The organism is Aquimarina sp., assembly GCF_977115655.1.
Map to the genome: position 1 here is coordinate 115,344 of NZ_CDSBKO010000001.1, position 57,671 is coordinate 173,014.

54 protein-coding genes and 1 pseudogene (2 of these 55 cut by a window edge) are annotated in these 57,671 nt (G+C 31.6%); 24 read left to right on the forward strand and 31 right to left on the reverse strand.

All coding sequences use genetic code 11. The features are described from left to right. The 17 genes from glgB to ACZIYX_RS00565 all read left to right on the forward strand — a co-directional run. Window positions 1-834: the 3' end of a 1,4-alpha-glucan branching protein GlgB gene (gene glgB / locus ACZIYX_RS00485; RefSeq protein ID WP_462680222.1), read on the forward strand. Its footprint begins 1,077 nt before the window's first position; 834 of the gene's 1,911 nt are visible here — the last part of the coding sequence; the start codon falls outside the window, past its left edge; it ends in the stop codon at window positions 832-834. Window positions 835-1,083: 249 nt separating this feature from the next. Further along, on the forward strand, window positions 1,084-3,489 hold the full coding sequence (locus ACZIYX_RS00490; protein ID WP_462680223.1) for a glycoside hydrolase family 31 protein: 2,406 nt from the start codon (window positions 1,084-1,086) through the stop codon (window positions 3,487-3,489). 125 nt (window positions 3,490-3,614) lie between these two features. Then, window positions 3,615-4,436 carry a M48 family metallopeptidase gene (locus ACZIYX_RS00495; protein ID WP_462680224.1) on the forward strand — a complete coding sequence of 274 codons (822 nt, stop codon included), beginning with the start codon at window positions 3,615-3,617 and terminating at the stop codon, window positions 4,434-4,436. 147 nt (window positions 4,437-4,583) lie between these two features. After that, entirely contained in the window at window positions 4,584-5,909 is a 1,326-nt protein-coding gene (locus ACZIYX_RS00500) for an MFS transporter (protein WP_462680225.1), read from the forward strand. Window positions 5,910-6,150: 241 nt separating this feature from the next. After that, a complete protein-coding gene (locus tag ACZIYX_RS00505; RefSeq protein WP_462680226.1) occupies window positions 6,151-6,630 on the forward strand; it encodes a lipocalin family protein in 480 nt (159 codons plus the stop codon). A gap of 17 nt (window positions 6,631-6,647) precedes the next feature. Beyond that, complete coding sequence (locus ACZIYX_RS00510) at window positions 6,648-7,340, forward strand: OmpA family protein (protein ID WP_462680393.1); 693 nt, start codon at window positions 6,648-6,650, stop codon at window positions 7,338-7,340. Window positions 7,341-7,418: 78 nt separating this feature from the next. Beyond that, window positions 7,419-8,552 carry an NAD(P)/FAD-dependent oxidoreductase gene (locus ACZIYX_RS00515; protein ID WP_462680227.1) on the forward strand — a complete coding sequence of 378 codons (1,134 nt, stop codon included), beginning with the start codon at window positions 7,419-7,421 and terminating at the stop codon, window positions 8,550-8,552. After that, window positions 8,543-9,256, forward strand: a complete 714-nt coding sequence (locus ACZIYX_RS00520) for a methyltransferase domain-containing protein (protein WP_462680228.1) — start codon at window positions 8,543-8,545, stop codon at window positions 9,254-9,256. The genes ACZIYX_RS00515 and ACZIYX_RS00520 overlap by 10 nt, the downstream gene beginning before the upstream one ends. A gap of 24 nt (window positions 9,257-9,280) precedes the next feature. Continuing rightward, window positions 9,281-10,333 (forward strand): type III polyketide synthase, encoded by a 1,053-nt coding sequence (locus tag ACZIYX_RS00525; RefSeq protein ID WP_462680229.1) that lies wholly within the window; start codon window positions 9,281-9,283, stop codon window positions 10,331-10,333. Window positions 10,334-10,377: 44 nt separating this feature from the next. Further along, window positions 10,378-11,169, forward strand: coding sequence for an SDR family oxidoreductase (locus tag ACZIYX_RS00530; protein WP_462680230.1), 792 nt, complete (start codon window positions 10,378-10,380; stop codon window positions 11,167-11,169). An 11-nt stretch (window positions 11,170-11,180) separates the two neighbouring features. Beyond that, window positions 11,181-12,296 (forward strand): aspartyl protease family protein, encoded by a 1,116-nt coding sequence (locus tag ACZIYX_RS00535; RefSeq protein WP_462680231.1) that lies wholly within the window; start codon window positions 11,181-11,183, stop codon window positions 12,294-12,296. 44 nt (window positions 12,297-12,340) lie between these two features. After that, window positions 12,341-12,820, forward strand: a complete 480-nt coding sequence (locus tag ACZIYX_RS00540; RefSeq protein WP_462680232.1) for a hypothetical protein — start codon at window positions 12,341-12,343, stop codon at window positions 12,818-12,820. 12 nt (window positions 12,821-12,832) lie between these two features. Next, entirely contained in the window at window positions 12,833-13,276 is a 444-nt protein-coding gene (locus tag ACZIYX_RS00545) for a 3-hydroxyacyl-ACP dehydratase FabZ family protein (protein WP_462680233.1), read from the forward strand. Then, window positions 13,273-14,547: a beta-ketoacyl-[acyl-carrier-protein] synthase family protein gene (locus ACZIYX_RS00550; RefSeq protein ID WP_462680234.1), complete on the forward strand. Its 1,275-nt coding sequence runs from the start codon at window positions 13,273-13,275 to the stop codon at window positions 14,545-14,547. The genes ACZIYX_RS00545 and ACZIYX_RS00550 overlap by 4 nt, the downstream gene beginning before the upstream one ends. Before the next feature lie 27 nt (window positions 14,548-14,574). After that, window positions 14,575-14,829 carry an acyl carrier protein gene (locus ACZIYX_RS00555; RefSeq protein ID WP_462680235.1) on the forward strand — a complete coding sequence of 85 codons (255 nt, stop codon included), beginning with the start codon at window positions 14,575-14,577 and terminating at the stop codon, window positions 14,827-14,829. Then, entirely contained in the window at window positions 14,826-15,368 is a 543-nt protein-coding gene (locus tag ACZIYX_RS00560; RefSeq protein WP_462680236.1) for a 4'-phosphopantetheinyl transferase family protein, read from the forward strand. The genes ACZIYX_RS00555 and ACZIYX_RS00560 overlap by 4 nt, the downstream gene beginning before the upstream one ends. 22 nt (window positions 15,369-15,390) lie before the next feature. Further along, window positions 15,391-16,215, forward strand: coding sequence for a sugar phosphate isomerase/epimerase family protein (locus ACZIYX_RS00565; RefSeq protein WP_462680237.1), 825 nt, complete (start codon window positions 15,391-15,393; stop codon window positions 16,213-16,215). Here the strand turns inward: ACZIYX_RS00565 and ACZIYX_RS00570 are convergent. Together ACZIYX_RS00570 and ACZIYX_RS00575 are read right to left on the reverse strand one after the other, a co-directional pair. Next, complete coding sequence (locus ACZIYX_RS00570) at window positions 16,202-16,801, reverse strand: YceI family protein (protein ID WP_462680238.1); 600 nt, start codon at window positions 16,799-16,801, stop codon at window positions 16,202-16,204. The two genes, ACZIYX_RS00565 and ACZIYX_RS00570, sit on opposite strands and share 14 nt — an antisense overlap. A 110-nt stretch (window positions 16,802-16,911) precedes the next feature. After that, entirely contained in the window at window positions 16,912-18,117 is a 1,206-nt protein-coding gene (locus ACZIYX_RS00575; protein ID WP_462680239.1) for a multidrug effflux MFS transporter, read from the reverse strand. Between the two features lie 281 nt (window positions 18,118-18,398). Here ACZIYX_RS00575 and ACZIYX_RS00580 point away from each other — a divergent pair, with 281 nt between their 5' ends. Next, complete coding sequence (locus tag ACZIYX_RS00580) at window positions 18,399-19,949, forward strand: SDR family NAD(P)-dependent oxidoreductase (RefSeq protein WP_462680240.1); 1,551 nt, start codon at window positions 18,399-18,401, stop codon at window positions 19,947-19,949. Between the two features lie 671 nt (window positions 19,950-20,620). Here the strand turns inward: ACZIYX_RS00580 and ACZIYX_RS00585 are convergent. From ACZIYX_RS00585 to ACZIYX_RS00615, 7 genes are all read right to left on the reverse strand, one after another. After that, window positions 20,621-22,120: a hypothetical protein gene (locus ACZIYX_RS00585; protein WP_462680241.1), complete on the reverse strand. Its 1,500-nt coding sequence runs from the start codon at window positions 22,118-22,120 to the stop codon at window positions 20,621-20,623. A 52-nt stretch (window positions 22,121-22,172) separates the two neighbouring features. Next, on the reverse strand, window positions 22,173-23,504 hold the full coding sequence (locus ACZIYX_RS00590; protein WP_462680242.1) for a P-loop NTPase fold protein: 1,332 nt from the start codon (window positions 23,502-23,504) through the stop codon (window positions 22,173-22,175). Between the two features lie 362 nt (window positions 23,505-23,866). Beyond that, window positions 23,867-24,964, reverse strand: a complete 1,098-nt coding sequence (locus ACZIYX_RS00595; RefSeq protein ID WP_462680243.1) for an efflux RND transporter periplasmic adaptor subunit — start codon at window positions 24,962-24,964, stop codon at window positions 23,867-23,869. A gap of 12 nt (window positions 24,965-24,976) precedes the next feature. Further along, window positions 24,977-26,293, reverse strand: coding sequence for a TolC family protein (locus ACZIYX_RS00600; protein ID WP_462680244.1), 1,317 nt, complete (start codon window positions 26,291-26,293; stop codon window positions 24,977-24,979). Between the two features lie 920 nt (window positions 26,294-27,213). Further along, a complete protein-coding gene (locus tag ACZIYX_RS00605) occupies window positions 27,214-29,046 on the reverse strand; it encodes a T9SS type B sorting domain-containing protein (RefSeq protein WP_462680245.1) in 1,833 nt (610 codons plus the stop codon). An 83-nt stretch (window positions 29,047-29,129) separates the two neighbouring features. Then, window positions 29,130-30,671, reverse strand: a complete 1,542-nt coding sequence (locus ACZIYX_RS00610) for an amidohydrolase family protein (RefSeq protein WP_462680246.1) — start codon at window positions 30,669-30,671, stop codon at window positions 29,130-29,132. A gap of 89 nt (window positions 30,672-30,760) precedes the next feature. Continuing rightward, window positions 30,761-31,888 carry a helix-turn-helix domain-containing protein gene (locus ACZIYX_RS00615; RefSeq protein WP_462680247.1) on the reverse strand — a complete coding sequence of 376 codons (1,128 nt, stop codon included), beginning with the start codon at window positions 31,886-31,888 and terminating at the stop codon, window positions 30,761-30,763. Window positions 31,889-32,135: 247 nt separating this feature from the next. On the opposite strand from ACZIYX_RS00615, the gene ACZIYX_RS00620 reads away from it, so the two are divergent. Next, complete coding sequence (locus ACZIYX_RS00620) at window positions 32,136-34,016, forward strand: hypothetical protein (protein WP_462680248.1); 1,881 nt, start codon at window positions 32,136-32,138, stop codon at window positions 34,014-34,016. A 267-nt stretch (window positions 34,017-34,283) separates the two neighbouring features. Here the strand turns inward: ACZIYX_RS00620 and ACZIYX_RS00625 are convergent, their stop codons facing one another. From ACZIYX_RS00625 to ACZIYX_RS00650, 6 genes and pseudogenes are all read right to left on the reverse strand, one after another. Next, window positions 34,284-34,487 carry a hypothetical protein gene (locus ACZIYX_RS00625; RefSeq protein WP_462680249.1) on the reverse strand — a complete coding sequence of 68 codons (204 nt, stop codon included), beginning with the start codon at window positions 34,485-34,487 and terminating at the stop codon, window positions 34,284-34,286. A 66-nt stretch (window positions 34,488-34,553) separates the two neighbouring features. Next, complete coding sequence (locus tag ACZIYX_RS00630; RefSeq protein WP_462680250.1) at window positions 34,554-35,840, reverse strand: M20 metallopeptidase family protein; 1,287 nt, start codon at window positions 35,838-35,840, stop codon at window positions 34,554-34,556. A gap of 108 nt (window positions 35,841-35,948) precedes the next feature. Next, complete coding sequence (locus tag ACZIYX_RS00635) at window positions 35,949-36,704, reverse strand: LytR/AlgR family response regulator transcription factor (RefSeq protein WP_462680251.1); 756 nt, start codon at window positions 36,702-36,704, stop codon at window positions 35,949-35,951. Then, window positions 36,685-37,779 carry a sensor histidine kinase gene (locus ACZIYX_RS00640; RefSeq protein WP_462680252.1) on the reverse strand — a complete coding sequence of 365 codons (1,095 nt, stop codon included), beginning with the start codon at window positions 37,777-37,779 and terminating at the stop codon, window positions 36,685-36,687. Before ACZIYX_RS00640 ends, ACZIYX_RS00635 begins: the two co-directional genes overlap by 20 nt. A 727-nt stretch (window positions 37,780-38,506) precedes the next feature. Further along, complete coding sequence (locus tag ACZIYX_RS00645) at window positions 38,507-38,725, reverse strand: hypothetical protein (RefSeq protein ID WP_462680253.1); 219 nt, start codon at window positions 38,723-38,725, stop codon at window positions 38,507-38,509. A 91-nt stretch (window positions 38,726-38,816) separates the two neighbouring features. Beyond that, a pseudogene (locus ACZIYX_RS00650) lies at window positions 38,817-38,954 on the reverse strand (AraC family transcriptional regulator); the annotation flags it as partial. A 249-nt stretch (window positions 38,955-39,203) separates the two neighbouring features. On the opposite strand from ACZIYX_RS00650, the gene ACZIYX_RS00655 reads away from it, so the two are divergent. After that, a complete protein-coding gene (locus ACZIYX_RS00655) occupies window positions 39,204-39,815 on the forward strand; it encodes a DEAD/DEAH box helicase (RefSeq protein WP_462680254.1) in 612 nt (203 codons plus the stop codon). A gap of 43 nt (window positions 39,816-39,858) precedes the next feature. Then, window positions 39,859-40,467: a thiamine phosphate synthase gene (locus ACZIYX_RS00660; RefSeq protein WP_462680255.1), complete on the forward strand. Its 609-nt coding sequence runs from the start codon at window positions 39,859-39,861 to the stop codon at window positions 40,465-40,467. A 313-nt stretch (window positions 40,468-40,780) separates the two neighbouring features. Here the strand turns inward: ACZIYX_RS00660 and ACZIYX_RS00665 are convergent, their stop codons facing one another. Continuing rightward, entirely contained in the window at window positions 40,781-40,972 is a 192-nt protein-coding gene (locus tag ACZIYX_RS00665) for a cold-shock protein (RefSeq protein WP_462680256.1), read from the reverse strand. A gap of 357 nt (window positions 40,973-41,329) precedes the next feature. Here ACZIYX_RS00665 and ACZIYX_RS00670 point away from each other — a divergent pair, with 357 nt between their 5' ends. The 3 genes from ACZIYX_RS00670 (at window position 41,330) to ACZIYX_RS00680 (ending at window position 44,423) form a co-directional block, all read left to right on the forward strand. Next, entirely contained in the window at window positions 41,330-41,926 is a 597-nt protein-coding gene (locus ACZIYX_RS00670; RefSeq protein WP_462680257.1) for a Crp/Fnr family transcriptional regulator, read from the forward strand. A 74-nt stretch (window positions 41,927-42,000) separates the two neighbouring features. Further along, window positions 42,001-43,386: a 2OG-Fe(II) oxygenase gene (locus tag ACZIYX_RS00675; protein WP_462680258.1), complete on the forward strand. Its 1,386-nt coding sequence runs from the start codon at window positions 42,001-42,003 to the stop codon at window positions 43,384-43,386. Window positions 43,387-43,637: 251 nt separating this feature from the next. Beyond that, window positions 43,638-44,423, forward strand: a complete 786-nt coding sequence (locus ACZIYX_RS00680; RefSeq protein WP_462680259.1) for a CPBP family intramembrane glutamic endopeptidase — start codon at window positions 43,638-43,640, stop codon at window positions 44,421-44,423. A 232-nt stretch (window positions 44,424-44,655) separates the two neighbouring features. Here ACZIYX_RS00680 and ACZIYX_RS00685 read toward each other — a convergent pair whose 3' ends face one another. The 15 genes from ACZIYX_RS00685 to ACZIYX_RS00755 form a co-directional block, all read right to left on the reverse strand. Continuing rightward, on the reverse strand, window positions 44,656-46,101 hold the full coding sequence (locus ACZIYX_RS00685) for a nicotinate phosphoribosyltransferase (protein ID WP_462680260.1): 1,446 nt from the start codon (window positions 46,099-46,101) through the stop codon (window positions 44,656-44,658). A 249-nt stretch (window positions 46,102-46,350) separates the two neighbouring features. Then, on the reverse strand, window positions 46,351-47,415 hold the full coding sequence (locus ACZIYX_RS00690) for a hypothetical protein (protein ID WP_462680261.1): 1,065 nt from the start codon (window positions 47,413-47,415) through the stop codon (window positions 46,351-46,353). 267 nt (window positions 47,416-47,682) lie between these two features. Further along, a complete protein-coding gene (locus tag ACZIYX_RS00695) occupies window positions 47,683-48,408 on the reverse strand; it encodes a metallophosphoesterase (protein ID WP_462680262.1) in 726 nt (241 codons plus the stop codon). Further along, the gene (locus ACZIYX_RS00700) at window positions 48,405-49,247 is read right to left on the reverse strand and encodes an ADP-ribosylglycohydrolase family protein (RefSeq protein ID WP_462680263.1); all 843 of its coding nucleotides are present in this window, start codon (window positions 49,245-49,247) and stop codon (window positions 48,405-48,407) included. The genes ACZIYX_RS00695 and ACZIYX_RS00700 overlap by 4 nt, the downstream gene beginning before the upstream one ends. A 42-nt stretch (window positions 49,248-49,289) precedes the next feature. Beyond that, window positions 49,290-50,312, reverse strand: a complete 1,023-nt coding sequence (locus ACZIYX_RS00705) for an ADP-ribosylglycohydrolase family protein (protein ID WP_462680264.1) — start codon at window positions 50,310-50,312, stop codon at window positions 49,290-49,292. After that, complete coding sequence (locus ACZIYX_RS00710) at window positions 50,309-50,851, reverse strand: RNA 2'-phosphotransferase (protein ID WP_462680265.1); 543 nt, start codon at window positions 50,849-50,851, stop codon at window positions 50,309-50,311. Before ACZIYX_RS00710 ends, ACZIYX_RS00705 begins: the two co-directional genes overlap by 4 nt. After that, a complete protein-coding gene (locus ACZIYX_RS00715; RefSeq protein WP_462680266.1) occupies window positions 50,835-51,395 on the reverse strand; it encodes a 2OG-Fe(II) oxygenase in 561 nt (186 codons plus the stop codon). The genes ACZIYX_RS00710 and ACZIYX_RS00715 overlap by 17 nt, the downstream gene beginning before the upstream one ends. Window positions 51,396-51,420: 25 nt before the next feature. Then, a complete protein-coding gene (locus ACZIYX_RS00720) occupies window positions 51,421-51,966 on the reverse strand; it encodes an NADAR family protein (protein WP_462680267.1) in 546 nt (181 codons plus the stop codon). Then, window positions 51,963-52,910 carry an ADP-ribosylglycohydrolase family protein gene (locus ACZIYX_RS00725; RefSeq protein ID WP_462680268.1) on the reverse strand — a complete coding sequence of 316 codons (948 nt, stop codon included), beginning with the start codon at window positions 52,908-52,910 and terminating at the stop codon, window positions 51,963-51,965. The genes ACZIYX_RS00720 and ACZIYX_RS00725 overlap by 4 nt, the downstream gene beginning before the upstream one ends. Then, window positions 52,907-53,365 (reverse strand): nucleoside 2-deoxyribosyltransferase domain-containing protein, encoded by a 459-nt coding sequence (locus tag ACZIYX_RS00730; RefSeq protein WP_462680269.1) that lies wholly within the window; start codon window positions 53,363-53,365, stop codon window positions 52,907-52,909. The genes ACZIYX_RS00725 and ACZIYX_RS00730 overlap by 4 nt, the downstream gene beginning before the upstream one ends. Beyond that, the gene (prs, locus tag ACZIYX_RS00735) at window positions 53,362-54,186 is read right to left on the reverse strand and encodes a ribose-phosphate diphosphokinase (protein ID WP_462680270.1); all 825 of its coding nucleotides are present in this window, start codon (window positions 54,184-54,186) and stop codon (window positions 53,362-53,364) included. Before prs ends, ACZIYX_RS00730 begins: the two co-directional genes overlap by 4 nt. Before the next feature lie 121 nt (window positions 54,187-54,307). Continuing rightward, on the reverse strand, window positions 54,308-54,988 hold the full coding sequence (locus tag ACZIYX_RS00740) for an NUDIX hydrolase (RefSeq protein WP_462680271.1): 681 nt from the start codon (window positions 54,986-54,988) through the stop codon (window positions 54,308-54,310). Window positions 54,989-55,185: 197 nt separating this feature from the next. Further along, a complete protein-coding gene (locus tag ACZIYX_RS00745) occupies window positions 55,186-55,812 on the reverse strand; it encodes a hypothetical protein (protein ID WP_462680272.1) in 627 nt (208 codons plus the stop codon). Between the two features lie 109 nt (window positions 55,813-55,921). After that, entirely contained in the window at window positions 55,922-56,422 is a 501-nt protein-coding gene (locus ACZIYX_RS00750) for a DUF6252 domain-containing protein (protein WP_462680273.1), read from the reverse strand. A gap of 349 nt (window positions 56,423-56,771) precedes the next feature. Continuing rightward, on the reverse strand, window positions 56,772-57,671 hold the 3' portion of the coding sequence (locus tag ACZIYX_RS00755; protein WP_462680274.1) for a slipin family protein. It continues 201 nt past the right edge of the window; only the last 900 of its 1,101 coding nucleotides appear in the window; its start codon lies beyond the right edge, outside the window; its stop codon occupies window positions 56,772-56,774.

Sequence of the window (57,671 nt, forward strand, 5' to 3'; positions counted from 1 at the left end):
TTTCCTGATGTGCAAACGATAGCCGAAGAATCTACCTCTTTTCCTATGGTTTCTAAACCAACCTATCTTGGCGGATTAGGTTTTGGTATGAAATGGATGATGGGGTGGATGCACGATACACTTCAATATTTTGCAAAAGAACCGGTATACAGGAAGCATCATCAAAATGAATTAACGTTTAGTATGACCTATGCTTTTACAGAAAATTTTATGCTCCCCCTATCTCATGATGAAGTAGTACATGGCAAAAGCAGTATTATAGGCAGAATGCCAGGCGACGAATGGCAACAATTTGCAAACCTAAGATTATTATATAGTTATATGTTTACGCACCCGGGAACTAATTTGTTATTTATGGGGGCAGAATTTGGGCAAAGAGCAGAATGGGATTTTCAACATAGTTTAGATTGGCATTTGCTTCAATATGACTACCACTCCGGAATTCAAAAGATAATCATTGATCTAAATATCTTATATAAAAACAACCCGGCATTATACGAGCAACAATTTACAATGTCTGGTTTTGAATGGATCAATTATGAAGACCATGAAAATTCTGTTATTGCCTACACAAGAAAAGGAACTAAAGAAAAGGATAACCTAATTGTAGTATGCAATTTTACTCCCGTACCAAGGACTAATTATCGAATTGGATTACCACAAAAAGGAAAGCTAGTCGAAATTTTTAATAGTGATGCTAAAAAATATAACGGAAGTGGTATTTCTAATACGGAAGAAATAAAAATTATACTTAAAAACTGGCAATACCGAAAATATGCGGCAGAAATTACAATACCACCACTAGCAACAGTGGTTTTTAAGATAAAGCAATAACATTGTGCAAGTGATTCTTTTTGGATACACTTTGCTGGTGCTTGGATAAGGTTGGAAAATTAAGACCTTGAAGGTTTTCAAAACCTTCAAGGGTCTTAAACATCAAACGTTTTCAAAACCTTCAAGGTCTTAAACATCAAACGTTTTCGTAGATTTTTCTTAATAAATACTAAAACGAATTGTTTTGAAATCAATTTAGATATTGTTCTTTTATATACCCAAACCTAATTTAAAAAAGAAGATAATTATATGATTATTAATACAGAATTAGAGCAAAAAGGAAATCTGTTTCCTGGTAAAATAATTTCCTTTTCACAAAATGTAGATAAATTAAACTTCACTACAGATAATGGAGTAATTTTACAGCTTACCATTTTAAGAGGAAGTGTTATTCGTTTTAGATATGCAACAGATGCTAATTTTGAAAAAGATTTTTCGTATGCTATTAGCGAAACTGGTGCCAGAGGATATAGCCTGTTGGAAATAGAAGAAAAGGAAAAAAAATATATTATTACTACCTCAAAAATCAGTATTCATATTTCTAAAGCCAATATTCATGTAACCATCTGTGATATAGATAACAATGTTATCTGCAAAGATGATTGGGGTTTTCATTGGGAGCAAAGTCATGAATATGGGGGGAATATTGTAAAAATGAGTAAATCTGCACCACAAGGAGAATGTTATTATGGTCTTGGAGACAAACCAATGCACCTTAACTTAAAAGGAAAACGTGTGCAAAATTGGGCGACAGATCAATATGCTTTTGGCAAAGATCAAGACCCTTTATATAAAAGTGTCCCTTTTTATATAGGTATGTATGAAGAAAGAGCTTATGGGATTTTTTTTGACAATACCTTTAAAACCTTTTTTGATTTTTGTCATGAAAGACGTAATGTAACCAGTTTTTGGGCACAAGGAGGAGAAATGAATTATTATTTCTTTTACGGTCCCGATATGCAAGAAGTAATTACCCGATATACCGATCTTACAGGAAAACCAGAACTACCACCTTTATGGGCACTGGGGTATCACCAATGTAAATGGAGCTATTACCCGGAAAGTAAAGTAAAAGAAATAGCCAATAAATTCAGAGAACTTCAAATCCCTTGCGATGCCATTTATTTAGATATTGACTACATGGATGGTTTTCGGTGTTTTACATGGAATAAAGAACATTTTCCAGATCCAAAAAGAATGGTTTCTGAACTAATGGAAAAAGGTTTTAAAACTATAGCTATTATAGATCCCGGGATTAAAATTGATGATGATTACTTTGTTTATAAAGAAGCTTTAAAGAAAGATTATTTTTGTAAAAGAGCCGATGGCCCATATATGCGAGGAAAAGTATGGCCTGGGGAATGCTTTTTTCCGGATTTCACAAACCCAAAAGTTAGAGAATGGTGGGCAGGGTTATTTAAAGAAATCATAGGAGAAATAGGGGTAAAAGGAGTATGGAACGATATGAACGAGCCCGCAGTAATGGAAGTGCCAGAAAAAACTTTTCCTAATGATGTGCGGCATAATTATGATGGCAATCATTGTAGCCACAGAAAAGCACATAATATTTATGGCACCCAAATGGCAAGAGCAACTTATGAAGGCGTAAAACGGTTTGCATACCCAAAACGACCTTTTATTATTACCAGATCTGCATATTCTGGGGCACAACGATATACCTCTTCATGGACAGGTGATAATGTAGCAACCTGGGAGCATCTCTGGATAGCTAACATTCAGGCACAACGTATGAGCATGAGCGGTATGTCTTTTACAGGTAGTGACATTGGTGGATTTGCAGAACACCCAACAGGCGAATTGTATGCCAGATGGATTCAACTGGGGGTATTTCACCCTTTTTGCCGTACACATTCCTCTGGGGATCATGGTAATCAAGAACCATGGACTTTTGGCGAAGAAATAATAGATGTAACCAGAAAGTATGTAGAATTACGATATCAATTACTACCATATTTATATACCATGTTTTGGGAATATGCAGAATTTGGCATTCCTATGTTAAAATCCTTAGTGCTTTTCGATCAAAAAGATCCACAAACACATTACAGAACAGACGAATTTGTTTTTGGAAACCAAATTTTGGTATGCCCGGTACAAGAACCAAATGCCAAAGGCAGAAGAATGTATATCCCAAGAGGAAATTGGTATAATTACTGGACCGGAGATTATACAAAAGGAGGGATGGAACAATGGGTAGATGCTGATCTGGATACTATTCCATTATTTATAAAAGAAGGAGCTATACTACCTAAATATCCAATACAACAATATGTGGGAGAAAAGAAAATAGAAGAATTAAAATTAGAAGCTTATTATTGTTTAGGAAACAAAGAAGTATCCAAAGTATATGAAGATGCACAAGATGGCTATGATTATGTCAAAGGAAGATTTAGTCTGAGAAGTTTTTCATTTACAGGAAAAGAAAATGAGGTAATTATACAACAACATAAAGACGGTAGTTATATCACCGGATATGAAACAATGCAGATAAAATTTATAGGGCTTCCTTTTAAAATTCATGAAATAGAAATTGACAATGTTGTTGTTTCTTTAGAAAGTGTAAATTTTGATAAAGAAAACAATATTATAATAGTTCCAAAAGATTTTACAGAATTACATATTGTATCTGCATAGATGCATTTTATCGATCATTAAAGTAATATATAGATATTTTAAAAGAATATTATAAAATGTTTTAAATGGTAGTCGGTAATTTTTGTAATTTTAACGAAATGAATATTTACAAGAAAGTATACTATATGAACACACGAAAATTTATAGTTATAACAGGAACCATAATGCTATTTATGTCTTGTGCTACCAATCCGTTTACTGGTAAGCAAACGTTGGCATTAGTACCTAATTCTCAGATATTACCAATGGCTTTTCAGCAATATAATCAATTTTTGGGGGAAAATAAGGTAGTTAAAGGGACATCAGATGCCGAAATGGTTACCAGAGTTGGACAAAAAATAGCAAAAGCCTCAGAGCGTTGGTTAAATGCTAATGGATACCAGGGATATCTTAAAGATTATAAATGGGAGTATAATCTTGTAGAGGATAAAACGGTAAATGCCTGGTGTATGCCTGGAGGTAAAATTGTAGTATATACAGGGATTTTACCAATTGCAAAATCAGAAACCGGTGTTGCAGCAATAATGGGGCATGAAGTTGCCCACGCATTAGCAAATCATGGTCAGCAAAGAATGAGTGCCGGTCAGATCCAGCAAGTAGCAGGAGCAGCAACAGCAATTGCAGTAAGCGGAAAAGATTCAAAAACACAACAAATAGTTGGTACTGCATTTGGCTTAGGCAGCCAGTTTGGTGTAATGTTGCCTTTTAGCAGAAGTCATGAAACCGAAGCAGATCGTATAGGATTACAACTAATGGCTATTGCAGGATATAACCCAGATGAAGCTGCAGAATTATGGAAAAGGATGAAAGCAAATAGCGGGGGTCAGGCACCAGCAGAGTTTATGAGTACGCATCCATCAAATGATACCCGTATTGCTAATCTTACTGCATGGTCACCTGCAGCAAAAGCCGAAGCCAGAAAATTTGGGGTAACAACTTTTAAATAATTGTAAAGCATATATAATCTTAAAAAATTATACTTACTTTAGAAGCTGTTCTGAGCATACTCAGAACAGCTTTTTTGTGTTGTTTAGTTAAAAAGATGTTTGAAGTTAAACGCTTTAAATAAGAAAACTATATAAATTCTATTGTAAATGAGTAAAGTACTACCAAAAGGACATAAAAAATTACTAAATGCATGGGCATTTTATGATTGGGCAAATTCAGTATACAACCTAACTATTTCTTCTGCGGTATTTCCTATTTTTTGGGGAGCATTAACCATTGTCAGAAACGACGAAGGAAAAATAGTTAATGATACCGTACGTTTTTTAGGTTTTGACTTCAATAATGATTCTTTGATAAGTTATGTAACCGCCTTAGCATTCTTAACGGTATCTATAATTAGCCCTTTGCTTTCTGGAATAGCAGATTATATAGGTAATAAAAAGAATTTTTTAAAGTTTTTCTGCTATTTGGGTGCATTGTCCTGTATAGGGTTGTATTGGTTTAGTTTAGAGCATCTTTGGTTTGGTTTGTTATGCTATTTTTTAGCATTAATTGGTTTTTGGGCCAGTTTGGTTTTTTACAATTCTTATCTGCCGGATATCGCATTTCCAGAACAACAAGATGCAATTAGCGCAAAAGGATATTCTTTGGGATATGTAGGTAGTGTAATTCTTTTGATTATTAATCTAATTATGATTTTAAAATATGATTGGTTTGGCTTTGAAGATGAAGGAATACCAACCAGGTTATCTTTTATAATGGTAGGAGTATGGTGGATTGGTTTTAGCCAGTACACCTATTATTACCTTCCAAAAGGCAATAAAAAAGACGTATTAACTAAGGCAGTTGTCTTTAATGGTTTTAAAGAACTAAAGATGATATGGAAAGCCCTTCAGAAAGATGTAAGGCTTCGCAGATATCTAAGCGCCTTTTTTGTATATAGCATGGCAGTACAAACCATCATGCTTATTGCAACCTATTTTGGAATCGAAGAACTCGATTGGGGAGAGCAAAATGCAACCACAGGATTAATTATAAGTATTTTACTAATTCAGTTAGTAGCAGTGCTTGGAGCAATACTAACATCCAGAGCATCTTCAAAATTTGGAAATATAAAAACGCTTATTGCTATTAATTTTATTTGGATAGCAATTTGTGTATATGCATATACCATAACAACCCCGTTTCAATTTTATATTACAGCAGCAGTGGTTGGATTAGTTATGGGAGGAATACAAGCGTTATCCAGATCTACATATTCTAAATTTTTACCTAAAGATGCTGTAGACACCGCCTCTTATTTTAGTTTTTATGATGTAGCAGAAAAAATAGGTATTGTAATCGGCATGTTTTCTTATGGTATTATTGCCCAAATTACAGGAAGTGTTAGATATTCAATACTTTTTTTAGTTCTCTTTTTTATCATAGGTCTTGTCCTATTATTCAGAGTACCAAGAAACAAGGTTATATAGTAAATTATCACTTTTGATTTAGGCTAATTATTTTTGTAATAGAGACAATCAATAAAGTATTTTCTTGTTAATATTGCAGGCAATAAAAGAATATTTCTTTTATTTTAAATTCAGCTGATAAAGGTGCGTTTCATCGAATTTCAATGTTAATATTTCTAATATATATTTATTTAATTAGAAATATAATAATCTTTGAAACGTTAACATTATTAGCTATTTTTATGAAACAAAATTTATAACCATGAAAAAACTTATTTTACTGATTGCAGTAGTACTATTGGCTTCTTGCAATACTACACAACAAACTGTTATTGCAGCCAAAAAAACATTAAAAGGGGAGTGGTCTCTGGATAAAATCTCTTATGATCGTCAGGGTATTTTTGATGTTAAACTTTATAATGATGCTACTGCAGAATGTTTTACGGGTAGTGTTTGGAAATTTATTCCCAATAATAATACAGGAATATACAATGTAAATCAAAGTAGTTGTGTGTCTACAGGAGCAAGAAACTTTAGATTTACGATCCCAAAACCAGAAGGAGACGGAGAATATTATTTTATGTTCAAACCTATCGATGAAAAGAAAAAGAGCACTAACAATAATGCCGGATACAGAATGGCTTTGCAACATCTGGATGATACTACTATGACTTGGGCAATGACCGTAAGTTTAGAAGGAAAACCTTTTGTGATTACCATGAATTTTAATAAAATACAATAAACTCAAATCATTAAATGATGAATACAAATCTTAAAAATATAATAGTTGCTGTAATGGTAACTACAATTTTAACAAGCTGTGAAGCTGTTAAAAACTCGAACAACACACAAAGAGGAGCAGTAATAGGTACTGCTGCAGGAGCTGTACTGGGAGGAATTATAGGAAATAATGTAAAAAACAAAAACTCTGCACTTGGAGCGGTTATTGGTGGTGTTGTAGGTGGTGTTGCCGGTGGTGTAATTGGTAAGCAAATGGATAAGCAGGCTCAAAAAATCGAATCTGAAATACCAGGAGCAGAAGTAACCAGAGTAGGAGAAGGTATTGATGTAGTATTTGATGAAAATAGTGGTGTATATTTTGCTACAAATAAATCAGACATCAACGCCAAATCAAAAACCAATCTTAATAAATTAGCAGGTATATTTAAAGAATATCCAGATACAAACATAATTGTAGAAGGGCATACAGACAATACCGGAGATGATGCTTATAATATGACATTGTCTCAAAAAAGAGCAAATGCAGTTACCAACTATTTGATATCTCAAGGAATCAGCAAAAGTCGTCTTACAACTTATGCACATGGAGAAACGCTTCCAAAATATGACAATGCGACTCCAGAAGGCAGAGCCAAAAACAGAAGAGTAGAACTTGGTATTGTAGCCAATGAAAAAATGAAACAAGACGCAGAAAATCAAGTAAAAGACTAATTTTTGTAATATAACATTTAAAATCCCGACTAAATGGTCGGGATTTTTTTATGCTCAAATTTTATGTACCTTCAATACATGAACAAACATTCACACATAACCATTATAGGCGCGGGATTAGCCGGGCTAACAAGTGCGATACATTTGGCCAAAGCAGGTATTTTTGTTGTACTTATCGAAAAAGATACCTACCCAAGGCATAAAGTATGTGGTGAGTATATATCAAACGAAGTCTTGCCATATTTTAGTTTTCTGGATATAGATATAGATTCCCTTAAACCTGTACCTATTTCAAAATTTTGTATCAGTACCCAAAAAGGAAATAGTATTAATTGCAATATGCCACTAGGAGGGTTTGGTATTAGTAGATATACCCTGGATAACTATCTATGGGAAAAAGCAAAAAAACTAGGGGTCTTGTTAATAAATAATCAAGTAACCGATATTGAATATCAAAATAACATATTTACAATAACCACTTCAGATAATCAGGAACTAACCAGTGATTATGTAATTGGGGCGTATGGCAAGCGAACGCAGTTAGACAAAACCTTGAAAAGAAGTTTTGCTTTTCAAAAATCCCCATGGTTGGCAATAAAAGCACATTACAAAGCAGATATAGCCTCGGATACTGTTGCACTTCACAATTTTAGTGGAGGGTATTGCGGGATTTCTATGGTAGAAAACAATACAGTAAACACCTGTTATCTTGTTTCTTATGATAGTTTTAAAAAATATAAAAACATAGCAATTTTTCAAAAAGAAGTGTTATATAAAAATCCTTTCTTAAAAAAATTCTTTTTGAATGCAAAACCACTATTTGAAGCCTCCATAACTATTGGTCAAATTAATTTTGAAAAGAAAGAACCTGTAAAAAATCACATTTTTATGACAGGAGATGCCGCAGGTTTGATACATCCGCTTTGTGGTAATGGTATGGCAATGGCAATACAAAGCGCAAAAATACTAAGTGAATTATTGATTAGTAGCTATGATAATACATCTGTACTAAACAGAACAGATATCGAAAAACAGTACCACAAAAAATGGAAGGATACATTTTATAAAAGATTATACACAGGCAGGGTTTTACAAAAGGTATTACTGAATGAAAACCTACAGTATACATCTTATCTGATAGCAAATGCAATCCCTTTTATTGTACCAAAAATTATTAAACAAACCCACGGAGAACCATTGGTATGCCTGTAAATTTAAAATATCGAAGTAAAGAACATGAGATCATGGATGACCCTGCCATAAAGGATAGGGCTTTAAATGAAGCTTTATCTGATATTTCTAAAGTAAACCGATGGCTGGGAGGTAATAATATTACTATTAAAGCAATACACAAGTTGGTGAAAAAAATCCCTTTGTCAAAAGAAATTGTTATTTGTGACCTGGGATGTGGAGATGGAGAAATGCTAAGAACAATTGCTAATTCATTTAAAAGAACAAAAAGAAATATACGGCTTATTGGAATTGATTTGAATGAAAAAAGTTTGCAAAGTGCCAAAAAGAAGAGTTTATCTTACCCCCAAATATCATTTCTAAAACAAAATATACTGGAAATAGATACCTCAAGATTTTCCTGCGACATCATAATTGCCACATTAACGCTACACCATTTTGATGATAAACAGATAAAAGAAATATTAAAAAAATCTGTCGAAATAGCTAATAAGGCGGTGATTGTAAATGATTTACATCGTAGTGTAATTGCGTACTACCTTTTTAAGGTATTCAGTTTCTTTTTTATAAAAAGTTATGTGGCAAAAAACGACGGTTTGGTTTCTATAAAAAGAGGGTTCAAAAAACAAGAACTTATACAGTTTTCTAAACAAATAAACGTCCCTGAGTATAAAGTTGACTGGAAATGGGCTTTTCGTTTTGGATGGGTTCTTAAAAAAAGTTAATATTAAATTATAAAAACAAAAATATTGAGTGTAAAAATAGTTACTGTCGCCAAACAATTACCACAATTTGTAAGAGATACAAAGGATATATTACCTTATGTTTCGGCATGGTTATCAGGACAGAATGATCGTTTCAAAAGAAAAGTGATTAAGATTTTTGAAAATGCAGCTGTAGACAGGCGTTATGGCATAATGAGTATTGAAGAAGTTTTTTCTGCTACTTCTTTTGAAGATAAAAATGATATTTATGTGAGGGAAGTAAAAAAAATGGGGATATCTGTGGTAAAAAAAGCTTTGAAAAAGGCTGATTGGGAACCAAAATCACTGGATTATATTATTACCGTAAGTTGTACCGGTATTATGATACCTTCAGTAGATGCATATATCATTAACGATCTTGGTCTTAAACAAGATATTGTACGGCTTCCGGTTACAGAAATGGGCTGTGTAGCAGGAGTTTCGGGTATTATTTATGCAAGAAACTTTTTACAAGCAAACCCCGGTAAAAGAGCCGCGGTAGTTGCTATAGAATCCCCTACATCCACATTTCAGTTAAACGATTATAGCATGACCAATATGGTAAGTGCCGCTATTTTTGGTGATGGAGCAGCATGTGTACTTTTATCTTCAGAAAAAGATGCTATCGGTCCCAAAATCCTGGGAGATGCGATGTACCATTTTTATGATGCAACCTCTATGATGGGTTTTAAATTAACCAATGGCGGACTACAAATGATATTAGACCCTAAAGTACCAGAAACAATAGCAGAACATTTTCCTGAAATAATCCATCCTTTTTTGAAAAAACATGATAAAAAGATCGAAGATATCAATCACCTTATCTTTCATCCCGGAGGGAAAAAAATAGTACAAACCGTAGAAGAACTTTTTGGGCATTTAGGTAAAAATATAGAAGATACCAAAGCTGTTTTAAAAGAGTATGGCAATATGAGTAGTGCTACAGTATTATATGTGTTAGAACGTTTTATGGATCGAACGCCAACGGCAGGAGAAACCGGATTGATGTTAAGTTTTGGACCGGGGTTTACTGCACAACGAATATTGCTGGAATGGTAAATAATTAGTAAATTTTCATTTTCGTATAAACGAAAATTTGATATATGAGCAAAGATTTTGAAAACAAAAACGAATGGGCGCTTATTCTGGGCGGTAGTACTGGTTTGGGACTGGCTACCGCTAAAAAATTAGCACAGCATGGTATGAACATTATTATACTGCACCGCAATCGTAAAAGTGAACTACCACAAATAGAAATAGATTTTAAAGAAATACAAGATTCAGGAATACAATTTCACTCCTTTAATACAGATCTGTTAAGACCAGAAAAACGAAAAGAAGTAATAAAGGATATTCGTCAAAATATAGGAGAAGGAAGCATAAAAACCCTGATACATAGTATCGCAAAAGGAAATTTAAAACCTATGGTTAATGCAGAACATCTGTTGAGCAATGATGATTTTCATTTAACCATTAATGCAATGGCAATAAGCCTGTATGATTGGGTAACATCTGTTTTTAATGCTAAGTTGTTTGCCAAAGACACAAGGATTATTTCTTTTACAAGCGAAGGAAATACAAAAGCATGGAAGAATTATGCCGCAGTTTCTGCAGCAAAAGTAGCCTTAGAGGCTATTACAAGAAGTATAGCCCTGGAGTTTGCTACTTATGGTATCAAAGCTAATTGTTTGCAACCGGGCGCAGTAGATACCCAATCCTTACGCCTTATCCCTGGTTATGAGCAAATAATAGAGCATAGTATACAAAGAAATCCGTTTAACAGGATTACAACCCCCCGGGATGTTGCAAATGTAGTATATCTGTTATGTAAAGACGAAGCTGCATGGATTAACGGCTGTGTCATTCCTGTAAATGGAGGGGAGCATTTGAATTAAAATTATAGAATATGAACATAAAATTATTTCTTTTTATTCTGCTTTATACTATCAGTATCTCTCTTACCGCACAAAAAAAGCATAATGATACCATTCCATTTAAAAATGATTTGGGCTTGATTATTATTCCGATTCATTTTAATGGACAGAAAAAAAACTTTGTGTTTGATACAGGTGCCACACATTCTATAGGGTATTCATGGGTAAAAAATGAATTGAAGAAAACTAAAAAAACAATTAATGTTGTTTCTTCCAGCCAATCAAAGTTTAAATTAAGATATTATAAAAGTGACTCAATAAATCTTGCATCTGCACGAATAACAAAACATAAAATTCTTAAAGCTAGAGATAGTAATATATTTTCGTGCTATAATATAGATGGAATACTTGGCATGGATATCCTCTCTCACTTTAACTGGCTAATTAATTTTAAAGAAAAATATGTGGTAATGTTACCTTCTGATTCTATTCCTAAACAGATTAGTCAAAAAATGTATGCTCTTGATTTTGTATATGAAAACCAAAAACCTATGGTCTTTTTTAACATAAATGATACCCCCATAAAATTTTTGTTAGATACAGGAGCTACAAGCTCTGATATTAATGTTAGATACAAAAAAAGGATAAAGGATCTGGGTAGATACAAAAAAGAAATTCATAGTACGTTTTTTGATTTTAATGGTATTATGAATAAAACAAAAAGTACCGTTATAAAGTTTTCAGGTATTAGTTCAGGATCATTTATAAGTAAACCTATATTAGAATTAGGGGTTGAAAGCAGTAAAATAGGTAATTCTTTGTGGAAAGACACAACACTTTTTTTAAGTGTCAAAAATAACGTGCTATATTCTTCGGTTACTGATGTAGATGAGTTTCAGGAAAGTTATGGAAGCTCGTTTGTTTTTGAAAACAGTAAAATTATAGTAGCAAAAGTAATAGAAGGAAGTCTGGCTTGGCAGCAAGGCTTAAGACAAGGAACAGAGATTTTAAAAATTAATGAAAAAGAATTTAATGATTTTTGTAGTGTTTATAAATTTCAAAATAAAATGATAGAACAGAAAAAGGATCTGGATGTAACATTAAAAAATGGGAAAACAATTACGTTATCTAGAAAATCTATTTTTTAAGGATTTAGTCTTCCCGATTGATAAAATATTAAAAATAAAATATATTGAAAAATACACTGCTTATAATACTCCCTGTTGTTTTTTATGTATTGGTATGTAAAAAAAGGAATAATATAGTACAAAATCCAGATAAAGACATAAACACAGAAGCAAAAGTAATTGGTGTTTCAGTTACAGGAGATGAAAATAAGTATTCTTTTGCAGTAGAAATTAAGAGTCCGGATACAGGTTGTGATCAATATGCAGATTGGTGGGAAATAGTTTCTGAGGATGAAAAACTAATATATCGTAGAGTTCTGGCAAACAGTCATGTACAAGAACAACCTTTTACAAGATCAGGAGGGCCTGTAAAAATAAAAAAAGAGCAAACCGTATATGTACGTGTACATACAAACACTACAGGATATAGTACCAGGATATATAAAGGAAGCGTAGCCAAAGGATTTATAGAAAGCACTTTGGATATTACTTTTGCCAGTGATTTAGAAACCGTAGAGCCATTGCCAAATGGATGTGCATTTTAATTTTTTTATATTTTGATAGAGAAAGATATTTTACAGGAATTACCATATACCAAGCCTTTTCTTTTTGTGGATGAAATATTTGAAGTAGAGGATACTCATATTTTGGGTGGTTATCAATTTAAAGAAGACGAATATTTTTATAAAGGACATTTTAAAGATAATCCTGTCACTCCCGGGGTTATACTCACAGAGTGTATGGCACAAATAGGATTGGCCTGTTTTGGTATTTATCTTTTAAAAGGGGAGTGGGATGAGCAGACTTGTGGAGTAGCTATGACGAGTAACGAAATGAATTTTTATAAACCGGTATTTCCCGGAGAAAAAGTAATTGTGGAAGCTAATAAAATTTATTTTAGGTTTAACAAACTAAAATGCAATGTAGTAATGCATAATTCTAAAGGTGTTTTGGTTGCTAAAGGGATAGTATCGGGATTAGCATTTAACAAAAAAGAATGAATAAACGAAGAGTAGTTATAACAGGTTTAGGTGTAGTTTCTCCAAATGGAATGAATGTTTCAGAATTTAATTCGAACCTTCAAAAAGGAGTGAGTGGCATACGCTGTATTGAAGAATTGAAAAAAATGAATTTTTCATGTCAAATAGCTGGTTTACCAATGTATAACAAAGAATACTTGAATAATTACTTTAATAATATTCAATTAAAAGGATTGCATGCTACCGGGATGGAATATGGTGTTATAGCAGGTATGGATGCATGGAAAAATGCAGGGTTTTCGATAAATGATTCGGATATTCCTTATTGGGACACAGGAGTGATTTTTGGTACAGGAATATTGGGAGTAGATAAATTTAGAGAAGCCATTTATAAAGTAGATAATGGTGACGTTAGAAGGCTGGGAAGCACAACAGTCACCCAAACTATGGCAAGCGGTATTAGTGCTTTTTTAGGAGGTATCATTGGTTGTGGTAACATAGTTACCACTAACTCTTCGGCATGTAGTACAGGAACGGAAGCTATTTTGATGGCATACAACCGTATTATTAATAAGGAAGCAGAAGTTATCCTTGCAGGAAGTACCAGTGATAGTGGGCCATACATCTGGGGAGGTTTTGATGCTATGCGTATTTTACCATATAAATACAATGATAATCCAACAAAAGCATCCAGGCCTATGAGTGCTGCTGCCAGTGGTTTTGTGCCAGGTAGTGGAGCAGGGGCCTTAGTTGTAGAAAGCCTTGAAAATGCCAAAAAAAGAGGGGCAACCATATATGCCGAAATATTGGGAGGACATGTAAATAGTGGGGGACAACGTGGTGGTGGTAGTATGACCGCACCTAATAACCAGGCAGTACAACGTTGTATTCGTAAAGCAATAGATAATGCAGGCATACAACCTGTTGATATAGACGCTATAAACGGGCATTTGACTGCTACCAACAAAGATGCAGATGAAATACAAAACTGGTGTCAGGCACTAGAGCGAAAAGGACAGGATTTTCCTTATATTAATTCCTTAAAAAGTTTGGTAGGGCATTGCCTTGCGGCATCAGGAAGTATAGAAAGTGTTGCCACCATATTACAACTTAAAGAAAATTATGTGTTTGGAAACATAAATTGTGAAGATTTGCACCCGGAAATTGCATCACTGATTAGCAGAGACAGAGTTCCTGTACAAACAATAAATTTTTCTCCAAACATTATAGCCAAAGCCAGTTTTGGATTTGGAGATGTAAATGCATGTATTATTTTTAAAAAGTACCTCTGAAATACGAGATTTAATACTAAATGAAATATGAATAAAGAACAATTATTGTCCAGGTTAAAAGTAATTATAACCCCGTATGTACAAAATGAAGAAGGGCTTCATACCCTTAATGAAGACACCGATTTTGTAAAAGATCTGGAGATTAATTCGGCTAATTTGGTAGACATAGTACTCGATGTAGAAGATGAATTTGATATCGAAATCGATAATGAAGCAATGGAAAAGATGTTAACCGTTAAAGCCTCTATACAAGTAATAGAAGAAAAATTAGCAGCAAAATGATCGGCAATGATATTGTAGATATCAAAGTAGCCAAACAACAAAGTAATTGGCAGAGAAGGGGTTGGTTACAAAAAATATGTACCAATACCGAACAAAAGGATATTATAGACTCAAAAAAACCTGAAACATTGGTTTGGAAATATTGGAGCATGAAAGAAGCTGCATACAAAGCCCACCAAAGGCGTTTTAAGCTGCCTCCTGTGTTTAATCCAAAAAGTTTTGAGTGTACCATGGGAGGAAAAGTTTATGTGGATGATTTTGTATATAAAGCGAATACAAAAATTAATAATAGATATATTTATACTATTGCAACGATTTATGATAAAGATTGCTTTTCTTCGATTTTTGAAAATATCGCAGACATACGCTATGAAGCAAAGAAAATTATCTGTCAAAAACTGCATATCCCCGTATCTTTAATTTACTTTGAAAAAAATAATAACAGGGTACCAACCATACATATAGATCAAAAAAAAGTACAAATACCAATATCTATAACACACCACGGACAATACTCGGCATTTGTAGCTTTGATCTAATAATTTTATTATAAGCAAAAACATGGAATTAAAATTTATATACCCAAGATGGGGAAATGCGGATTTAAAATGGGATGTTTTTTTAAAAAAAGTTAAAAACGCTGGCTATACGGGTATCGAGATTGATTTACCTTTAGATCCAATAGAAAAAAAAGAAATTTTGTCTATTGTTTCAGATTATGAATTAGAAATTGTAGCACAGCATTGGGAAACTAAAGAAACAGATTTTTACATACATAAAGAAAAATATAAGAGGCACTTGTATAATCTGGCAGAAGCTAATCCGTTGCTAATAAATTCTCACACGGGAATGGATTTTTTTTCGTTTAAAAAAAATGCTAAGTTAATTCAGCTGGCAGGAGATATAGAAAAAGAAACAGGTGTTCCTATTGCTCACGAAACACACAGGTCCCGTTTTTCATTTGCTTCTCACACTAGTTATAAATACTTGAAAGAATTTCCAGAATTAAAACTTACTTCTGATTTTTCTCATTGGTGTTGTGTAGCAGAATCTATGTTGGAAAATCAAAAAAAAGCAGTAAAAAGAGCAATAGAGAACACCTACCATATACATGCTCGTGTTGGATCCTCTCAATCCCCGCAATTAAATGACCCAAGAGAAGAGCGCTATGCATTAGAGTTATCTGTTTTTAAAAAATGGTGGAAAGATATGATCGATAATGCCAAAGCTCAAAAAAGAGAATATATAACCATTACTACCGAGTATGGCCCTTATCCATATTCTAATTACATCCCAAATACAGATCAGCTAATGGGGGATGCATGGCAAATTAATCAGTTTATTAAAGAAGAAATAAATAAGGATCAAAAAATTATAGAAGAATAGGAAAATAGAACCGTATATTCAGTTTGTTCTGCTCTCTGTTTTCGTGGATATCGATACCAAAATCACTGGTATAGATAGAGGTAATACCCAGTAATTTTTTATCATCCAGAGAGAATGTTATAATAATTTCTTTTTCTATCCCTTTTATAGTCAAATCACCAATAATTTTGTATGTATTTTCACCAAAAGAGACTACGTGAGTACTTTTAAAAAAAATTTTTGGGAACTTCTTTTTATAAAAGAATTTTTCCCACATAAGATGACCATCTCTTAAAAAATTATCGGTATCTAGTGTTTTAACAAGGACGGTTCCCGAAAAACTAGCATTTTCCGGATCTTTTGGATTAAAATTAATTTTAAAATCTAACCCAGAGATAGTACCCGAGGTGTTTTCTTCGATAAAATCAAAAGATATTCTGGATTTTTCTTTATTAAACTCAAGCTCCTTAAAATCATTAATTAGTGTATAATCAAGTTTAGAATTGGGAGACAACTCATTTGCATCAATAATAATATCCTGAATGATATCCTGACCATAACCTTTTATCAAAACCATACCTATTATGATGTAAATAATAGTTTTCATAATCACAAATAAATTATTTATGTATAAAGATAATCAAACATCATTCCAACAAAAACACTATAATCAATAATTAATATCATTTTAACAAGGATTTAAAAGTCAAAAACAGGTTATGTTATTTTGTTTTTGGGTATTTTCTTTAGATACAAAAGAATAGCGATAGAAAGTATTGAGCATAGCAAAAAACCAATAAACAGGGGCAGGGTGGTATCTTTTATAAATTTTCCTGTATAAATACTAATAGGAACAGCCATCAAAGTAGATATAAACCCTGTAATTGCCGCACCGATTCCTGCAATGTGCCCAATTGGTTGCATTGCCAAAGCCCTTAAATTTCCGAATAAAAAACCAATAGCAAAAAACTGCACTCCAAAAAAGGATAATAGAACGACTAGACTTGGATTTGGAGAATTATAAAACAATAGGATATATAATAACGAGACTCCAAAAAAAGTAAATAAAGAAACTGTAACCAGTTTTTCCATACCATATTTAATCACCAATATTCCGTTTAAAAAAATAGCAGAACCAATGGATATTGCCAAAACTCCAAAAATGTAAGGAAACTCTTCTTTCAAAAGATATTGTTGCTCGAAGATTTGTTGAGAAGTACTTAGATATACCATAAAAGAACCTGTAATAAAACCAGAAATCAAGGTAAATCCAATTGTAGTTTTATATCTCACTAATTCTTTTATACCATCTATAAAAATAGTAGGTGTAAATTTTATTCGTTTAGATAACTTTAAAGTTTCTTTTTGTCTTTTCCAAAACCAGACAGAAACCAGAATACTAAATATAAGCTGAACATAAAATATTGCTTGCCAATTATAACGATCCAGAAAAAATTTGCCCATTGCAGGAGCAATAATGGGGACTAAAATAAATACTACAGTAATAAAGGACATGATACGTGCCATATAATCCCCGCTAAACAGATCTCTTATCATTGCAATGCTTATCGTTCTTGGAGCAGAAAGTCCTATTCCTTGTAAAATTCTGCCAAAAACCATCATTTCGATACTTGTAGAATAAATACAAATAAAACTGGCAATACTAAAAATTAAAAAGCCGATATAAACAATTGGTTTTCTGCCCAAACTATCCGATACAGGTCCAAAAACCAATGGGCCAATACCAAGCCCTAAAAAAAACATTGTAATCAACAATTGATTATCCGATAGTTGTGTGGTTCCTATTGTTTTTCCTATACTATCCAATGCGGGCAAAATAGCGTCAATTGCAAGTGCTACGATTGACATTAGGGAGGCCATTAGAGTTATAAATTCTAATTGTGCTAGCTTCTTTTTTGACATGACGCAAAAGTAAGGTATTTAAGTATTTAAACAGGAGGTTTTTTATCAAGAAGTCCTTCTGAAATTATATATATAAAATGTCTTTAAACATGGCAAAATTTACGCGATATAGAGATGAGTTGATTTATCATCCCCGTTGAAAAACGGAATCCACTCATTAATAACACTATACCAAAACAAACTAAAGTATAGTTTTTTGTCGTGTACTTAGATAAAATGTTTAAATAAAGATGGTATAGATAACGATTTTAAAACTAAATTTGCCAGCTTATTTTTTTTTTATGGAACAGAATGAAATAGATAGTAAACAAGAGGTTACTATCAAAGAAATTGACCAGTGTATCAAAGTATTAGAAAAATTAATATCTAATACCAATACTATTTTTGATATTTCTGAAGAGCGTAGAATAGCATTAATGAAAGCTGCGGGAATGTTGTCCAGACCTAATAAAGAAGAATTTAAAAAGCGAAAAAAAGATTCTAAAACAGCAGTAAAGCGTAAGGTTGCTGCTATGGATAAAGATGCCCGTAAAAAAACAGGAATACGAAGTGCCCGTGAGGCTACCGTATTTGTAGCTCCAAAATTACTGCCAGTATCTGAAATCAGGAATACAGAACAGCCAGAATTATCCTCGCCAAGAAATTGTTATATATGCAAAACCGAGTATACCAAACTACACCATTTTTATGATACTATGTGTGGCGAATGCGGGGATTTTAATTATGCAAAACGTTTTCAAACAGCCGATGTTAAAGGACAAGTAGCTATAATTACCGGATCCCGTTTAAAAATAGGATATCATATTGCTTTAATGTTATTGCGAGGGGGCGCAACGGTAGTAGCAACAACACGTTTTCCTGTAGATGCTGCATTACGTTTTTCGAGAGAAGAAGATTTTACTTCGTGGGGACATAGGTTAAAAATTCACGGACTGGATTTACGGCATATACCCAGTGTAGAGATTTTTTGCAATTTTATAGAGCAACGTTACGAGCGTTTGGATATATTAATAAATAATGCTGCACAAACGGTTAGGCGTCCTGCCGGGTTTTATGCCCATTTAATGGAAAATGAACAATTGCCAATAGAGGCATTACCAAAATATGCAAAAGATGTATTGGCAGATCATCTGGAGTGTTTGCAAGAACTGCAAGCGTTGACTACCGGGGCTTCATCTAATCAAAATATGCCGGTAACCTGGCATGGGCCAGAACCGGGAATAGGTTTACGGGCATCTGCAAAGCTATCGCAAATACCATATAGTTTTGATAACTCGTTGGTTGCCAAAGAGGTATTTCCAGAAGGAGAATTAGATGCAGATTTACAACAGGTAGATTTAAGAACCACAAATAGTTGGCGTTTAAAACTAGGAGAAATTGAAACTACAGAAATGATAGAGGTACAATTGGTAAACTCTGTAGCACCATTTGTATTATGCAATCGTTTATCTGAGATTATGAAAAAGGAGTATACAGGGCAAAAACATATCATTAATGTTTCTGCTATGGAAGGAAAATTTCATACTTTTTTTAAGGAAGATCGTCATCCGCATACCAATATGGCAAAAGCAGCTTTAAATATGTTAACGCATACAGCGGCGGGTAGTTTAGCAAAAGAAGGAATCTTTATGAATGCTGTAGATACCGGTTGGGTTACAGACGAAGATCCCGCAGTTTTAGCAAAAAGAAAAGAAGAATTACACGATTTTCAACCACCGTTAGATATTGTAGATGGTGCAGCGCGAGTTATGGATCCATTATTTGATGGTATCAATACAGGAAAACATTGGGCAGGAAAATTTTTAAAAGACTATATGCCGATATCCTGGTAAGCTTGGTAAGATAAATTTGTAGGGTATACGTTTTTTGAATAATGCTTAAAAACAACAATTCTTATTAGAGTGGTTGTTTTAAAATATTATATTTTACATAATATAAATTATAGTACAAATATAATATATGAGTAAAACGGCGAATAGAACTTTTTCGGTTCTATTTTACATAGATGCAGATATAACGACACCGTTAGGTGTTTTATATCGTCAGCAATTATGTAAAAGCCAATTTGCGGCATTTATAGTTCTATTGTAACTATAATGTAGTATTATGTAAAATATCCCACAGTAATTCTATTTCATAGTCATATTAGCTACTGGGGTCATTAAAATTATTTTAAGGCGTTTATGATTAAACCTCACGTTTTTATTTGTAGCTATAATTTGCCGCTATGTAAAATTGCCACGCCCAACCGCTTTATTGTTTTGTAAATAAAAATGCTTAATGCATTTTTCTCTACACACAATTTGCCATCGCTTAGCCACACCAAAAAAAAGCAAACACTTTTAGGTAGTTTATAAATCGCGTATTTGATTAATCATACGTAAAAAAAGTTTTTACGCAATTCTCGTGAAGGTTCCCGCATAAGCATAAAATTACTCTAACGAGATAATTTCTATGCACATGCTATATTTAGAACACAGATTAAACATTCTATGAGTTTGCATTATAGATAACCTTTATTAGGTTGCACAGACACAATTTTTACTTTTATTTCTTCTCCTTTTAAAACAGACATCCTATCAGAACTAATTATGTACTCTTCTGTATCTTCATTTAATAAGCCTACATAATGAGACAATAATGCTGGTATTGCTTTGTTAATGAAACTCGATTCAATTCTTAGCGAAGTATAATAACCAGTATCCGAAGGATGAATTAAACAATTTACAAGACCTGGAATCTTTTCTTTATTAACGTTCATACAAGTGATATTATAGGTTTCTTCATCTTTTGCCTCTATGAATATTTCAACAATACCTTCCAATTCATCGTTTCTCAAATTGTTCGAATCACTTATCTTTTTCATTTTAAGATTAATCATTTCAAAATGAATGAATTCATATCGTATGTAATACCTGAAACTTGTATAGGATTCAAGCTTAATAAAATCTAAATATTCTTTTAATTCGGGTCTATCAGTATCTCCTATTCTTTTTTCTATAAAAGATTTATATTTAATCTTTGATCCAAATAATTGAGAAGCAAAATCCGAAGTCTTAAATATTCTTGTTGTAAAAACATCATTTTCGGTCATTTGTGCACATAATATTCTAACGTCATTTTTCTGCCAAAACTCTATTGTAATAGGATTTAAAATATCTTTAGTTAGAAATTTTCTAGCATTATGATAGGCATGATAGAAAGAATAATCATGGATTTCCCATAGATTATTATTCTTCGTTTCAAGAAGATGTTTGTAGTGATTTAATGACAGTTCCTTGAGTGTATCTTCATCCGTTCCCCAATCATCAAAGCTCATTTTTATTCTGTTCTCACTTAAAAAAGATAAAAACTCTAATTTTCGTTCAATTGCAAAATCTTTATCTAAAAATTCATTTTTAATTGTTACCCATAATTCTTTACGAAGTGCTTGAACTTCATTGTTTTGTTCTTTAGACAATACTCTTGATATAAACTGTACTAATATCTGTAGAACTGATGTAGAATAAGCTCCATAAATTTGCGCCTCATTAAAGATTATAAGTAATATCATAACTACAGATTTGACTCTATCAGTACTATCTGTATAATAAAAACTAATTCTATCTAAAATATTTTGAAGATGACCCGATTTTAAAGCTGTTTTTAAAGAGATGAAGTCATCTTCTAAATTAAAAATGTCTTCAAAATGAGTATATGACAGTTCATTTTCATCGATTCTTTGTTGAAGCAGTTTTCTTAAATTGTTTCCAAATTTTATTGAAGTGTGTTCTTCGGCTTGATTATCTTTTCCAAATAGAACTATTAATGTTTTTGCTAACAAAAGATTTTGGTGATAACTTAAGTTGTTTAGCTTACCTAATTCAACTTGTTCCGTTAAAGATGAAGATATTTTATAATTGCTATAATCAGGAGTGTAACTACCACCGCCATAGTAAAACCTAGAATTTTTTATAATATCATAGGTATCCCTATTATTTTCTTTTTTGTCAACTTCTTTCAATTCACATAGTTTTGTTTCTTGATTATAAGGTATCACATCAGACCAATTATTATTAATGAAAATCAAATACTAATTGATTTACTAATCGCTTTAAACCTCTATGGTTAGAAATATAATCATCAAATAAATTGTCTTTTCTATAAACAGCTTTTGTTACTTCTAAAATGAAGTTTTCTTTAAACCTTAGTTCTGAAGCCTTCAAAAACTCAGTAAGATCTTCTTTTAATTGTTGTTTATTAATTTCTGGTAAATAAACTTCTAACTGGAAAAATTTATCTACAAAAGTATGGTCGGAAATGTCATTTTTTTGCATTAAAGTATTTAAAACATAATCTTTATCCAATGCGATAATAAAGATGAAGTTTTTAAAATTAGCAGTATTCCTTACTAGTTTTAGCACCTGTAAAACTTCTTTATTAGAAAGTCTGTCTAAATCATCAACAAACACAATGAATTTTTTATTTAAACCCTCAAGAGTTGAATTTATTTTCTTGAAAGTGTCATAAGAAGAACTAGTAGAAAACGAAGGCGTATTTATAGACAAAAACTCTTTAATATTCTTATTTTTGTATAGCTTTAAAAGCTTTTCAGAATAATCAAGTATTTGATTGGAAAGTTGCCCACTATACTTATTAATTTCGGAACTAAGTTGTTTGAAAAATTCTGAAATTATATCATTCTCATTATGGTTTAAATAAGGTAAAAATTTAAGATGGAGTGTTTCTTTGAGTGGTTTTTTTTCTAACTCTTTCTCAATTAGTGCAATAAGACTTGATTTACCATTACCCCAAGGTCCCACAATACCAATTGTAAAGGATTTTTTAAAATTTGACCTCTCTAAATATGAAATTAAATCTTTAGCTCTTTTTTGATAATTTAATTTGTCTTGACGTTCTGATTCAATAGGGTCATCTGACACAAATGGATTCACTTTAATTTCCTCCTGTTTTGTTTTTATAAAATATTTTTTAAATAGACTTGTTAATAGAATGAACGTAGAGATTATTAAAGGTAAACCTATAAGATCAGTATAATAAAAATAAGGTGGTTTAATAAAGATAAATTGCCATCCATTAGGATAATTTGTAAACCTAATAATGCAAAAAAATAAAACTGTAAAAAAAATTACATGAAGTAAATTGGATGAAGGTTGATATCTTTTTAATTGGAATTTATATACAAAATAAATAATTGAAATCAAGCTCATTAAGAGAAACCATATAATATTTACTTGTTCTAAAGATTGTTTGTCAATAGTTAAATATTTTGTTATAAAATTATTTATGTAATTTTTAAATATAAAGAATAAAATGAGTAAAATACCGTACGATAAAATGGTTTTCGTTATTTTAGAATTAAAAAGATTATCTAATAGTTTTATCATTAGTTTTGCATTAAGAGCATTTAAAAAAGTTAATGAATATCCCATTAACTCTATAAAATCTACATCTGGTTATATCATCTATAAATATATTAAAATTTAACAAGCAATCATTTACGGAAAACCCTCACTTCTACATGAATATTAAGGGAAATATTCCCATTTCACACACATTACACTCCCTTCCTTCCGTCGGCTCGCATAATAAGTATTCCATACTTCTTCTGTATTAGATTTACCTATAAAATAAATCTTTGTTAATCAGCTATTTACTACTATCAATTCCAATTGAACATAACAAGCATAAGCTAATGGTTTAAAAACATCAGGTGAACTTTTGCTATTTTATGATTGGTATTCATCGTTTATATTTTTGGTTTTACAATGATGTCTTTTTCTGAAATTCCAGAAATTACTTCCGTCCAATCATCATTTTTTCTTCCTATTTTCACATTTCTTTCTTCATCATTCTCAAGGATTATATAATTTTCTCTAATGAGATATGCAGTTGGAATAACTAACACATTTTTACTACTGCCAGTTTTAATATTTGCTTGTAATTGGGAGCCTGAAAATAGTTTAGCAGGAACTTGGTCAAATTGTGCTTCTACCACATAAGATTGCTCTGCAGTATTAAATGAAGGATATATTTTTGAAATTTTTGCTTTAAATGTCTGATTAGAGTTCGTGTTTAAATGTACCAAGACTACCTGGTTATTATTTACTTTATTAATATCATCTTCAGCTACAAATAGTTTGATGATAAATGCACCGCTTCCTATCTCAGCAACTGCCTCGCCTCTTCTAATGAGTTCACCTTGTTTTTTAAAAACATTAATAACCGTTCCAGAAATTGATGAACTTAATTTATAATCATTTAAGATGGCTTTTTGTGTATTGACTTGCACCAAGCTTCGTTTTTCATTTAGTTTTAAGTCAGATTCAGTTGCCTTGTAACTATCCTGTAATCCTAAAAGGTTGTTTTGTGAAGCCTTATACTGTAATTCTGCTTTTTCAAAATCCAATTGTGATACCGAATTTTTTGCACGTAAATCCTTGTAACGCTTATAATTGACTTTATCTAAGGACAATTGTGTTTTTGCCTGATTAATTTTTGTTTGAATTTGTTGTAATGTCGAAGCATTCGTAGAAGCATTAGTTACCGCATTTTTATAAACTACTTGTGCATCTGCAAGTTGATTATTTTGTACATCACTTTTTATTACCGCTACTGTTGTGTTATGAGTTATTATGTCGGCTTCATTTACAGGTATTGAGGTTAAGATACCATCTGCGCTGGCAGATACGGTATATTGATTCTCCTGTTCTATATAACCACTAGCAAAAACTGCATCTTCAATATTTTTAAGTATTGGTGTTGTCGTTTCTTTGTTATTACATGATGACAATAGGGATATCACTATTATCATACATCCTAAAAAAGGAATACTATTGTGTTTCATTCTATTTGTATTTTAATTGTTGGATTTTAAATCAATTTGTCTGATAAACAGTTTGTACCTCACTAAAGTGTAAGAAGCAAGACTTTGCAGATACGCATTTTGCGCATTTAGTAAATCTTCATAACTATTTAGGCGTTCGTTTAAACTTGTAATACCGCTGTTGTATTTGTTTTCGGCATGCGCATCATTTTGCTGTCTTAGCCTCAAAATTTTGGTATTCTCTGTCAATTCTTCTTCATATTGATTAACATCTAAAAGCAACAATTCATCCTCTTTCTGCTTTACCAATTTTGTGTTTTCTAATTGCAATTCCTGTTGTAGTAATTCCAATTTAGATTGCTTGATTTTTGATCGAGAAGAAAAGCCATTAAAGATTGGAATACTCAGCTTTGCACCAATATATTGTTGTGGCAATTCGTTAGCATTTGAAAAATCTGTGAAGCTATCGGTTGACCAACTGTTATTGTATTGATAAGTAAGATTAATATTAGGTAAAAGCAATGCTTTCTTTTCTTTTAGAAGCGATTTTTGTTTATCGACTTCCATTTCTTGCCAAGTAATTTCAGAATGTTTAGTTTCAATATTCGTATTTAACAATCTGAAATTTTGAGGCTTATCTGAAATTGTAATAGGTTGATTGGTATTTAATTGACTTTGAAGTTGTTTATAAAAACGACTGAGATTACGCTTTGCTTGTTGTAAGTTTTTATGATTTTGTAACTGTTTTATTTTAGAAGAATTCAATGCTTCTTCACTAATAATTCCCTTTTGAAATTTTTCTTTTGTACTAGTATAAATTGCTTCGGAAACCTTAAGGTTTTCTTTATAAATAACAATAGCTTCCTGTGTTAGTAAAATGGAATAATAAGTTGAAGCTAACGTATTATAGGTACTAAACTTACTTCTTTGTGTATTAATTTCGCTTTGTTCGGCAATTATATTAGCCGTTTGAGAGGCAAACAGTTGTTGGAAATTTAAAATATTCCATTGTGCTTGAATTCCAGCAGAATAAACGTGTTGTTTACCAAATATAAATTCTTCAAAAGTTCCCGCTGGAGCATTCGGGTTAAATAATTCTGCGGGAATTAAGGTTGGCTGTATAGTTAGATTGTTGTTGTAGCCCGCGGAAGCATTTAAAGAAGGATATAAATAGGATTTAGATTCCTTTTTTCTGGTCTTTGCAATTTGCTCACTAATAATTGTACTTTGGATATTTATTGCGTGTTTATCCGCATACTCAAGTACTTCTTGAAATGATTGAAACTGAATTTGAGCAAATACAAATGTTGTGTTAAGCGTTACTAAAAAGAATATTAAAATCCTGTTCATTACAAAAAATGGTTTATAAATTCTTTGCAAAGATGTAATGCTCTCTAACTGTTTTTAAAAATTAGTTATTGAAGTCGAATTTTAGGTTTTGAAGTCGAATAAGAAGTAATGAAAATGTAGAGTAGAGTTTTATTCCATTCCACACACATTCCACTACTCTCCTTTCGTCGTTTCGTAAAAAGCGTGTTACATTAACATTGTAGAGATACTTTTAGAAGAAAAAAATAAGAAAATGTAGTAGTTTAAACTTCGCTTTTGACCAAAGCAAAGTGACATAACGCAAGTACATTATAGTACAAATGTATATTGTAGCAAATTGGTGGATGCTTGCATTTTACATAATTGCAGATATAACAACACGTCAGTGTTTTATATCGATAGTAATTATGTAAAAGTCAATTTGCGAAACGTTAAGCTCATTCGTAGCTATAATGTAATACTATGTAAAATATCCCAAGATAATTCTATTTCATAGTGATCGTAGCTACTGGGGTCATTAATATTTCTTTTGAGGCGTTTATGATGGTATTTCGATATCTACAAACGGAAAACATAATTCGGATGGATTATGGAAAATGGACGATACTTTAAGGCTTTATAAAGTCTATTCGGGAGACAAGGAAACGCCAAAAACTTTAGATTATATTGATATAGAAAAACCATTTGGAGTAGTTGAATTCGGTACCCAAAAAATATGTAAGAGTGCTATGTCATTACTAATGAATGATTGTTTATTGAGGGTTCCGTATAAGGATAATCTAAAATTCGAACAACCTATGTGTGCGTTCTTTTTTAATACTAATTCTCTTTCTTTCTAGCATGTTTATAAGATTTAAGCTATATTATTAAATATCTCTTTTAAGATTGTATGTAATATAATCCCATTCACACACTAAGGCATTATATAATTATATTTTCATTTACCTTATAAGGGAAAAATGCCCAGTATATAATTTATTATTGATATGTATTGAAAACCAATATTCAGATGAAGGCATAAGTCTTCCATTATAAGTTCCATCCCAACCAATACTATTTGGTCCAATCTCCTTCAATAATTTTCCATATCTATCATAAATACGTATAATTGAATTAGGGTGTACTTGTATTCCCTTAATTTGCCAATAATCGTGAATGGAATCTCCATTCGGGGTAAAATATTTTGGATAACCTAGAACAGAAACCATTTCTTCGAGCATTCCGCAACCGTTTACTTCCCTAACGTATACCGTATAATCACCTCCTCCTAAATTACGGAATATATTACTGGTTTGATAATTAATTCCGTCTATAGAATATTCATAATTCAAGTTAGAATTAATAGTGATTTCTACCGAATTATTATCATTAAGCTCGACTATATTGATGTTATAATCGGTTATAGGTTCTACTTCTATTATACTAACATTAACCTGTGAAGTATCTATCCCACATAATCGATTATCAATGGTATAAGTATAAATTCCAGCAGCATCTAGAAGAGGATCAAACATTCCTGTTCCGCTAGATAAACTTGGGGTCCAAACCCCTCCTGTATCCGGAGAGCCATTTAGTCTATCGAATAAATCAACAGAGCTACTATTTACACAAATTTCTAAAGTTCCATTTTCTCCAGGATCTAAAAGATTATTTTGTTGAAAATCAAAAACACCATCTAAGTTATCATCAAGTGGTGTAGTATAACCATCGGGTTCTCCTATAACAAGCCCATTAGCATCGACTGTATCTGGTAGTTGCCCAAGTGTTCCATTTTGATCATCATCAGTGAATCCGCACTCGATAACATCAAAACACCCATCATTATCGCTATCCAAATCTAGATGATCAGGATAACCATCTGCATCAGAATCTCTATTTGGATTACCATTTTGTTCTACTGTATCCAAGATCCCATCATTATCATCATCTAGATCAAACCTATCTTCAACACCGTCACTATCCGTGTCTATGTCTATTTTATTGCAACCAACACTTTGCAACTGTGTATTACAGTTAGCAGCTAAATATTCATTATCTGAAGCTAATCCATATATAGGGCCATCTAAACTAGATGTGTCAATGTTTAGTTTTGTTATAATACCGTTATCTAAATTTAGATTATAGAAATTATCCACTATAGTTGAAATATTTTCGACAATAGTTACGGTGTTTTCTTCACAAGTATTGAAAGAATTAGCAAGTCCCCAAGTGTTGTGTATATTGTCTAAGCAAAAAACTTCATCGATTGAACCACTGCTAATATTATATGCCATAATCCTAGAATATGCAGGGTTTCCGTTTTGGGACGCTACAAAATTAGAAAAAATAACATTCCCTTTATAGATTGATAAATCACCTGGAGTAGTTAAATTAAAGTTAGAGACTATTTCTGATACATTAGTGTTTATGTTATATTTATATAAAGAACGAGAACTAATCGTATAGAGGTCACCATTAGCACCGTATGTTAAAGATGATCCTCCACCTATACTCCCTGTATTAGGCATAATAGTATAGGCTCCATTATTAATATCTATGTAAACAATACCCGATGATGATATACCATAAAAATCACCAGTTTCAGAAATTGCGATATCGAGTAAATCAATATTAAGAGTTGTTAAAAGAGAAAAAGAACTGTCTTGGTTTAAGCGATAAATACTCGCATTCCTAGTTAGTACATATACAGTTTGGCTATTTATATCTTTTGCAGCCAAAAATAAGAATATGACCAAAAGATAATAAATAATTTTGCTCCTGTTATTTGTTATCATTATAAAAGCTTACATGTTTACCGTAACATTATTACTTGGTGCAAAGTAAAATAATTATAACAAAAAAAACGATACCAATTTAATTAATCTAAAAATTCATCAATATTTACCTCTCTAGATCTATTATTCGCTTCTTTTACTGCCTGTAGCATGTTATCTAAAGTATTTCTGTTAAAATAGTTACCATTGGCTATTACCGCATTAATTGTTTTTGTATTTCTAATATTTTTTAAAGGGTTTTTTTCTAATAACACAAGGTCGGCATCGTAGCCGACTTTGATCATGCCGGTATTAATTTTCATCCATTTTGCTGTAGCCAAAGTTGCCGATTGTAATACTTGTGCATTGCTCATCCCTACATTTGCAAGCGATTTTAACTCATCGTGCAATGAAAAGCCAGGAACAGCACCACATGCCCCGTTAGCATCGGTTCCGGCAATAACGATAACACCATGACGAACCAAAGCTTGTGTTAAAACATGAAGGGCTTTTATTTGAGCGTTCCAATAAATTTTGCTTTGCCTTTTGCTTTCGGGATCTGTATTATCGGGGTTTTCATAGCTGTTTCCCGTACCTGGCAACCAACCTCCCGAGAATTTTGATTTTTCTAACCAGCCAGGGTTTTGATACTCTAGCTCAATAGTTTTAAGGAAATTTGGCAAATCAAAATCTTGCATGGGCATAGATTCATAAATCCAAAGGGTTGAACTAATGGTAATATTGCTTTCTTTTAGTTTTATGGCAATGCTGTCTACTTTAGTTTTAAAATAGGATAAAAATGCTTCTGCATTTTTATAGTTTACACCACGATATTCATTCATTTCAGAATGTATAACAGAAGCAATATGCGATAATTGTGATTGGCCTGAAGTATATAAATCTTCCATATACACATAAGCAGGCAAATGGCCGATAACCGGTATGTTATGTTTTTTTGCTTCGTCTATAACTGCAAAATAAATGTCCCTGTCAAAAAGTTGTGAAGCTAATTTTATGGCTTTATATCCTTTTTTCTTATAGTTTCTAACCGCTCTTCTTGCTTTATCGGGAGTTGTATAATTTTGTTGCCGTCTTTCAAACCAACTTCTAAAAGTAGCCTTCATTCCTTTCTCACTACTTACTTTAGGAGAAGCAATATAAATATCAGGGCCAAGTCTTGTGCCATCTTCTATTTCTTTTTGATATTGAAAATGCTCTTTCATTCCTGTCATTTCCCCAACTTGTGTTATACCATTTGCTAAATACAACAAAAGATCGTTTGGACTTTTCTTGATGTGCACATGAGAATCTATTAAACCAGGAATAAGATATTTGTTGGTGCCGTCTATAATTTGATATTCTTTGGGAATAGCAATAGAATCTTTGATAGCTTCAATTTTATTGTCTTTGATCAATACCGTTTTGTTTGGTAACATCCATTCTGAATTACCACTTAACACGTTAACATTTTTAATTGCCAGATTTCCTGAAACTGCTTTAAATTGTGATGAATTTACTACTTCTGTATGCTTTCCCAGGGAAAAATTAATTTCGGACAGCATACCACAAGATACTGTTGTAACTGTGATTACCAATAAGACGAAAAATCCTATGATCCAATTTTTTATTGATGATTTTAATTTCATTTGTTTTTACATTTTTTGATTAATGTGCAAAACAAATAAAAAGGCATCTTGCCAGAGTCTCATTGCTTCTAAAGAGACAAAAAGTTATGTTATTTTAATGATTTTATATACTCTAAAGGAGAAATCCCGGTTTCTTTTTTGAACATCCTGTAAAAACTGGCTTTTGATTTAAAACCACATTCGTATGCTATGCCTTCGATCGTGATTTCATTAAGGGCATCAAACTGTAAACGGTTTTTGAATTCTTTTAACCTAAACTTATTTATATAATTATAAAAAGTAGTGCTTATATGTTGGTTCAATAAATTGGAGAGCTTTTTATCGGTTGTATCTAAATAAGAAGCTAATTTGTACAAATTGAGCTCAGGATCTAAATATGGCTTTTGCTCTTGCATTATTTTGTTTAATGATAATTCAAGTTTTATAAATTCGCTCCTTTGTTCTTCTGTAAGCAATTTATCTTTGTGCCCTGAAACGTTTTCTTTTTCCAATAAAAAATAAGGCACTAAGACTTTAGATTGATTTATCCCAAAATAGGCTGCATATAAAACAGATAGCACTAACAATACCATAACTATATTTTGAGTCCTCCAGTTAAACAGGTTAAAAAACATCTGGTTAAGTACAAATAGACTATCTATAACCAGAATAACCGTTGCAGCAATTAAAAGGTACCTAACCCAAATAAAGTTATTGTGCTTAATGTTTGAATAGTTACACTTAAAAACCTTTTTAAGTTTATAAAAAGCCTTAGAAGATTGAACTAAAAAAGCTAGAAAAACAAAATCCGAAATCACACGGATTATTTGATTATTATTACGAATAAACACAGTATAATCAAATAAATAGTCCATGGAAAGCGTAGAAATAAAATAGGGAATCGTTATGAAAATAAAAAAGAGCATAAAAGGGATAAAATACTTGCAACTCTTTTTTAAAGCCGATTTATCATCAAAAAACAAAGACTCAATATAAAGCAGTAATAATGGTCCCAAGAATATTTTAGAGCTATGTGCTGGTAACAAACTAATATATTTTAAGAATTTCAGTTTATGTATATACGCATACGAATCCAGCAAAATAAATCCCAGAACTGTAAACAATATCATTAATACAATTTTTGATAGTCCACGCTCTTTAGACTTGTATAAAATATAGATGTAAATGCCTGAAAAAAGCATTCCTGCTATAAAAAGAAAATCATAGAATAGCTTCACTGTTTTTTTGTCAAATATATATAGGATGTAAAGATTTTTAAAGCTATAATAAATTTATTTACTTTTCTCTACCCTCCTATCGTTTGTTTACTCATTTTGTATCTATTTTGATAAAATTGCACTATTGGTGTTACCTGTCAAAAAAAGGGGTTTTACCTTAGTGAAATTAGTTAAACACCTGTTTTACAAAGTATTGATAATACTTATTTTTGGATAAATAACAAATTAATCTTAAAATTTATACAAAATGGGGTTTATTCTAAAAGGCAATCTTTCAGGAGAAATATGCAAAGATTGTAAAGAACCTTTATTTGGTTCTATTGTACGTTTTTACAGAGTAACTAATCTGGATATTGATGTAGTAACGCAGGTAACAGCAAATCCAAAAGATACGTTGCAAATTTTGGGAGAAAAACAAATTAAAGCTAAATCCAAATTACTATTGGCAGAAGCAAAAATTGATGAAAAAGGCAATTATGAAACCGAACTAAAAGGAGAATATGCAGAGTATGATGGTCTTATCATGATCGATATTGTTACAAAGCGTGTTTATAATCAAAAAAGCAAGGAGCGTGACCCTATTCAGTTTACCCTTACTACATTACAACCTAGATGGAGACAGACTGAACTGGGTATTGTATTTTATTGGAAATATTGTATAACCAGCCGTTTTTGGTGCAGGATACGTGAATTATTTGATGCTTGGGTGATTTGTGGGGTATTACTTGATTGTAAAAATAATAACATCCCAATTCCTGGTTTTAAAGTAATTGCAATGGATGATGATTGGATTCATGATGATGAATTAGGTTCTGGTATTACCAATATTAACGGGCATTTTAGGATAGATTACAGTAGTAAAGATTTTAAACAAACCTTTCTCTCTCCTTTACTTAATATTGAAACACCTTTTCCTCCTTTTAACAGTGGACCGGATGTGTATTTTAAATTAGAATACAACGGTAGTGCCATAGAATTTGAGAAACCATCTGATAAAAGAAATAATGTAGGCCCATGTCTTTGCGTAAGGCTTTGTCTAGAAGATATTAAGATTCCTGATAGTACTATTCCTGCATCATTTACCAATTTTGGGTTACTTCGAAAAATTAAAATACAAGACGAAATTGATAGCACTAACGGAAAAACATTGCGCGAAGGATTTAATGCGTACGCATTTTACAGAACCATTAACCTTATTGGTACCATTACAAAAACATTAAACGGTAATCCAATGGAGTACATGTTTGAATACCAAGAGGTAGGTGCCCCCAATAATATCCCTACCCCAGGAGGTTGGCTTCCTGTAACGCCAAGTATGGTCCCCCCCACAACGATAGGTAATCATATCACCCTTACCGGAGGTCCTGCCCAAGTATTAAAAACACCATATATTACCAACGGGGTTGCCCCCAATATTAATTTTAATGGAAATTGGATTCCTGTACCGCAAGAGGGTAATTTTGAGCCACATCAAGATGCCGAGATTCTAAAACTTAATACGGTTGCATTAACTAATTTAGTATCTCTGGATATGGCAGCACTCCCATTAGATATTGGTACGGCAACTGTTTCTGTAGCAAGGCCACATATAACCAACCGTTATTTTGCCATACGAATGAAACAACGTGAATTAAATAACGTAGCAACAGAAGTTATAGTCGGAACCTCTAAACCCATTGCTATTTTTAATGTGGAATATAACAATGTAAACAAACATGGTAATTGGGCACCAAAAATAGTGCAAAACCAACTAGCTTCTGTATCTGTAAATATTGATGAAATCGTTTCTGCAACCACTGGTTGCAATAAAATAACCAATGCTTTGCATGTAAAGTACCATGCCAGAAATGAAAACCTATCTTCAATATCCCTATCTATAGCAGGGCCTAAAAAGCTAGGACAAGACTTTGGGTTTCCTGATATATCCCTAATGCCTGCGCCAGAAACGTTTGGGTCGACGCAACTTATCAATCTACCAGAGTCAACCCCAATTAACTTGTTTGATGTTAATGATTTATTGCCCTGTGCTTATACGGTGCATTTAACCACAAAAGTAAACCTGACAACGGGAGACGGTGAACCCGGACCAATACAAGATTTTATTTCGTTCTGTAAAGTTAAAGTATAGTTATTATTTTAACGTAATAGAGGTGTTGTAATTAGTATAGCACCTCTATTTTATATTTTTAAATAACAATCTCTGCTCAAGAAAAGAGATAGTAAATAACACATTTAACAATTCTATATTTTAAACATAACATATCTTTATAATTTTAGCTAAATACCTACAAAATCAAGATAAAAGCTGTTTAAATTATAATTTCGTCAGAGCAAAATATTATTTTGGAACCAGAAAAATAGAATTTAATCCGTCTCTTATAAAGAAATTATTAAGTTAATTCGGAATATCATTGTATAGTGTTTCTACTTCGGTATCAAAAATCTCCTTAGTTGTTTTTACAAAAAGATGTGAATAATCTTTATGTATGGTGTTTTGAATAAAACGAAGATCTTCTTGCCATTGTACTTTGGTTAACCTCTCTTGAGACCATAGTTGAGCAAATAGAAACAGGCTGAGGATAATTAGTGTTTTTTTCATGATATTATTTTTTTAATCGGAATGTATTTCGGGGGGATTATATATTGATTGATGAATTAAAAGTGTTTATTTACTGTTCGCTCTTTCTAAAATTAAAGCAGCAAAGGATTGTACTCCATATTTTATGGTGGTTTCGTCTACAGCAAAATTTGGTGTATGGGGCATAGAACTTATACCTTTTTGAATATTAGATCCTCCCAAGAGAAAGAATACTCCCGGTACTTTTTGCTGATAGAATATAAAATCTTCGCCAAAAAATGGTATTTGCCCATACAATTGCTTCACCATATCCTTGTTATACCTATTGCGAAGTATTTTTGTGCTAATCTTTGTGAGTTTAGGGTCGTTTATAGGGGTTCCCGAATAGTCTTTTGAGTATTCAATGGAAATAAAGGCATCTTTGTATTTAGAATTAAGGATTTGTTTTTTTATTTCAAGAGGTATGCTATTCACTTTTTTAACATCAGTTTCAAGAAAATCAGCCTTGTAAAAAGTAACACCATTATTTGTATTAAGCCTTGCTCCCTGTAAAATAAAGTAATCATTAAAAATTGTTTCTTTGTTTGTCAACCCTATTTTAGGGTCCGAAATCTTGTTTATGATCTCCCAAGGTGAACCTTCTTGTTTAATAGTACGAACAAAGCTGTTTAATATGGTGTTCATAAAGTTTTCCAACCCTTTTTCATTGGTGCCGGGCTTAAATTTTATTTCAAGTGATTTTTGATACGCAAACAACTCATTGGCCTTAACATTAATCACTCCTGATGCTTCCGGAACAATATGCAACCCATAAATTTCATCTGGTTTAATAATCTCGAAAAGTCCATCTTTAATCATATCCTTTGCTCCTGTAAAGGTTTCTTCGGCAGGTTGAAAAATAAAATAAACGGTACCTTCCAAATTTTCTTTTTGCTGAGACAAAATATTTGCTATTCCTAAACCAATTGTGGTATGCACATCATGACCACAAATATGCCGTACCCCTTTATTTTTAGATTTAAAATCTACTACATCGGGTTCTTCCGTTTTTATGGCATCCATATCGGCACGCCAAGCTATTTTTCTCCCCTTTTTACCACCTTTTAGGGTTCCTACTACACCATATCCCCCAACATTTGTTTTAACTTCTAATCCCAGTTTTCTTAAATATTCTGCAACAATTTTAGAAGTTCTTTTTTCTAGGGTAGATACTTCGGGGTTTTCATGTAAATCCCGTCTTATTTTAACCAGATTATCGTAGATCGCATCGGTTTGCTCTACTATTTGTTGGTGGGTACTCGTGCTTTTACCGTATTGCCCATAAAGTGTTTTGGTAGTAGCTAAAAGAAGTATGGCTATAAATTGTATCTTCATGATATGATTTTGTTTTATTTATATCACAAAGGTGGTTTTATTTTATAGTTAGTAACAGGGTATTTTGTCGAAACGTAGTATTTGGTACTTGAAATGTAACCCGTATTATTATTTGTTCATCCAGTCTTTAAAATCACCGGTTTTTTGCCTGCTTACAATAAACTCCTGGTCTCTAGGGTTGGAAACAGATAGCTTTACGCGATGGTTAAAATAGGGTTCTATTTTCTGAATAGACATTTTGGAGATAATCTGTCCTCTATTAATTCTATAAAATTTAGTGTCATCTAAGGAATCAAATAATTGATCCATAGTTTCATCTATAATATATCTTTTGTTATGAGTAACACCAAAAGTGATACTATCCTGCGAATACATATACAAAAGCTCTGATACTCTTATTTGCACAAAGCCACCCCCCTCTTTTACCAATATTCCTGAGCGTTTTTGTGGGATTTGCATACTATTTAAGAGTTTTTTTAAAATATCAGGCTCCACTATAGTAGTTGGTGTATTAGATCTAAAGAATTTATGAAGTGCCGTATCTAAGTCATTTTGTTGAATAGGTTTTAGGAGGTAATCCACACTATTTACCTTAAATGCCTGAATTGCATATTGATCAAAAGCAGTTGTAAAAATAATTGGCGCAACCACTTCTGTTTGCTGAAATATTTCAAAACTTAACCCATCTGCTAGTTGAATATCCATAAACACCAGATCGGGGGCATTATTTTTTTTGAACCATAGCACAGCATCTTCAACCGTATCGATAACATCTAATAATTGAAAATCAAAAGTACTTTTGTTTAGTAGATTTTGTAATTGGTTCGCGGCACGAGGTTCGTCTTCAATGATTAGTATTTGCATGGTTTTTCTTTTGATCGGATAATTTTAGTAAAGGAAGGGAGACAACAAACATATCTCCATCATTTGTAATCTCGGGCAATTTACTTGAAAGTAATGTATATCGTTTTACAATATTTTCTAACCCAATTTTTGTGGATGGTATTTGTGTTGATTTTATTTGAATTTTATTGCTCACCTGCAAGCAATCCCCTTTGGTTTCTACAGTTATACGTAAAGGTTTAGCTTTGGAAACGATATTGTGCTTTATCGCATTTTCTAACAAAAGCTGTAAACTCATGGGTATTATCATACAGGATAGTTTACTTTCTGTAATGTTCCACGTTATTTTTAGGTTATCCCCAAATCTTTCGGTTTGGATGTACATATACGCTTTGGCAAATTTTAGTTCTTCCTGAAGCGAAACCAAATTAGTGTTTCCGGACTCTAATATAAAACGATAAACATTAGACAAATTGTCTACAAAACCCTTGGCACCTTCTTTTGTATCATGATCTATAATATCCCGTAATGTATTTAAACTATTGAATAAAAAATGAGGTTGTGCCTGATTCCTTAAGGTATCTAATTGCGCTTGTATCATTACTTGTTTAGTCTGTTCTTCTTCTCTTATTGATTTTTTAAGCCTTATATAATAATAAACCGCCTCATATATTGCCATTGTCATGATAATAATCAAAAAAACCGGTAAAAGAACCTTTAGCATTACCTTATGTGTGGAATAGAACCCCAAAGCACTAAAAAATTTTGCAAGGAAAAAACCCAGTGTAAAATCAACAAACAAGACCACGCCTATAATTGCAAATAGAAGAAAAAGAATACGTTTAAAATCATCTTTAAAATCGGGAAATTTTTTTCGTAAAAAAATTAAAATAAACCGTATGGTGCACCAATCACAGATTGTGGGAATTAAGGAAGCAACCCAACCTATCAATATTAGTTCTATAGATTTTCTCTCTGATGGATTATTAAATAAATAATTTGCTATAATACTTATGATAAGGATGCCTGTTATTGAAAACCAAATATCATTAAACCCCAAATATTTGATACGTTTCTTTTTGTTGAATAATGGCATAAATTTTAGTTCATTAAAGTAATATCTTGTCTAGTTTAACAAGATACAAATCCAACCCATGAGGTATGTGATAGCTCAAAAACAGTTACAGTTGTTGTAACTTAATTTTTATTAATGGTTCCCTGTTATTAGATATCCATAATACGAATAACGGAATTATTTGTATACTATGCAATGCAAAAAAATGTACGATTCTTAAATTTCCTCCAACAGTACTCATTTTACTACTGGTAACCACGATCCTCCATCTGCCACCCCTATATTATGAGACATCTGACTTATCATTATTTTAAAATCAATTAAAAATTAGGTTACTTTCCATGTAGGTAAAAAGATCATTAAAATCCACATAGGCATGGCAATCATACTTGCTATTGAAAAAACTTCTGTTGGAGTCATATTTTTGTTAGTATTATTAAAGGTTGTAATTTGATTAATGGATAGCCAAATATGTAATTATTACAGACAATACAAAATCACATTACCTTGAATCGTCGTTAAATGTTTTTGAATTGTAATATTTGATTTTAACCTATATTGTGGAGTTTGATTCTATCTATACTATGTTATAGATCAACAGAAAAAGCAAAAGAATATTTAAATACTACCTTAGTAGGGATGTTCACTTTTTTTATTTTGCATACGATTAATGCATGTCTATCTACCTTTACCTCTTAATCGGCTGGTTTTTGAATAGCATAAATGTTATTCCAGTACATTTATAAAATCAACAAACTAGGTCTGCATGTGCTACAAATATTTCTGGGTGTGCGGATTGAAATACGACTACTTTTATAGAACGATCATTCTCTAATTGTTCTGCTAAATTATTTAAATCATCCAGCATCGGAATTCCTTGAATATTAACTGGCTCATAATCAAAAGTCACCCAGGCCTGCGCATTTTTAACTTCTACCTTAAAGGTTTTAAATTCTGTAGTAATCATATCTTGTTTTTTGATTGTTAAACTTGAATACAAAATTACCACCAATATGAAGATTTGATAAAGTAAAAAACGAAGTGATTTAAGTAAAAAATTAAGTTTGTATAAACAAATATACTTGTTGCAGAGTTTGTCGAAATGCCCCAACAGTTATGCCTTTATAAACCTTAAAGATTTTGTTTAAGTGGCTTGTGTCTGTAAATCCAAATTCTATAGCAATTTCTGAAAAATGTAATTCTGTATGTGGCTCTGGTTTATATTAATAATATCAAGTAATTTGTAGAAGCACCAAAAAACGTAACGTATTAGAAAGATTTCAAAATTATGTTTTATAAAATTGTATTCTTGTATATAATCACTCACACACTTTTCTATTGTATTAAAATAGAAAAAGTAATTACGCCATGTATTTCGTTTCTAGGTAGTATATTTGCCCTAATTATTATAAATTTTACATTAAACAGTTATCTCTTTAATTTCTATGCCTTTTAAAAAACTACATTCCGATATACAAGAGAAACTAGGACACCTGGAAATAACAATACCTACTCCTTTACAAAGTACCAGTATTCCTGTCATAAAAAGTGGGGCTAATGTTTTTTGCATGGCTCCAAAGAGTAGCGGAAAAACGACCACGCTAATACTCACTACCTTGCAAAAACTAAAATGCGAAGCAGTTGGAAATGCTCCAAGGGCTGTAGTTCTTGTAGAAAATAAGGAAAAAGCTATAGAGTTATATGATACTTTTTTAACCTATACCAAACACAATTCATTACGAGTATATGTAGGATATGAAGAGCTTCATATTGATGTGCAAAAATCAGAAATATTTATGGGAGTAGACATTCTTATTTCGACACCCAAAACAATGAACAAGTTGTTTTTATTAAATGGCGTAAGCACTTCTCAATTAAAGATTTTTAGTATAGATGATGCTGATTTTTTGGCTCAAGCATCTGTGTATAATGCCCTTATTTCGATTACTCAAAGTATTAAAAAATGCCAGTTTGTGTTATACTCAGAAAAAATGACCCCAAAACTAGAACGCTTTGAGTCCTATTTTATGGAACACTCAAAAATAATCGCTATCTAAAGGAGCAATTATTGGTGATCTATTTAATAACAAAAACTAAGACATGATTATACCTAAATTGCACTATATATCTCAAGGAAACTCCCCTAAAGAACATCTGGAGAACATTCAAAAAGCTTGTACATCTGGTGCAGAATTAGTACAATTACGTTTAAAAAATGTTTCCGTAAAAAAACTTATAAAATTAGCGAAAGAAGCTAGAGAAATCACATCTCACTTTCAAACCAGATTAATTATTAACGATCATTATAAAATAGCAAAAGAGGTTAAAGCAGATGGTGTACATTTGGGAAAAACAGACTCCTGCCCTACTATAGCCAGAAAGCATCTATACACTTGGCAAATCATTGGCGGAACAGCAAATACCTTGCAGGATTGCCAAACATTAATCGATAAGGAAGTCGATTATATTAGTTTAAGCCCTGTTTTAGGTTTGAAAAGTTATACTGAAATTACAGGAACTTTAAAAACTAAAATACCAATTATTGGTATTGGAGGCATAACTACAGAAGATGTTATTGATATATTAGAAACAGGTATTTCTGGAATTGCAGTATCTGGTGAAATCACTCGTAATTTTAATACTATAAGAACATTTAACCAATTACTTAACGCATCTTTGACAGAAGAACAACGCTATACATTTGAATAGAGTATACCGATTTTAGAATTTTATACCAATCTTTAAATTAAACCCAGATTATCAATGTCGTTAAGTTAAGAATTTAAACTATTGATTTAAAGTTTGTTAATTATGGATTCCAGCGCAGGATGGGGGAATCCATGATGAAAGTAAAGGGGTATTTTGTTTTTACAGACATTTAATCCTCAAAAAGATACAGCTTAACTTAACGACATTGATAATCTGGGTTAAACTACCATAAAGGGAAGGCTGAGTATGTTTGGTAACAACAAAAAGCCCATTACTAAGTAATGGGCTTTTATAAAACTTGAAAGTATATGTATTAGATAACTTTTACGTTCACTGCATTTAATCCTTTGTTTCCTTCTTTCAGATCAAACTCTACTTCGTCTCCTTCACGAATTTCATCTACTAATCCAGAAATGTGTACAAAATGATCTTTGTTAGCACTTTCTTCAGTGATAAATCCAAAACCTTTAGCGTCATTGAAGAATTTTACTGTTCCTTTATTCATTGTAATGTAATTAAAAATTTATTATATAATTTGAAGCTCAAAGGTAGTGCCATTTTTTTGACATATAACATATTAATTCACTTATTTTCAATTTATTAATATGTTTAGTTATTAAACAGGTTTCTTCTCCCCTTTCGATACATTACTTTTTATGATCTAAACCTACTTTGTAATTTTAGAATTAAAAATACATCATCCCAACCTTCCTTCAAAGAAAGGAGTAAAAGTCTCCCTTTGAAGGGAGATTTAGAGAGATGTTAATGGTAAACCTAAAAATCAAATAAAAGCATATATAAGATGACAAAGTAGGACTAAGTTTATTTTATATTCGTAATTATATACGAATCTATTTATAAGATGAACGAGCATAAAGAACATCAAAAATTAATTGATTTTATTTCTAATTGGGTAGATCTTTTGCAGATAGATATAGAACGATTACGATCTAAACTTTCTATAGAGATTTATGATAAAGGAGATGTGATAATTAAACAAGGGCAAGTTTGTAAAACTTTAAAGTTTGTTATTTCTGGAGTTTACAGAGTATATCAATTAAAAAATGGAAAAGAAATCACCAGCTATTTTAATTATGCATCCAGAAATCCTTTAGTAGCTTCGTTTGTTAGTCTTTTGAAAGAGCAGCCAAGTAATGAAATTATTGAATGTATAGTGCCGGGTAAGTTAGTTTCAATTTCATATAGCGATTGGATATCTTTTTATAAAATAAGTTCCTCTTTTAATACTTTTGGCAGATTGATGGCAGAATTTAATTACGTACTGGCTATAGAAAGAATAGAATCATTACAGTATCAAAGTGCTTCTGATAGATACGATATTTTTATAAAGCAATATCCAAATCTGTTAAACTTAATTCCGCATCATTATATAGCTTCCTATTTGGGTGTTACTCCAGAATCATTAAGCAGAATTAGAAAATTATCTCTTAAAAAGTAAATCTTACCATACATCAATGCTCCAAATAAATATTTATAAGAACTTTGAGGTATAGAAACCTCTAAATCGTTTTTATGGATAAGAGTACAACTATAAACAATTTACAAGTTATAGAAATTGATAATTTTTTATCTGATAAGGAAATACAAGCAATATTAAAATCCAGAATAGAAAATTTTGAAACAGCAATAGGACATTATCCTAAGTATTATAGAAATAATGACCGCCTTGTTGAGGATAGTCCTTTATTATCTAAGATGCTTTTTGACAGATTAAAAAGCATAAATATTCTAAAAAAAGAAATAAAAGATACAGTTATTGGTATAAATGAACGAATTAGATTCTGCAAATACCAAAAAGATCAGTTGTTTTCTAAACATCAGGATGGTATTTACTATCCTGATAATCTGTCTGAATCTAAATATACATTTTTGTTATACCTTAATGGAAATGAATGTTTTGATGGTGGTAATACCGAGTTTTATACTTCTAAAACAGAGGAGCACCCAGTAAAAACTATCCTGCCCAAAAAAGGAAAATTAGTTATTTTTGATCATAAGTTGTGGCATAAAGGGGCTTTGGTTACTAGAGGAGATAAATATATTCTTAGATCTGATATTATAATCGAAAGAAAAAGTAAAAACACACATCACGATGGATATATTTGGAATTTACTGAAATTAAATGAAGATAGTTTTCTTAGTTGTGGAAGGGATACTAAAATAAAATTATGGAATACAGATCTTGAATTGCAAAAAACCATTGGTATTCATTCTAAATCAGTATTAAAAATGATTTGTTTTAACGAATCAGAATTTATATCCTGTTCAAGAGATTTTACTATAAAAAAATGGGGTTTATCGGGCAAAATTACAGCAACTATTACTCTTGACGAAATGATCTTAAATATACAAATAGAAACGAATAATAATATTATCGCAGTTGGAACAAGTGGAAATTTGTATGTGTTAAACTCCAGATTAGAGGTACTAAAAAAGATGCAAATTCATAAGGGTTGGATATGGGGTTTATCTATTACAAATGATAATACTATTATTACCTGTAGTGAAGATAACACTGTGAATGTAACAAATATACAGTTAGGAATTACAAAATGTATTTATACTCACAGTCAACCTTTATTTTGTTTAAGTAAAGTAATAGATAATATAATTTATTTTGGATCAAAAGATGGTACACTAATTCAGTTTTCTTTGGAAACTAAAAACATGTATAAAATAAAAGTACACAAGGATATAATTAGATCGATTATACATCACAAAGGAAATATCCTAACTTGTGGTGAAGATAATAAGGTAATATCTATAGATAAGCAAGTATATAAATCTGAAGAAGTACTTACATCAGAAAATTTTATGCAAGATATAGTAATATTAAAAAACAGAATTTTTGGAGCAGGATATGATGGTATTATTATTACAAAAAATCTTTATACCTGACAAAGTTTTATGCGATATAGAGATAAGTTAATTTGTCATCCCGTTGAAAAACGGAATCCACTCATTGATAACACTATACTTAAATGGATTACAGTTAATGCGGGAATGAAAAAGACAACAACGAATATAGATGTTTTTTAAGTATATAATTTTACTACTAGATAACACTAAAATTAGTTCCAATGGAAGCATTGGAGCGTATATGATCCTTTTTTCGTGTTCATTTGTATTCAATTTTAATGGATAAAACAATGGATAAACGAAATTTTTGGAATCAGTTATTAATCTTTATAGGAATACTAATAACCCTAATAATCATAAGAGAATATTGTTCTCATATATGGATAGAAAATGGAATTGAATCGTATGCAAGGCATACCTATCTGGGAATAGCAATAAATTTGCTACTAATTATTGTGTCTTACATTTTTATTAAGAAAAATGGGGTATTGCAAATTGCAGGAATAAAAGGTTCTAAATTAAGAAAAGTATCTCTTTTAATATTTCCGTTGGTTTATCTGGTTTTGTTAAACGGACTATTTTTAGATGAAATCCATACCAAATACCTTCCTTTGCTTATGCTATACTGTATATCTGTAGGTTTTGCAGAAGAATTAAGTATTAGAGGGTTTATACAGTCGTATGTAATAAAACATTTTGGAACTTCTAAAAAAAATATAGTGTTGTCTATTTTTGCTTCCTCTATATTTTTTGGATTGTTACATTTGTTTAAATTTGATAAAGGGATATATGGTGAAATATCTCAAGTTTTCTTTGCTACTTTTATTGGGGTGATGTTTGGGGTTTTATTAGTGCTTACCAAAAGAATTTATCCTCTTATAATTATTCATACTATTATAGATTTTGTTGCAAAGTTAGATTCTGCAGGCCAACCAATTAGAAAGGTGATAAGCGAGCCAACATCTCTTGAAAATAGTATATTAACAATTATATTGGTTCTGCCATGTTTGATTTATGCTTTATTTATAATCAAAAAATACAGTTTAACACAACAAACAGTAAACGAAAAAACATAGGCTAAGTTCTAAAAGGATATGTTTACGCTTTGTTCTTTTAGTTTTAGAATTTTAAGGTTTTCAAAACCTCTAAACCTTCAAGGTTTTGCGAAACTTTGAAGATTTGTGTAGTATAAGGTAATTTTCTTACGTTTTGTTCAGGTTAAAGTTCTTTGAAAAATTAACAAATCAAGGCATAAATCTTTTTGAATTTATGCCTTGAGATAAAAAATTTCTAAATATCAAACAATTTTTATGCTTCTAATCGCTCCCGAATCTGAGACAGACTATCTTCAACAATCAATTTACCGTCGATAAATACGGTTTTTAAAAGACCTTCTCTTTCTTCCTCTTGGGTTACCTGATCTTTAAAGGCGATTTGCCCGTTATCCTGATATAATTTTATTAATCCTTTGGCCGATTTTTTAGTTCCGTCATCAGTAACAGGATCCTTAAATATTTCTCTCCCGTTTCCATCCACTTCAACATAGGTTGCTTTCATTGCAAAACCAAATGTATCTCTGGTATTATATTGATAGGTAAAACTTCCTATTCCCAAAACTACATTGGTAGAGGCAAATCCTTTTTCTTTAAGGCGTTCACATATTTGTGTAGCTCTTTCTATAGTGATACTATCTCCATAGATCGCTCCTATTTTAGGGTTTAAAACTTTGTAACCTTGCTTGTTAATTGTTCCTCCAAATTCCTCCCAAAGTAGTTCTATAACTCCTTTTGCAACGATAGGATTATCGTGTTTGCATCCACAAATAATATCTACAGGATCTCCAGAATCCGGGCGGATTACCAATTTACCGTCACGACTTAGTATTTCTTCTTTTAGTTTAGGAAGATATTGGGTTAATACTTTCCATAAGTCCCAGGTATCGGATACTACCGACAGAATTCCTGTAGGATAAGTGTTTAACAATCTTTTAAATGTACCTATTTCATCGTCTTTGCTACCGGCACACATTACACTATGCTCTGTGGCATTAACACTACCAATAACAAGCTCTTTGGTAACATCTGTATTATAAAAGTTTTCGAATGCTTTAGCCACCGGGAGTGTATCACTACCAGAAAAAGAAAGTGCATGTCCCATACCACTTAAAATAGAAGACTCGGTACCAGACATTCCTCTCATAGAGAAATCATGACCTTGCCAGGTTACAAACCCTACATTATCTATATCTGTTTCTGAAGCATATTTGGTTAGTATTTTTTTATATTGTTTTGCTATAGTTGCAGAGGTACATGGTTGCCAGATTATATTAGATAATAAGGTTTCCAGATAGTTAGTTAACCAAAAAAACTCTGATTTTGTATTTACCAAGGTAAACATAGGCACTCTAATGGGGATTTCTGTTCCTTCCGGAATAGCTTTAATTTCGATAGGTAAATATCCTAAATCATGTAAATCTTCTATATGCGAAGCATTGTAATCGACTCCTAAATAATGATCTACATACTTTTTATATTCGGCTACAACTTTATTTTTAGGTTGTTCAAAAAACTCTTTATTAAACTGCTTAATCAAATATTCTTTAACTAAGTATTGTAGTCCAAAAAACACTACACTATCTACCCCTTCTATTCTGCTCTTACGAGGCGTCCAATTTGAATATACCAGAGTTGTATTATTGGGATATTGCTCTCTGTGCCCTAATTTATAACCATCTGTTAATAGTAGTGGATTCATATTAATTTTATTTTGCGTTATTTATACGCAAATATATGTTATTTTTATTAAAACAAGTTATATTTACCAAAAAAATAATGCTGTGGTTTAACTTTTTTTGACTATTGCGAAAAATAGTTAATTTTTATTCATATTGAAGGTTTTTTTATACTTTATAATGTTGTTATGTAGTAATAAAAGCCAAAGACAAAAAAGTATATTTTGTGGCCAATTGAAAAAAGTTTGAATCAATTCGGTTAATGAAAAGCATTAATCTGTATCACTGTATTTTTTTTCTATATAAGAAAAAAATATTTTCTGAAAATCATCTAATGAAACCTTTTCTTCGTTAACAACTTTACTATTGTTGAATATGCGGTAATAACTATTTTTTGAGTCATTAAAAAAGCAAATACCATCCTTAATATTTCCCTCCTGATCTGAAATAAATTCTGCAATCATTGTTTGATATACAGGCTCATTTTCTATTTCTGTAGCTGAAATAATATTCTTTAATAATCGATCAAAAACATCTGTATAATCTTTTGATTTGTCAATTTCCAGCTTATTAAAAACTTGCATTAGCTCTCTGGCTTCATCATAAGCCTGTCCTGTTTCATCATAATTCTGGTATGCTATACCTTTTGTTATTTTAAATTTTTCATAAATCTGCACAAAACTATTTGTTGGAAATTTGGATGCTTTAATATCTATATTTTGTACCCTGATTTGTAAAGAATCATTTCTATACAATTCTGAAAGTATTAGGTTGTTTTTTTGAAAAATTTTGATTTTATAGCCTTGATTTTGCACCGATACAATATGTATAGTGTCTTTTTCTATTTTAAAACTTACTCTATTATAATAATGCATAGCAAAAGTATCATAATAGAAACCCGTACGCTTTCCTTCCTGATACTGTTCTACCAGTACCATGTCTTTTAAGCGATGATGCTTTGCCCCGCTATAAATTTCACCATCTCTATAAATAGATTTTATATCTAGTTTTAACTTATATCCCCCTTCAAATTCATCATTTTGTAGCATTTGCAATACATCAATAGAGTAATTGTATTTCTTTATTCCATTTTCATAATAATCTACTGTAAACAGTTCCTGATCCTCTTCTTTAAAATATCCTTGGTATGGTTTACCTTTCTCATAAATGCCTTCGTATACATTCATTGGTTCTGCTACAATAACAAAAGAACTATCTTTTTTTATGAATTTCATTTCTTGTGCACTGGTATTATTAAATTTACAAAGCATTAAAATAATAATTAAAGCATTATAAATAAGTTGGTTATTTTTTTTATAGTACAATAAATTCATCATTTTTAAAAAAACTTGGTTTTATGTTAAACATAATTACTTATAAAAAACTAAACTACCAGTATTTAGATTCTTAAAAACCCCTGTTTACCGTTAAATTTTGAAAATGATTCTTGTTGCAGTACAATTGGATATCCGGTTCTTGTTCTTCAATGGGATGGCAAATTGTTGGAATAACAAACAGAAAACATTGTTTTTCAATGGTTTTGTCATTATATGTTATAAAGAAAGTTTTAAATTTATTATTTAAACGCTTGATTTTTTATTGATTTAATTTCTTCCTCTTTCCTTAGGATATAGAGAAGGTAAAGGATCACTTTGCCAAAACTGTTTCGTATCGATGTCCATAATAGATAGTTTCCCTGTAAAAGCAGCTCCTGTATCTATATTCCAAACATTTATGCCTTGCATTGGGATATCAAAATTGTAATGTATTGTAGGCGTGTGCCCTATATAGATTTCAGAATAGAGCTTTAATCTATTGGGGTAAAGTGCAGAATGTTCTTTTACTTTTTTGTCCATAACAACAGCCATTTCCCACAATGTTCTATCCCATCTGTAATTGGTATGATATACTTCGTTTTCTGGTCCTTTCATAGAGGAAAAACCTGCATGAATAAATAATCTGTTTTTAGAATCTACATAATAGTTTTTAAGTTCTTTAAAAAAAACCAGATGTTCTTCTATATTATACTCACTATTTATATAAGATTCTATGGTTTCTTTTCCTCCATTTTTATACCAAACAGGATTGTCATTATCAAAATCCAGTAACCATTCATGGCACCAAACGTCATGATTTCCTTTTATAAAAATACATTTTTGCTTTTGATTAAGTTCGATAAGATACTGCACCAATTGTGCAGATTCACTCCAACCATCTACATAATCTCCCAGAAATATCAGGGTGTCTTTTGAGGTTACTTTTGCCTTTTCGAACACTTGAAGTAAAGCTTTAAGTCCGCCATGTATATCCCCTATTACTAAAGTTTTCATTCGCTTAGTTTATTACTTAGTTTTCTATCTAATGCTATCAAATAATTTTTACCAAACGTATTGTTTTCAAAGTCCTTATATAACCAATCTGGTAAATCATTAATGCTATCTTGGCATAAACTTAAAATAGCCAAAGATAAAGAAGCTACTGTATCTGTATCTCCTCCAAGATTAACAGCCTCTCTCAAACAAGAGCTCATACTTTTATGATCCAAAACTAAAGCAATAACTGTATTAACTGTAGATAATGCCTCCATTTTTAAAGTGGATGTTTTTATAAAATCAAAATGTTGAGAAAGGGTAACTTCTAAATACTCTATTAAGTGTTTTTTACTTCCTTTTTTATAAAGAAAATAGTGCGCTGCTAAAGCTATAATTTTAGAAGAAAGAATACCTTCTTTTGTATTATGTGTAATAATAGCTTGTTGTTCTGACTTTTCAATTATTACATCCTCTCTTTTATATATTCCTATTGGATAACTTCGCATAGCTGCTCCATTACGATTACTAGTAGGGTGTAAAACCTCTAATAACTCTTTTCCAGAACTCACTTGTTCTAAAATAGTGTAAAACCTTGACGAATATCCCTTTCTGGGATCACGTTTAAATACTTCAACAAATTTTTCTGCTATATTTAATTTTGACCACTCTTTGGTTTCTAAAATTAACTCTGTAATAGCAATTGCCATTTGAGTGTCATCTGTATATGTACCATAAATAGATGCATATCTTGGATGTTTTCGGTATTCTTTTAATGTATTATATACTAGTATATCATTAGCATCTGCAAATTCAAAACCTGCTCCGTATGCATCTGCCAGACCTGCTTCTAATATCATAAGTTTCTATTTTATATTGTTGGTATTCTAAACAAGTATGCTTTAATCTGTCCTTATCCCAATTTGATTAAGATACGTATTGAAATCCTCAGCGATTTCTGTTACATATTCTATGCCTTCTACCGATTCTATCATAAATTCTGGAATACTTAACAATCCTGTTTTTCCAGACATTATCCCTGTGGTAATCGAAGCTACAGAATCTACATCTCCTCCTAAATAAACAGATTTTTGTAATGCATCTATAGCATTTATGGATTCTTTAAGAATATATAATACACAACCTGCGGTATATTTAGAATCTGATGGCATGCCGTATATTCCTGATAAAAAATAAGGTTTTTCAATTGGTTGAGAGCCGCATAATCGAATAAAATCTTTATCAGTAAGTGACTCGTACTTACCTAAATGGTCTATATCTTTTAAATATGCTTTGTACTCTTCATTTAGAGGTATGGTATCTATGCAATATTCGATTACTTTTTTTTGATCTCCTTTTTTAATACAGATAAACTCAGTCGCTCTTGCAATACATTGGCTGGATATAACCGCATTTATATTGGGGTGTGTGGCATTTGCATTAATAGCAGCGTATTCATTTATCTTATTTTCTGTAATCCATCCTAAAGGAAGGGATCGCATTGCTGGTGCATTGCCAGGGTTACTTCTGTTTCTTTGAAAATCCCTTACTTCTTCTATTGTTTTATCTCCAGAGTAATACCAACTCATAGATCCATGACCATTTCTACCAAAACCTTTTTCTTTTATACCTTTTTCATATTCTTCTTTCCATTTTTTAATTAATAGTTCTTCTGTAAACGTATCTTTTGACATCAAAGCTTTTAGAACTCCAATAGTCATTTCTGTATCATCGGTATAATCCCAAGGGCTATAATTTTTTGTAAAGACTTCTTTTTTGTCTTTAGGTACTGCAATTTGATCTCTTGCATTAACAAAAGTGGTGAAATCTACATTTTTACGTATCCAGTTTCGATCCTGAAACTCTACTCCTGCTCCATACGCATCTCCTATTGCTAATCCTATAAGTATATCTTTGATAATCATTTAAACTCTACATATTCTGGCAAAACTATATCTGTAAGCCATACTTTGTTATCCGATTGAAAAAAAACAATTCCTTTTTTGTGCATCTCCCCAGACCGAATGGTTAAAATAATAGGTTTTCCTCTTCGGGAAGCTACTTTTATAGCAGTTTCTCGTTCTTCACTAAGATGTACATGGTGCCTGTTCATTTTTAAAAGTCCTTTTTCTTGAATAGCATCTATAAATTTAGCTACGGTACCATGGTATAAAAATTCTGGTGGTTGTGTTGGTTTGTATTCTAAATCTACAGATACAGAATGTCCTTGATTGGCTCTTATTTTGGTTTCTTCATTATTAAAAGCAAACCGCTTTTTATCGTTGGTTTCTACGATTTCTTTTAATAGTTTTATATCTAATTTTGGTTGATGTTTTTGTGCTTTACGAAGTAACTCATTAACATCTGCCCAACCATTTTCATCTAGTTCTAATCCAATTTTATCTGGATTGTGCCTTAAAATAAGGCTTAAAAATTTACTTATATGTTTATGATTTGGTTTCATACCTATTTTTTTCATACATAATATCGCTCCGCAATACATATTTCACCCCTTCGATAATAGGAATGCTTTCGTGTTTTTGTTCATGAATAAAACAGAGTGCTTTTCCTTGTTGTGGTTGTATTGCAATTTCATCAAATTTTGTTTCTCCTCCTTTATAATTATCATTTAAATATATCATAAAAGTAATCCTACTTTCTTCGTCATTTCTTCTAAAACGTCCATCTATATGTCTTTTAAATTTTTGTCCTGTATTATATTTATAGAATCTAAATCTTTCATTTAAACCAGTGATCAATGAATTTTCTATTTTTCCTGGGCAAAATGGAATTAGTTTTTTCCAAATAGCATCCCTAAAATTGATGTCCTCGTATATCAAACGATAATTATTTCTTATGTTTTTCATCATTTTGGCTCCAGAAGCAAGCCCTACATCTGCTTCATCATACCCTTTTTTTTCACTAAATGAAATAAGATCTTGGCATTCTTTCTGAGAAAGAAAGTTTTCAATAGTCCAAATTTTATTGGTTATCGTTTGAAGTATCATTATTGGTTTTTTTAAGGTTATAGAATTAATTCAACTCATCTCTCACTTCCATTAAGGCAAATCCTAATAGATTATCTCCTTTCCACAAATTAGGATTTTGCGCATTTTCATTATCCTGTGCCATACCAATTCCCCAAATATTATCATTTGGACTTGCTTCTACAATAACTCGTTGTTTAGTGCTTAACAAAAACTCAGCAAGATCTTTATGTTGTGAAAACTTATGAAAGTTTCCTTGTTTTACGATTTCATATTTATGTGCATCCCAAATCTTAGGATCGAAATTTTTAATTTTTCTTCCCAACTTTTTAGCTTCCATAGGGTGAGAAACTTTACTAATTTCTTCTAAAATCGTTTGATCCTTAAATAGTCTTGCCTTTTCTGCCATCATCCAATGTTCTGCGGTTTTATAGGTAACTCCTTCTACTTCAAAATTGGATTGCCACCATTGGCTAAAACAACTTTTACCAATAGTGCCGTCTTTATTTGGCGTATGTCCCCAAAAGAATAAAAATTTTATATTTTCTCCTTCATTAAATTGTCTCTGTGTTTGTTCTATATTATATTTCATGACAAACTTTTATTAAATTTTTTTAGTAATTCTTCTATATCTTCAAATCTGGCTAATTGAAATTTCCATGTTTCAGGAATAGTATCATAGCCATAATATAATCCTGCTAAACCACCTGTTATAGCTCCTGTAGTATCTGTATCACCGCCTAGATTTACTGCTTTTAGTACCGATTCTTCATACGAGTTTGATGTTAATAAACACCATAATGAAGCTTCTAATGAATGTAAAACATATCCCGAACTCTGTATAGAATCTTTGCTTTCTTCAAAAATATTTCCTTTTAATATTCTATGAAACAGGTCTATCTCTACAGGGTTGAAATCCATTTTATAAGCAAATTCTAGTAATGGTTTCTTCATGTTTTCATACGCTACAAATTTATCTTGGCCTTGTAAAAGGAGTAATGCATATTCTACATATATAAAACAGGAAAAAACGGATCTAAAATGTGCATGCGTAATAGAGGATACTTCTTTTATCTTTTGATACCTTTTATTACTATCGGTTTCTTTTTGCAAGAAAAACACTAATGGTAATGTCCTCATTAAGGAACCATTACCATTATCGGTTTCAAACATATTTCCTGAATATTTTCCTGATTCTCCTTTTAAAACTCTATCGAGAGAATATCGGGTGCTCCCGCCAATATCAAATACTTTGTTATGTGCTCCCCAATATCCATTTGTATACCATTTGGCAAAGGTTTTTGCTATATTCTCAACGTCATAATCTTTTGTCAAACTATCTACTAGGCATAATGTTAGAGATGTGTCATCAGACCATGTTCCCGGTGGTTGGTTCCAACACATATATCCCATGAAATCAGTAACAGGCTGTTTCTTTAAAGACTCTCGTGATTTAAATTCAACCGGAACTCCCAATGCATCGCCTACTGCTACCCCAAAAATCCCACCTTTTATATTGTCTAACAACGATTTCATTTTAATTTTTTCTTTACCTCGTTAATTAATTCCTCCAAATTATTTACTTGATCGATCTTATATCGTTCACATACAATATCTACATTTCCTTTTCTCCAAAATCCTTCTGGGCAACAGACAAGTAGTTTTCCACTTTTGGCAAATAATCCTAACTCTAATAAGGATATTGGTGATTTGGTTAGGGGATCAAAATACATAATAATTCTATCTGCTTGTTCTAAAGCGTTTAACTCCCATGTAACTTGTTCCTTAAACTTAGAGTTTTCTATCTCTTGTTTCCAGGAAGCATCCCAACTTAACCTTCTTGGATTTAATAAAACTCCTTCTTTGTTCGATAGGTTTTCTACAACAATATCTTGCCAGTTTGTAGCTGTATCTCCTTCTATGCTTCCTGCCAAAAAAATACTATATTGATTATTTATAGTTAATTGTTCTGGTGCTTTTATTACATTCATTTTATAATTGGTATTTGTACTACTCCTTCTTCATTAATATCTCTAAAAGAATTAGTAGTGAATACGGTATCAAACAGTTGTGTTAAACTATCCAATCCTTTACTAAAGATACCATGGCTAACCACTAAACTTAATTTTCCTGCATTTTTTTCTTTTAGAGCTTGTGCTAACCCTAAAAAAGTACCACCACCATCACATATATCATCTACGATCACACAATGTTTTCCTTGTAAATCTTCTTCATAAACTCTAAAACCTGATAATGCCCCGGTTTTTACGTCTCGTTTTTTAGAGCATTCTACGACTTCGATACCTCCTAGATATTCTGAAACTTTATAGATTTTTTTTAATGCGCCACCATCAGGAGATATCAATACAACTTCTTCCTTTATGGTTTCTAAACACTGTTTTACAAAATCATAATTCTGGATCACCTTTACATTATTTACTACTGCTGGTGTTACCTCAGAGTGTGGATCGAAAACAGTAACTTGATTATATCCTTGTGCATTTAGGATATCTGCATATACTTTTACAGACAGGGATTCTCCCGACACCATTACTCTATCTTGTCGTGCAGCAGGAAAATATGGTATAAACAGATTAATGATCTTTACGTCCATTCTTTTAAGTGCATCTGTAGCGACTAATACTAATCCAAAATCATTAAATGAGTTAATACGATGGGTTATAGTAACTTCTTCTCCTATATTTTGGTCTTTTATTTTTATATGTGGTTCTCCCCCATTAAAAACAAATGCTTCAAAATCTATAGATGTAGTATATGGTGCAAACGATGGGTCAAGGTGTAGATATTTCATAATTGTGTTATTTTTACGCAAATTTAAAACACTTTATGTACTCTGCCAAATTATTTTGCGTAAAAAACACAATAAATAAATATGTAAACTATTTTTGGACTAGAAATGAGTAAAAAATGGCTTATTTTATATCGAAGAAAAAACCTTCTTCTTTTAATTTAAAGTATTGATTTTTATTGAATTGAAATAAATTTGCTGGTCTTCCCCTACCCTCAGATACTTTTTCGTCTAACTCTTCCAAAATACCAAAACCAAGAATTTTTTTTCTGAAATTCCTACGATCTATTTCCTTTTCTAGAATAGTCATATACAGTTTTTCTAAATCTGAAAACAGAAATTTATTTTCTAGCAAATCAAAACCTATAGGCTCATAGGTTAATTTGTTTTGCAGTCTTTTTTTTGCTTTTTTTAGGATTTTAGCATGATCAAAAGCCAATTCGGGAAGATTTTGTACATCAAACCATGCTACATCCTTGGCATCTGTATCTGCTTTTATATCATGATGCTCTGGTTTAACCAATGCAAAATACGTTATGCTAACTACTCTGTTTCTGGGATCTCGACCAAGATCTCCAAAAGAGTATAATTGCTCTAAATAGTCTACAGTTACATTAGTTTCTTCTTTTAACTCTCGTTCTACAGCTTGCTCCAGATTTTCATCTTCTAAAACCAATCCACCAGGTAATGCCCAGGAGTCTTTATACGGGGCTATGTTTCGTCTAATAAGGAGTACATTAAGTTTTTTGTCTTTGTATCCAAAGACTACAGCATCTACAGCAACTTTAATATTTTGGCGTATCATATACGCAAAATTAGGGATTTAACTTAAAATCTAATAGCTCATTTTTATAAGTTTTTCTTAAATATTCTGGCAGAAGTAATGCTTGATACTGTTTATTTGACTATATATGAAACAACCACCGTTAAAACAGTATTTGTTTCATATATAGTCAAATAAACCACTATGGGTTTTAAATCCATAGTGATTTATTTTTTGCTTTAAAACAAACTTTCTGTATCTCTTAATTTTACTTGTATGTTTTCGTTTGCCTCAGCTATTTTTACCAATTTAGTAGGATAAGCTTTATCTTTGGTATGGTAACGAAAAATTTGTTCTATAGGAGCAGACCCAATATACCTTCCGTTTAAATAATTGTCTCTATACCCAACAACTTGAGTTGTGCTGTTAGTGTGTGTAAAATTAAATTCTGTAATTAACCAATAGTTACCGGGCATTAGATTTTTAAACTTAAAATGTCCTTTATTGTCGGTTATTTTGGTTTTTACAATGCATTTGGAATAGTTTTCATCTAAAAGAATAGGCTCTTTCTTTTTCTTGGCTCTTTTTTTGTTTTCTTTTAGCCACTTATCAAAGTAAGGAGTACTGGGTATTAGTAACACTTCGGTCCCAACGGGTGGAAATTGTTTTTTGTTAAAGTTAAATACCCCTATTTTTATTTTTGAATACTTATAAGGGGTGTCTTTGGCAAAGGATTCACCACTAATCGCAGCACTACCTTGCGAGGTAAGTTTAAGTAATTCATCTATGTCCCACTCATTTTGTTGGGCTGATAAAAACGAAAAATTGAGAACCAATAACAGGGTTGTAAAAATATTTGCTTTCAATTTCAAATTTATTTAAAATTAGATTGTTTATTTTTTTTAATCATTAAGCTCTGTTGGCTTATTAGCAACTTGATTAAAATGTATGTTTCAAATAAAATTTTAAAAAAGTTTAATTAGTGGTTTGGTATTTAGAAGAAAACTCCCCATCTGTAATAGTTTTAGAAACGTCACAATCATTTAAACTCTTACCTGTAAAGAAAAAAGTGCCTTCCACTTTATTTTCATCTGCATAGGTTATGTTGATTTCACCAGAGCCATTACAACCTAAGTGATGCGTGCTATAATCAAAACCAACAGATCCGTTAACATAGCTAATGTAATCACAGCATACAGAGTTGTTAAGGGTATACTTGCCCACACCATGAAAATCATATAAAACAAAAATAATACCATCGCCGTTGTCTTCATAAGCTCCTAGTTGTACTACTGTATTACCCGTTGCTGTATCAGTGGTTCTAATTAAATGGTAATAATTGGATTTAAAAACATCACTTTCAATACTAGCCGTAACATATTCATCTTCACTTTCAGCAGGAGCTGATGAGTCGCTAGAACAGGAGTTAAATAGTAGAGTAAAGAAAAAAACTATAAAAAATAAGCTTTCTTTCATGTAAAATTAGATTTTTAGTTTATACAATTAATTTGTTTAGTTTTCTATTCTGTTAATAATGGACGGTTTGTATTAATCGTTATGCTATCTTTAAAAGTACATGTTATTGCTTTCATTTTAATAGCACATAAAGATTAGACTGTACAACCGTTTTATATAAATTCGAAGATATATCAAAAAACCTGATATATTCTTAACTTAAGTTAAGAAATTAGAAAGCACCTATTTTTTTTCAAGAATACTTGTTTTTAATATGCTTATTGATTGTGACGCTATATTAATTGTCTATATATATGTTACTTATATATGGTATAGATTAAGTCTGCTCTTAGGGATTGCAATATTATACTTACTTGTTTACAGAAAATATATCTCTTAATTGCTTTATCATACCGCCATCACCTGAGACGCTAATCTCTCCGATTTTATCCGCAATTTTTTCTACATACTCCATTTCTTTAAGTTTATAAAGCATTTCATTTTCCTCCATAAGCTTGGCTGTATTTAACAAACTGCGGGTTGATGCTGTTTCTTCTCGACGAGTAATGATATTGGCTTGTGCCTTTTTTTGAGCAATCAATACCTGATTCATGATCTCTTTCATCTCCCCTGTTAAAATTACATCCCGAATACCACAGTTTAAAATTTTAACCCCTAGCGTAACCGCTTCTGTTTTGGTATTTTCTAATACAGCTTGGGCGATAGTCTCTTTGTTTTCCAGAAGTTCATCTAATGTATATCTGCCTATATAAGCACGTAATACCAATTGCATAACGATATATAATTGCTTTTCATAATCTTTGTTTTCTAGTAAAGCTTTTTCTATATCCATCACTTTATACTGTGTATAAAAATTAATACGAATAGCAGCTTTATCTTTGGTCAACAATTCCTGACCAGCAATTTCTAATTGTAATTGACGTGTATCTGTTTTTGCAATTTTAATAGAAATATCATTTTTCCAGAAACGGTATGCTCCACTTTCTAATGTTTTAGTATATACATCGTCTACAAGCAATACTGCTTTTTCATACGCAGCGACTTCAAAAGCTCGTATATATTTGCTTAAAGCATTATTACTAAATAAAGATTTATGGATCTTTTCTGTAATGTATATTTTACTAAGATCTACAGTAGTAAACTCATAACTCATCAAGCTTTTCCAGTATACATAACGCCCCGCAGATAATACATTTTTAAAAATTCCGTTTTCATATAGTAATACAATTTCATTATCCTTTACCTCAAT

Coding starts and splice junctions, on each gene's coding strand:
- ACZIYX_RS00490 (WP_462680223.1), top strand. CDS start 1,084: ATGATTATTAATACAGAATTAGAGCAAAAAGGAAATCTGTTTCCTGGT.
- ACZIYX_RS00495 (WP_462680224.1), top strand. CDS start 3,615: ATGAACACACGAAAATTTATAGTTATAACAGGAACCATAATGCTATTT.
- ACZIYX_RS00500 (WP_462680225.1), top strand. CDS start 4,584: ATGAGTAAAGTACTACCAAAAGGACATAAAAAATTACTAAATGCATGG.
- ACZIYX_RS00505 (WP_462680226.1), top strand. CDS start 6,151: ATGAAAAAACTTATTTTACTGATTGCAGTAGTACTATTGGCTTCTTGC.
- ACZIYX_RS00510 (WP_462680393.1), top strand. CDS start 6,648: ATGAATACAAATCTTAAAAATATAATAGTTGCTGTAATGGTAACTACA.
- ACZIYX_RS00515 (WP_462680227.1), top strand. CDS start 7,419: ATGAACAAACATTCACACATAACCATTATAGGCGCGGGATTAGCCGGG.
- ACZIYX_RS00520 (WP_462680228.1), top strand. CDS start 8,543: ATGCCTGTAAATTTAAAATATCGAAGTAAAGAACATGAGATCATGGAT.
- ACZIYX_RS00530 (WP_462680230.1), top strand. CDS start 10,378: ATGAGCAAAGATTTTGAAAACAAAAACGAATGGGCGCTTATTCTGGGC.
- ACZIYX_RS00535 (WP_462680231.1), top strand. CDS start 11,181: ATGAACATAAAATTATTTCTTTTTATTCTGCTTTATACTATCAGTATC.
- ACZIYX_RS00550 (WP_462680234.1), top strand. CDS start 13,273: ATGAATAAACGAAGAGTAGTTATAACAGGTTTAGGTGTAGTTTCTCCA.
- ACZIYX_RS00555 (WP_462680235.1), top strand. CDS start 14,575: ATGAATAAAGAACAATTATTGTCCAGGTTAAAAGTAATTATAACCCCG.
- ACZIYX_RS00560 (WP_462680236.1), top strand. CDS start 14,826: ATGATCGGCAATGATATTGTAGATATCAAAGTAGCCAAACAACAAAGT.
- ACZIYX_RS00565 (WP_462680237.1), top strand. CDS start 15,391: ATGGAATTAAAATTTATATACCCAAGATGGGGAAATGCGGATTTAAAA.
- ACZIYX_RS00570 (WP_462680238.1), bottom strand. CDS start 16,801: ATGAAAACTATTATTTACATCATAATAGGTATGGTTTTGATAAAAGGT.
- ACZIYX_RS00575 (WP_462680239.1), bottom strand. CDS start 18,117: ATGTCAAAAAAGAAGCTAGCACAATTAGAATTTATAACTCTAATGGCC.
- ACZIYX_RS00580 (WP_462680240.1), top strand. CDS start 18,399: ATGGAACAGAATGAAATAGATAGTAAACAAGAGGTTACTATCAAAGAA.
- ACZIYX_RS00590 (WP_462680242.1), bottom strand. CDS start 23,504: ATGATAAAACTATTAGATAATCTTTTTAATTCTAAAATAACGAAAACC.
- ACZIYX_RS00595 (WP_462680243.1), bottom strand. CDS start 24,964: ATGAAACACAATAGTATTCCTTTTTTAGGATGTATGATAATAGTGATA.
- ACZIYX_RS00600 (WP_462680244.1), bottom strand. CDS start 26,293: ATGAACAGGATTTTAATATTCTTTTTAGTAACGCTTAACACAACATTT.
- ACZIYX_RS00605 (WP_462680245.1), bottom strand. CDS start 29,046: ATGATAACAAATAACAGGAGCAAAATTATTTATTATCTTTTGGTCATA.
- ACZIYX_RS00610 (WP_462680246.1), bottom strand. CDS start 30,671: ATGAAATTAAAATCATCAATAAAAAATTGGATCATAGGATTTTTCGTC.
- ACZIYX_RS00620 (WP_462680248.1), top strand. CDS start 32,136: ATGGGGTTTATTCTAAAAGGCAATCTTTCAGGAGAAATATGCAAAGAT.
- ACZIYX_RS00625 (WP_462680249.1), bottom strand. CDS start 34,487: ATGAAAAAAACACTAATTATCCTCAGCCTGTTTCTATTTGCTCAACTA.
- ACZIYX_RS00630 (WP_462680250.1), bottom strand. CDS start 35,840: ATGAAGATACAATTTATAGCCATACTTCTTTTAGCTACTACCAAAACA.
- ACZIYX_RS00635 (WP_462680251.1), bottom strand. CDS start 36,704: ATGCAAATACTAATCATTGAAGACGAACCTCGTGCCGCGAACCAATTA.
- ACZIYX_RS00640 (WP_462680252.1), bottom strand. CDS start 37,779: ATGCCATTATTCAACAAAAAGAAACGTATCAAATATTTGGGGTTTAAT.
- ACZIYX_RS00645 (WP_462680253.1), bottom strand. CDS start 38,725: ATGATTACTACAGAATTTAAAACCTTTAAGGTAGAAGTTAAAAATGCG.
- ACZIYX_RS00655 (WP_462680254.1), top strand. CDS start 39,204: ATGCCTTTTAAAAAACTACATTCCGATATACAAGAGAAACTAGGACAC.
- ACZIYX_RS00660 (WP_462680255.1), top strand. CDS start 39,859: ATGATTATACCTAAATTGCACTATATATCTCAAGGAAACTCCCCTAAA.
- ACZIYX_RS00665 (WP_462680256.1), bottom strand. CDS start 40,972: ATGAATAAAGGAACAGTAAAATTCTTCAATGACGCTAAAGGTTTTGGA.
- ACZIYX_RS00670 (WP_462680257.1), top strand. CDS start 41,330: ATGAACGAGCATAAAGAACATCAAAAATTAATTGATTTTATTTCTAAT.
- ACZIYX_RS00675 (WP_462680258.1), top strand. CDS start 42,001: ATGGATAAGAGTACAACTATAAACAATTTACAAGTTATAGAAATTGAT.
- ACZIYX_RS00680 (WP_462680259.1), top strand. CDS start 43,638: ATGGATAAACGAAATTTTTGGAATCAGTTATTAATCTTTATAGGAATA.
- ACZIYX_RS00685 (WP_462680260.1), bottom strand. CDS start 46,101: ATGAATCCACTACTATTAACAGATGGTTATAAATTAGGGCACAGAGAG.
- ACZIYX_RS00690 (WP_462680261.1), bottom strand. CDS start 47,415: ATGATGAATTTATTGTACTATAAAAAAAATAACCAACTTATTTATAAT.
- ACZIYX_RS00695 (WP_462680262.1), bottom strand. CDS start 48,408: ATGAAAACTTTAGTAATAGGGGATATACATGGCGGACTTAAAGCTTTA.
- ACZIYX_RS00700 (WP_462680263.1), bottom strand. CDS start 49,247: ATGATATTAGAAGCAGGTCTGGCAGATGCATACGGAGCAGGTTTTGAA.
- ACZIYX_RS00705 (WP_462680264.1), bottom strand. CDS start 50,312: ATGATTATCAAAGATATACTTATAGGATTAGCAATAGGAGATGCGTAT.
- ACZIYX_RS00710 (WP_462680265.1), bottom strand. CDS start 50,851: ATGAAACCAAATCATAAACATATAAGTAAATTTTTAAGCCTTATTTTA.
- ACZIYX_RS00715 (WP_462680266.1), bottom strand. CDS start 51,395: ATGATACTTCAAACGATAACCAATAAAATTTGGACTATTGAAAACTTT.
- ACZIYX_RS00720 (WP_462680267.1), bottom strand. CDS start 51,966: ATGAAATATAATATAGAACAAACACAGAGACAATTTAATGAAGGAGAA.
- ACZIYX_RS00725 (WP_462680268.1), bottom strand. CDS start 52,910: ATGAAATCGTTGTTAGACAATATAAAAGGTGGGATTTTTGGGGTAGCA.
- ACZIYX_RS00730 (WP_462680269.1), bottom strand. CDS start 53,365: ATGAATGTAATAAAAGCACCAGAACAATTAACTATAAATAATCAATAT.
- prs (WP_462680270.1), bottom strand. CDS start 54,186: ATGAAATATCTACACCTTGACCCATCGTTTGCACCATATACTACATCT.
- ACZIYX_RS00740 (WP_462680271.1), bottom strand. CDS start 54,988: ATGATACGCCAAAATATTAAAGTTGCTGTAGATGCTGTAGTCTTTGGA.
- ACZIYX_RS00750 (WP_462680273.1), bottom strand. CDS start 56,422: ATGAAAGAAAGCTTATTTTTTATAGTTTTTTTCTTTACTCTACTATTT.